Annotated in this window: 57 protein-coding genes (1 of these 57 only partly in view); 18 read left to right on the forward strand and 39 right to left on the reverse strand. The window is 70.5% G+C overall.

From position 1 onward, the window contains the following. From folK to KBY90_RS10510, 4 genes are all read left to right on the forward strand, one after another. The coding region (folK, locus tag KBY90_RS10495; RefSeq protein ID WP_254968561.1) for a 2-amino-4-hydroxy-6-hydroxymethyldihydropteridine diphosphokinase at window positions 1–359 on the forward strand (359 nt) is incomplete at its 5' end. A 37-nt stretch (window positions 360–396) separates the two neighbouring features. Continuing rightward, the gene (locus KBY90_RS10500; RefSeq protein WP_254968562.1) at window positions 397–876 is read left to right on the forward strand and encodes a nucleoside deaminase; all 480 of its coding nucleotides are present in this window, start codon (window positions 397–399) and stop codon (window positions 874–876) included. A gap of 102 nt (window positions 877–978) precedes the next feature. Next, window positions 979–1,539 carry an NUDIX hydrolase gene (locus KBY90_RS10505; protein WP_254968563.1) on the forward strand — a complete coding sequence of 187 codons (561 nt, stop codon included), beginning with the start codon at window positions 979–981 and terminating at the stop codon, window positions 1,537–1,539. 19 nt (window positions 1,540–1,558) lie between these two features. Then, the gene (locus tag KBY90_RS10510) at window positions 1,559–3,103 is read left to right on the forward strand and encodes an FAD-binding domain-containing protein (RefSeq protein WP_254968564.1); all 1,545 of its coding nucleotides are present in this window, start codon (window positions 1,559–1,561) and stop codon (window positions 3,101–3,103) included. 3 nt (window positions 3,104–3,106) lie between these two features. Here the strand turns inward: KBY90_RS10510 and KBY90_RS10515 are convergent, their stop codons facing one another. Continuing rightward, window positions 3,107–4,255 (reverse strand): DegT/DnrJ/EryC1/StrS aminotransferase family protein, encoded by a 1,149-nt coding sequence (locus tag KBY90_RS10515; protein WP_254968565.1) that lies wholly within the window; start codon window positions 4,253–4,255, stop codon window positions 3,107–3,109. Between the two features lie 33 nt (window positions 4,256–4,288). Further along, entirely contained in the window at window positions 4,289–4,933 is a 645-nt protein-coding gene (locus KBY90_RS10520) for a thioredoxin family protein (protein WP_254968567.1), read from the reverse strand. 18 nt (window positions 4,934–4,951) lie between these two features. Here KBY90_RS10520 and KBY90_RS10525 point away from each other — a divergent pair, with 18 nt between their 5' ends. Continuing rightward, window positions 4,952–5,542, forward strand: a complete 591-nt coding sequence (locus KBY90_RS10525; RefSeq protein WP_254968568.1) for a hypothetical protein — start codon at window positions 4,952–4,954, stop codon at window positions 5,540–5,542. Here the strand turns inward: KBY90_RS10525 and KBY90_RS15175 are convergent. Continuing rightward, complete coding sequence (locus KBY90_RS15175) at window positions 5,520–6,893, reverse strand: FAD-binding domain-containing protein (RefSeq protein ID WP_396122568.1); 1,374 nt, start codon at window positions 6,891–6,893, stop codon at window positions 5,520–5,522. The genes KBY90_RS10525 and KBY90_RS15175 overlap by 23 nt on opposite strands. A gap of 94 nt (window positions 6,894–6,987) precedes the next feature. On the opposite strand from KBY90_RS15175, the gene fabI reads away from it, so the two are divergent. Next, window positions 6,988–7,770 carry an enoyl-ACP reductase FabI gene (gene fabI, locus KBY90_RS10540; RefSeq protein WP_254968570.1) on the forward strand — a complete coding sequence of 261 codons (783 nt, stop codon included), beginning with the start codon at window positions 6,988–6,990 and terminating at the stop codon, window positions 7,768–7,770. Here fabI and KBY90_RS10545 read toward each other — a convergent pair. Both KBY90_RS10545 and KBY90_RS10550 read right to left on the reverse strand, forming a co-directional pair. Further along, window positions 7,757–8,191, reverse strand: coding sequence for a TA system VapC family ribonuclease toxin (locus tag KBY90_RS10545; RefSeq protein WP_254968571.1), 435 nt, complete (start codon window positions 8,189–8,191; stop codon window positions 7,757–7,759). The two genes, fabI and KBY90_RS10545, sit on opposite strands and share 14 nt — an antisense overlap. Then, entirely contained in the window at window positions 8,188–8,454 is a 267-nt protein-coding gene (locus KBY90_RS10550) for a hypothetical protein (RefSeq protein ID WP_254968572.1), read from the reverse strand. Before KBY90_RS10550 ends, KBY90_RS10545 begins: the two co-directional genes overlap by 4 nt. A gap of 122 nt (window positions 8,455–8,576) precedes the next feature. Here KBY90_RS10550 and hisB point away from each other — a divergent pair, with 122 nt between their 5' ends. Next, a complete protein-coding gene (hisB, locus tag KBY90_RS10555; RefSeq protein ID WP_254968573.1) occupies window positions 8,577–9,209 on the forward strand; it encodes an imidazoleglycerol-phosphate dehydratase HisB in 633 nt (210 codons plus the stop codon). Between the two features lie 22 nt (window positions 9,210–9,231). Here hisB and KBY90_RS10560 read toward each other — a convergent pair whose 3' ends face one another. The 6 genes from KBY90_RS10560 to KBY90_RS10585 all read right to left on the reverse strand — a co-directional run bounded on the left by KBY90_RS10560 (window position 9,232) and on the right by KBY90_RS10585 (window position 15,803). Continuing rightward, window positions 9,232–10,062, reverse strand: a complete 831-nt coding sequence (locus KBY90_RS10560; RefSeq protein ID WP_254968575.1) for an LpxI family protein — start codon at window positions 10,060–10,062, stop codon at window positions 9,232–9,234. An 88-nt stretch (window positions 10,063–10,150) separates the two neighbouring features. Next, on the reverse strand, window positions 10,151–11,434 hold the full coding sequence (hisS, locus tag KBY90_RS10565; protein WP_254968577.1) for a histidine--tRNA ligase: 1,284 nt from the start codon (window positions 11,432–11,434) through the stop codon (window positions 10,151–10,153). A gap of 57 nt (window positions 11,435–11,491) precedes the next feature. Continuing rightward, complete coding sequence (locus KBY90_RS10570; protein ID WP_315858727.1) at window positions 11,492–12,523, reverse strand: NAD-dependent epimerase/dehydratase family protein; 1,032 nt, start codon at window positions 12,521–12,523, stop codon at window positions 11,492–11,494. Beyond that, a complete protein-coding gene (locus tag KBY90_RS10575) occupies window positions 12,523–13,482 on the reverse strand; it encodes a UDP-glucuronic acid decarboxylase family protein (RefSeq protein ID WP_254968579.1) in 960 nt (319 codons plus the stop codon). The genes KBY90_RS10570 and KBY90_RS10575 overlap by 1 nt, the downstream gene beginning before the upstream one ends. Before the next feature lie 3 nt (window positions 13,483–13,485). Then, window positions 13,486–14,838 (reverse strand): nucleotide sugar dehydrogenase, encoded by a 1,353-nt coding sequence (locus KBY90_RS10580; protein ID WP_396122571.1) that lies wholly within the window; start codon window positions 14,836–14,838, stop codon window positions 13,486–13,488. A gap of 113 nt (window positions 14,839–14,951) precedes the next feature. Further along, a complete protein-coding gene (locus KBY90_RS10585; RefSeq protein WP_254968582.1) occupies window positions 14,952–15,803 on the reverse strand; it encodes a DUF4115 domain-containing protein in 852 nt (283 codons plus the stop codon). Window positions 15,804–15,978: 175 nt separating this feature from the next. Here KBY90_RS10585 and KBY90_RS10590 point away from each other — a divergent pair, with 175 nt between their 5' ends. After that, window positions 15,979–16,860 (forward strand): hypothetical protein, encoded by an 882-nt coding sequence (locus KBY90_RS10590; protein WP_254968583.1) that lies wholly within the window; start codon window positions 15,979–15,981, stop codon window positions 16,858–16,860. Between the two features lie 118 nt (window positions 16,861–16,978). On the opposite strand, the gene KBY90_RS10595 is transcribed toward KBY90_RS10590, so the two are convergent. From KBY90_RS10595 to KBY90_RS10620, 6 genes are all read right to left on the reverse strand, one after another. After that, a complete protein-coding gene (locus KBY90_RS10595; RefSeq protein ID WP_254968584.1) occupies window positions 16,979–19,177 on the reverse strand; it encodes a type II secretion system protein GspD in 2,199 nt (732 codons plus the stop codon). A 113-nt stretch (window positions 19,178–19,290) separates the two neighbouring features. Further along, window positions 19,291–20,085, reverse strand: coding sequence for a hypothetical protein (locus KBY90_RS10600; RefSeq protein ID WP_254968586.1), 795 nt, complete (start codon window positions 20,083–20,085; stop codon window positions 19,291–19,293). Beyond that, window positions 20,082–20,801: a PilN domain-containing protein gene (locus KBY90_RS10605; RefSeq protein ID WP_254968587.1), complete on the reverse strand. Its 720-nt coding sequence runs from the start codon at window positions 20,799–20,801 to the stop codon at window positions 20,082–20,084. The genes KBY90_RS10600 and KBY90_RS10605 overlap by 4 nt, the downstream gene beginning before the upstream one ends. Further along, a complete protein-coding gene (locus KBY90_RS10610; RefSeq protein ID WP_254968588.1) occupies window positions 20,798–21,679 on the reverse strand; it encodes a hypothetical protein in 882 nt (293 codons plus the stop codon). The genes KBY90_RS10605 and KBY90_RS10610 overlap by 4 nt, the downstream gene beginning before the upstream one ends. Before the next feature lie 37 nt (window positions 21,680–21,716). Beyond that, window positions 21,717–22,898 carry a quinone-dependent dihydroorotate dehydrogenase gene (locus tag KBY90_RS10615; protein ID WP_254968589.1) on the reverse strand — a complete coding sequence of 394 codons (1,182 nt, stop codon included), beginning with the start codon at window positions 22,896–22,898 and terminating at the stop codon, window positions 21,717–21,719. Between the two features lie 8 nt (window positions 22,899–22,906). Continuing rightward, window positions 22,907–23,680, reverse strand: a complete 774-nt coding sequence (locus KBY90_RS10620; protein ID WP_254968590.1) for a ribonuclease H — start codon at window positions 23,678–23,680, stop codon at window positions 22,907–22,909. 69 nt (window positions 23,681–23,749) lie between these two features. On the opposite strand from KBY90_RS10620, the gene KBY90_RS10625 reads away from it, so the two are divergent. Next, a complete protein-coding gene (locus tag KBY90_RS10625; RefSeq protein ID WP_254968591.1) occupies window positions 23,750–24,571 on the forward strand; it encodes a DUF3747 domain-containing protein in 822 nt (273 codons plus the stop codon). Window positions 24,572–24,952: 381 nt separating this feature from the next. Here KBY90_RS10625 and rplL read toward each other — a convergent pair whose 3' ends face one another. Together rplL and rplJ are read right to left on the reverse strand one after the other, a co-directional pair. Beyond that, entirely contained in the window at window positions 24,953–25,342 is a 390-nt protein-coding gene (gene rplL, locus KBY90_RS10630) for a 50S ribosomal protein L7/L12 (RefSeq protein ID WP_254968592.1), read from the reverse strand. A 77-nt stretch (window positions 25,343–25,419) separates the two neighbouring features. Further along, window positions 25,420–25,953, reverse strand: a complete 534-nt coding sequence (gene rplJ / locus KBY90_RS10635) for a 50S ribosomal protein L10 (RefSeq protein WP_254968593.1) — start codon at window positions 25,951–25,953, stop codon at window positions 25,420–25,422. Window positions 25,954–26,212: 259 nt separating this feature from the next. On the opposite strand from rplJ, the gene KBY90_RS10640 reads away from it, so the two are divergent. Then, entirely contained in the window at window positions 26,213–27,331 is a 1,119-nt protein-coding gene (locus tag KBY90_RS10640; RefSeq protein WP_254968594.1) for an aKG-HExxH-type peptide beta-hydroxylase, read from the forward strand. Here KBY90_RS10640 and KBY90_RS15105 read toward each other — a convergent pair. Then, window positions 27,309–27,593, reverse strand: a complete 285-nt coding sequence (locus tag KBY90_RS15105) for an acyl carrier protein (RefSeq protein ID WP_254968596.1) — start codon at window positions 27,591–27,593, stop codon at window positions 27,309–27,311. The two genes, KBY90_RS10640 and KBY90_RS15105, sit on opposite strands and share 23 nt — an antisense overlap. Window positions 27,594–27,672: 79 nt before the next feature. Here KBY90_RS15105 and KBY90_RS10650 point away from each other — a divergent pair, with 79 nt between their 5' ends. The 3 genes from KBY90_RS10650 (at window position 27,673) to KBY90_RS10660 (ending at window position 30,586) form a co-directional block, all read left to right on the forward strand. Continuing rightward, window positions 27,673–27,921 (forward strand): hypothetical protein, encoded by a 249-nt coding sequence (locus KBY90_RS10650; protein ID WP_254968599.1) that lies wholly within the window; start codon window positions 27,673–27,675, stop codon window positions 27,919–27,921. A 125-nt stretch (window positions 27,922–28,046) separates the two neighbouring features. Next, entirely contained in the window at window positions 28,047–29,546 is a 1,500-nt protein-coding gene (locus KBY90_RS10655; RefSeq protein WP_254968600.1) for a class I adenylate-forming enzyme family protein, read from the forward strand. A gap of 23 nt (window positions 29,547–29,569) precedes the next feature. Beyond that, entirely contained in the window at window positions 29,570–30,586 is a 1,017-nt protein-coding gene (locus KBY90_RS10660; protein ID WP_254968601.1) for a hypothetical protein, read from the forward strand. On the opposite strand, the gene rplA is transcribed toward KBY90_RS10660, so the two are convergent. The 6 genes from rplA to gloA all read right to left on the reverse strand — a co-directional run bounded on the left by rplA (window position 30,570) and on the right by gloA (window position 36,115). Continuing rightward, window positions 30,570–31,277, reverse strand: coding sequence for a 50S ribosomal protein L1 (gene rplA, locus KBY90_RS10665; protein ID WP_254968602.1), 708 nt, complete (start codon window positions 31,275–31,277; stop codon window positions 30,570–30,572). The genes KBY90_RS10660 and rplA overlap by 17 nt on opposite strands. Before the next feature lie 98 nt (window positions 31,278–31,375). Next, the gene (rplK, locus tag KBY90_RS10670; protein WP_254968603.1) at window positions 31,376–31,801 is read right to left on the reverse strand and encodes a 50S ribosomal protein L11; all 426 of its coding nucleotides are present in this window, start codon (window positions 31,799–31,801) and stop codon (window positions 31,376–31,378) included. A gap of 105 nt (window positions 31,802–31,906) precedes the next feature. Continuing rightward, the gene (nusG, locus tag KBY90_RS10675) at window positions 31,907–32,560 is read right to left on the reverse strand and encodes a transcription termination/antitermination protein NusG (RefSeq protein WP_254968604.1); all 654 of its coding nucleotides are present in this window, start codon (window positions 32,558–32,560) and stop codon (window positions 31,907–31,909) included. A 46-nt stretch (window positions 32,561–32,606) separates the two neighbouring features. Further along, on the reverse strand, window positions 32,607–32,882 hold the full coding sequence (secE, locus tag KBY90_RS15110; RefSeq protein WP_396122572.1) for a preprotein translocase subunit SecE: 276 nt from the start codon (window positions 32,880–32,882) through the stop codon (window positions 32,607–32,609). Between the two features lie 49 nt (window positions 32,883–32,931). After that, complete coding sequence (locus KBY90_RS10685) at window positions 32,932–35,715, reverse strand: ATP-dependent Clp protease ATP-binding subunit (RefSeq protein WP_254968606.1); 2,784 nt, start codon at window positions 35,713–35,715, stop codon at window positions 32,932–32,934. 1 nt (window position 35,716) lies between these two features. Further along, complete coding sequence (gene gloA, locus KBY90_RS10690; RefSeq protein WP_254968608.1) at window positions 35,717–36,115, reverse strand: lactoylglutathione lyase; 399 nt, start codon at window positions 36,113–36,115, stop codon at window positions 35,717–35,719. A 195-nt stretch (window positions 36,116–36,310) separates the two neighbouring features. Between gloA and eno the strand changes: the two genes are divergently transcribed. Beyond that, entirely contained in the window at window positions 36,311–37,603 is a 1,293-nt protein-coding gene (gene eno / locus KBY90_RS10695) for a phosphopyruvate hydratase (RefSeq protein WP_254968609.1), read from the forward strand. A gap of 8 nt (window positions 37,604–37,611) precedes the next feature. On the opposite strand, the gene KBY90_RS10700 is transcribed toward eno, so the two are convergent. From KBY90_RS10700 to argJ, 4 genes are read right to left on the reverse strand one after another with little or no spacing between them, the layout of a single operon-like run. Continuing rightward, the gene (locus KBY90_RS10700) at window positions 37,612–39,300 is read right to left on the reverse strand and encodes an AarF/ABC1/UbiB kinase family protein (RefSeq protein ID WP_254968611.1); all 1,689 of its coding nucleotides are present in this window, start codon (window positions 39,298–39,300) and stop codon (window positions 37,612–37,614) included. Then, window positions 39,297–39,656, reverse strand: coding sequence for a hypothetical protein (locus KBY90_RS10705; protein ID WP_254968613.1), 360 nt, complete (start codon window positions 39,654–39,656; stop codon window positions 39,297–39,299). Before KBY90_RS10705 ends, KBY90_RS10700 begins: the two co-directional genes overlap by 4 nt. A gap of 43 nt (window positions 39,657–39,699) precedes the next feature. After that, window positions 39,700–40,173 carry a hypothetical protein gene (locus tag KBY90_RS10710; RefSeq protein WP_254968615.1) on the reverse strand — a complete coding sequence of 158 codons (474 nt, stop codon included), beginning with the start codon at window positions 40,171–40,173 and terminating at the stop codon, window positions 39,700–39,702. A gap of 10 nt (window positions 40,174–40,183) precedes the next feature. Further along, window positions 40,184–41,437 carry a bifunctional glutamate N-acetyltransferase/amino-acid acetyltransferase ArgJ gene (gene argJ / locus KBY90_RS10715; RefSeq protein WP_254968616.1) on the reverse strand — a complete coding sequence of 418 codons (1,254 nt, stop codon included), beginning with the start codon at window positions 41,435–41,437 and terminating at the stop codon, window positions 40,184–40,186. Between the two features lie 931 nt (window positions 41,438–42,368). Here argJ and coaE point away from each other — a divergent pair. Then, the gene (gene coaE / locus KBY90_RS10725) at window positions 42,369–42,995 is read left to right on the forward strand and encodes a dephospho-CoA kinase (RefSeq protein ID WP_254968683.1); all 627 of its coding nucleotides are present in this window, start codon (window positions 42,369–42,371) and stop codon (window positions 42,993–42,995) included. Window positions 42,996–43,140: 145 nt separating this feature from the next. After that, complete coding sequence (locus KBY90_RS10730) at window positions 43,141–43,749, forward strand: putative 2OG-Fe(II) oxygenase (protein ID WP_254968617.1); 609 nt, start codon at window positions 43,141–43,143, stop codon at window positions 43,747–43,749. A gap of 31 nt (window positions 43,750–43,780) precedes the next feature. On the opposite strand, the gene KBY90_RS10735 is transcribed toward KBY90_RS10730, so the two are convergent. Genes KBY90_RS10735 through KBY90_RS10750 form a run of 4 tightly spaced genes read right to left on the reverse strand, consistent with a single transcriptional unit; the run spans window position 43,781 to window position 46,898 of the window. Beyond that, complete coding sequence (locus KBY90_RS10735; RefSeq protein WP_254968618.1) at window positions 43,781–44,449, reverse strand: 2OG-Fe(II) oxygenase; 669 nt, start codon at window positions 44,447–44,449, stop codon at window positions 43,781–43,783. Further along, entirely contained in the window at window positions 44,449–45,933 is a 1,485-nt protein-coding gene (gene gatB, locus KBY90_RS10740; protein WP_254968619.1) for an Asp-tRNA(Asn)/Glu-tRNA(Gln) amidotransferase subunit GatB, read from the reverse strand. Before gatB ends, KBY90_RS10735 begins: the two co-directional genes overlap by 1 nt. 46 nt (window positions 45,934–45,979) lie before the next feature. Then, window positions 45,980–46,387 carry an STAS domain-containing protein gene (locus tag KBY90_RS10745; protein WP_254968620.1) on the reverse strand — a complete coding sequence of 136 codons (408 nt, stop codon included), beginning with the start codon at window positions 46,385–46,387 and terminating at the stop codon, window positions 45,980–45,982. 43 nt (window positions 46,388–46,430) lie between these two features. Next, entirely contained in the window at window positions 46,431–46,898 is a 468-nt protein-coding gene (locus KBY90_RS10750; RefSeq protein ID WP_254968621.1) for an ATP-binding protein, read from the reverse strand. 244 nt (window positions 46,899–47,142) lie between these two features. Here KBY90_RS10750 and KBY90_RS10755 point away from each other — a divergent pair, with 244 nt between their 5' ends. Next, the gene (locus KBY90_RS10755; RefSeq protein ID WP_254968684.1) at window positions 47,143–48,267 is read left to right on the forward strand and encodes an FAD-dependent oxidoreductase; all 1,125 of its coding nucleotides are present in this window, start codon (window positions 47,143–47,145) and stop codon (window positions 48,265–48,267) included. Here the strand turns inward: KBY90_RS10755 and KBY90_RS10760 are convergent. The 5 genes from KBY90_RS10760 to ndk all read right to left on the reverse strand — a co-directional run bounded on the left by KBY90_RS10760 (window position 48,248) and on the right by ndk (window position 54,000). Beyond that, window positions 48,248–49,138 (reverse strand): FecR domain-containing protein, encoded by an 891-nt coding sequence (locus KBY90_RS10760; protein WP_254968623.1) that lies wholly within the window; start codon window positions 49,136–49,138, stop codon window positions 48,248–48,250. The two genes, KBY90_RS10755 and KBY90_RS10760, sit on opposite strands and share 20 nt — an antisense overlap. Further along, the gene (locus KBY90_RS10765; RefSeq protein WP_254968624.1) at window positions 49,047–50,969 is read right to left on the reverse strand and encodes an adenylate/guanylate cyclase domain-containing protein; all 1,923 of its coding nucleotides are present in this window, start codon (window positions 50,967–50,969) and stop codon (window positions 49,047–49,049) included. Before KBY90_RS10765 ends, KBY90_RS10760 begins: the two co-directional genes overlap by 92 nt. Window positions 50,970–51,010: 41 nt before the next feature. Next, window positions 51,011–52,801: an adenylate/guanylate cyclase domain-containing protein gene (locus tag KBY90_RS10770; protein ID WP_254968625.1), complete on the reverse strand. Its 1,791-nt coding sequence runs from the start codon at window positions 52,799–52,801 to the stop codon at window positions 51,011–51,013. Next, complete coding sequence (locus KBY90_RS10775; protein WP_254968626.1) at window positions 52,801–53,406, reverse strand: FecR family protein; 606 nt, start codon at window positions 53,404–53,406, stop codon at window positions 52,801–52,803. The genes KBY90_RS10770 and KBY90_RS10775 overlap by 1 nt, the downstream gene beginning before the upstream one ends. 135 nt (window positions 53,407–53,541) lie before the next feature. Next, a complete protein-coding gene (gene ndk, locus KBY90_RS10780) occupies window positions 53,542–54,000 on the reverse strand; it encodes a nucleoside-diphosphate kinase (protein ID WP_254968627.1) in 459 nt (152 codons plus the stop codon). 195 nt (window positions 54,001–54,195) lie between these two features. Here ndk and speA point away from each other — a divergent pair, with 195 nt between their 5' ends. Next, a protein-coding gene (speA, locus tag KBY90_RS10785) for a biosynthetic arginine decarboxylase (protein WP_254968628.1) crosses the window boundary here: on the forward strand, window positions 54,196–55,212 show its 5' portion. 993 nt of this gene lie beyond the right edge of the window; only the first 1,017 of its 2,010 coding nucleotides appear in the window; the start codon lies at window positions 54,196–54,198; its stop codon lies beyond the right edge, outside the window.

Below are 55,212 nucleotides of genomic sequence, written 5' to 3' on the forward strand. Positions count from 1 at the left end.
GCGTGGCCTGGCGGGCACCGCCTGTCGCGGCCCTGAAGCTGCTGGCGGAGCTGCAGGAGCTGGAGCGGCGCTTCGCCCGCCGCCGGCGCGAGCGCTGGGGCCCGCGCAGCCTCGATCTCGACCTGCTCTGGTGGGGCGACCTGCGCTGCCGCGGCGGCGCCCTGGAGCTGCCCCACCCGCGGCTCATCGAGCGCAGCTTCGTGCTGGCACCGCTGGCGGCGATCGATGCCGGCCTGGTGCCGCCCGGGGCAGACCCCGGCAGTGGTGCGTCTGCGGCCGCCTTGCTGGCCAGCCTGCAGCCGGGCAGGGCCGAGGACGCCCCCCAGCGGCTGGCGGGCCGCCCCGGCTGGCCTGACTAGCCTGCAGGCCGGCAGCCGGACTCGGGAGGTGGAAGGGATGGCCAGCGCCGCCGACCGGGCCCACATGCGCCAGGCGATCGCCCTGATGCGTCAGGCGGGGGTCGTGGAGCGCACGGGCGGGCCCTTCGGCGCGGTGGTGGTGCGCGACGGGGTGGTGCTGGGGGCCGCCGGCAACAGCGTGCTGCGCGACCACGACCCCACCGCCCACGCCGAGGTGAACGCCATCCGCCAGGCCTGCCGGGCCCTCGGCAGCCACGACCTCAGGGGCGCCGTGCTCTACGCCAGCGGCGAATGCTGCCCGATGTGTTACGCGGCGGCCTACTGGGCCCGGATCAGCAAGGTGTATTTCGCCTCCTTCTGGAGCGACTACGCCGACCTGTTCGACGACGTCCGCATCCACGCTGACATGGCCCGGCCGGCCGGCGAGCGTCAGCTGGCCCCCGAGCCGCTGCTGCGTGCGGAGGCCCTGCCGGTATGGGAGGAGTTCCGCCGGCTGCAGGACGGCGCCTGCTACTGAAGGGCAGCCGCTGCGCAAGACAGGGGGGAGCACGGCTTCCTGACGGGGGCGCGGACGCCACCGGGCCTGAGCGATGCTGAGCCCAGCAACACCCTGCCCCCGATGGCGCCCCTGCCGCCCCCCGAGCCCGCGCGCCACCTGGAGACCACCGCTGCCCTCGATGCCCGCAAGCTGCGCTTCGAGATCAACCGGGTGGAGCTGCCGATGGGGGTGGAGGGCCACTTCGGCGTGATCAGACACCCCGGCGCCTCGCTGGCGGTGCCGGTGCTCGACGACGGCCGGGTGGTGATCCTGCGCCAGTACCGCTTCGCCGTGGCCACCCGGCTGCTGGAGTTTCCGGCCGGCACCCTCGACCCGGGCGAGACGCCCCTGAGCACCATGCAGCGCGAGCTGCAGGAGGAGGCGGGCTACAGCGCCGCGCGCTGGGATCCCCTGGGAGCGATGCTCCCCTGTCCGGGGTACTCCGACGAGGTGATCCACCTGTTCCTGGCCCGGGAGCTGCGGGAGCTGAGCGAGCGGCCCGCCGGTGACGACGACGAGGACCTGGAGGTGCTGCTGATGGAGCCGGGAGAGCTGGATGGGGCCCTGGCCAGCGGCGATGAATACCTCGACGGCAAGAGCGTGACCGCCTGGCTGCGGGCCAAGCAGCTGCTGGGGCTCTGATGGACAGCCGAAGCGATCCATGACCCCACCCCGCTGGCTGTTCTGGCACCGCCGCGACCTGCGCCTGAGCGACAACCTGGGCCTGGCCGCCGCAGCCCGCGCCACCCCGGCGGTGACCGGGGTGTTCGTGCTCGATCCGGCCATCCTCGACGCGAGGGCGCCGGCGGAGATCCCGGGCGACCTGCCCGCCGTGGCGCCGGCGCGGCTGTGGTTTCTGCAGGAGAGCCTGCGGGAACTGGCCGGGAGCTGGCGGGCGGCGGGCAGCCGGCTGCTGATCCTGCGGGGCGATCCCGAGCAACTCCTGCCGCGCCTGGCCGAAGCCCTCGGCGCCGCGGTGGTGGCCTGGAACCGCGACGTGGAGCCCTTCGCCCGCGTGCGTGACCGGCGGGTGGCGCGGGCCCTGCAGGCCAAGGGGCGCAGGGTGCTGGCGGGCTGGGACCAGCTGCTGGTGGAGCCGGAGGCGCTGACCACCGGCGCCGGCGAGCCCTACCGGGTCTACGGCCCCTACTGGCGCAGCTGGCGCCGGCGGGTGGAGCAGCTGGAGGGCCTCGGTTCAGCCGCCTCGGGTGGCCTGGATCCCCTGCCGGCACCGTGCTCCCTGATCGACTGCGATCCCACCCACCTGGGCGGATTGCCCCAGGTGAGCCTGGAGCCGGGAGCGCCGAACTGGCTGAATCACGGCTTCTCAGGCGTCGACCTCTGCCCCTGCCGCCCGGGTGAAACAGCAGCCCAGCAGCGACTGGCGGCCTTCTGCACGGGGCGGGGCCAGGCAGGCCTCGGCGGCAGCGGCCGCTCCGCTCCCCTGCTGGCCTACGACGAGGGCCGCAACATCCCGGGCGAAACGGGCACCTCGGCGCTGAGTGCGGCCCTGAAGTTCGGCACGCTCAGCCCCCGCCAGGCCTGGGCGGCGGCCCAGCAGGCCCGGCAAACCGTGGCGGCGCTGGGGGGCGCCCAGGAGGCCCTGGCCTCAATCCAGGTGTGGGAGCAGGAGCTGGCCTGGCGCGAGTTCTACCAGCAGGCCCTGTTCCACTTCCCCGAGCTGGCCGACGGGCCCTACCGGCCCCAGTGGCGCGCCTTCCCCTGGGAGAACGACTCCGAGCGCTTCGCCGCCTGGCGCCAGGGGCTCAGCGGCATGCCGATCATCGATGCCGCCATGCGCCAGCTCAATGAGAGCGGCTGGATGCACAACCGCTGCCGCATGATCGTGGCCTCCTTCCTGGTGAAGGACCTGATCTGCGACTGGCGCTGGGGCGAGGGCGCCTTCATGGCCCGGCTGGTGGATGGCGATCTGGCCGCCAACAACGGCGGCTGGCAGTGGAGCGCCAGCAGCGGCATGGATCCCAAGCCCCTGCGGATCTTCAACCCGGCCACCCAGGCCTCGAAGTTCGACGCCGAAGCGCGCTACATCCGCCGCTGGCTGCCGGAGCTGAAGCACGTGGGCACCCGCGATCTGCTCAGCGGCGAGATCGCCCCGCTGGAGCGGCGCGGCTACCCGGCGCCGCTGGTGAACCACAAGCAGCAGCAGGCCCGCTTCAAGGCGCTGTACGCCACCATTCGCGGCTGAGGATCAGGCCGCCAGGGGCTGCTGGGCCGCCACCAGGCTGTGCAGCACCTCGATCACCCGTTGCTGGCGGGCCTCGCCCAGCTCGGGGAAGATCGGCAGGCTGAGCACCTCCCCGCAGAGGCGCTCGGTGAGCGGCAGCGACCCGGGTCCATAGCCGAGCCCGGCGTAGGCGGGCTGGCGGTGGATCGGGATCGGGTAATAGATGATCGTGTTCACACCGGCCTCCTGGAGCTGCTCCTTGAGGCGATCACGGGCGCTGGGGACAGGAGCCGCAGCGGCGGAGCTCACCCGCAGCACGTACTGGTTCCAGCTGTGACCCTCCGGGCCGGGATCGGGCAGCTGCAGGCCCGGCAGTCCGGCGAGCTGTCGGCTGTAGCGGGCAGCCAGAGCACGGCGGGATTCGAGCCAGCGGCTCAGGTGCGGCAGCTTCACCGCCAGCACGGCGGCCTGGATGGCATCAAGGCGGCTGTTGTAGCCGAGGGCGGTGTGCAGGTAGCGGCGCGGCATGCCATGCACCGCCAGCTCGCGCACGCGCCGGGCGAGCTCGGGATCCCGGCAGGTGACGGCCCCGCCGTCGCCGGCGCCGCCGAGGTTCTTGGTGGGGAAGAAGCTGAAGCAGCCGGCGTCCCCCCAGCTGCCCACCGGCCGCCCAGCCCAGCGGGCGCCGGTGGCCTGGGCGCAGTCCTCGATCACGTGCAGGCCGTGGCGCCCGGCGATGGCGCACACCCGCTCCATGTCCACCGGCCGGCCGAACAGGTGCACCGGCAGCAGGGCACGGGTGGCGGGGGTGATGGCGGCCTCGAGCTGGTCGAGGTCGATCAGGTAGCTGCCCTCCTCCACCTCCACGAACACCGGCGTGGCACCGACGGCGCTGATCGCCTCGGCCGTGGCGAAGAAACTGAAGGAGGTGGTGATCACCTCGTCGCCGGGGCCGATGCCCAGGCCGCGCAGCGCCAGCACCAGGGCGTCGGTGCCGCTGTTGCAGCCCACGGCGTGGGGCACCCCGCAGGCGGCGGCGAAGGCGGCCTCGAAATCGGCTGTGGTGGCCCCACCGATGTACTGGCCACTGCGCAGCACCTCAAGCACCGCCTGGTCGAGCTCAGCGCCGAGTTCCTGGAGCTGCTCTCCGAGGCTGAAGGGGGGCACGTTCATGGCGGAAACCTTAAGCGGGCCAGGCGATGGCCATCACCGGGCCCATTCCGGTTCCTCACCTGGATGCCACTTGATGTTGCAGCCGATCGCCGGCCGCTGCTCCGCCGCCACCGGCTCGCCGGCCAGCACCGCGGCGATGGCGGCGCGGATGTCACGGCCGTCGAGGGGACTGTCGTTGCCGGGACGGCTGGCGTCGAACTGGCCCCGGTACACCAGCCGCGACACACCATCGGCCGCCGGGGCGAACAGGAAGGGATCGGGGGTGCAGGCGGCCCGGAAGGCGCGGGCCAGGGCCTGGCGCCCGTCGTAGAGGTAGGGGAAGCGCCAGCCCTGGCGTTCGGCCTGGGCCCGCAGGCCCTCGGGGCCGTCCTGGGGGTGGGTGGCGGTGCTGTTGCTGGAGATCGCCAGCAGCGCCAGCGTTGGCTGCGGTTCAGCGGGGCCGTGGGCGGCCCGACTGGCGAAATCGGCCTGCAGCCGTGTGATCTCCGGCTCCACGTGCTTCACGAACGGACAGTGGGCACAGATGAAGAGCACCAGCAGGGGGCCCTGCGCCAGGGTTTGCGGCTGCAGCGGCTCGCCGCTCACCTGGCGGGCGTGGCCGGCCTCCAGCTCCGCCGTGATCGCCGCGAACGGCAGCGCCGTGCCAAGGGGAAGCATGGTGGAGGGCGTCAGAGCCATGGGGCCGTTCCGCAAGCAATGCCAGCCGCCAAGTTAGGGAGGTCGCAGCCCAGAATCCGCCGGGGATCGCCGCCGCTGGCGCCGGCCGGCCTGCTGGCGAAGGCGGTGGTGCCGGCCGTGGCCGCCCTGCTGGCCGGCGGCTGCGTGCCGGCCCACCGCCACCCCACCTGGGCGGTCTATCCGCTGCAGCGGCGCACCCCCCACGACGGCCTGGCGGTGGTGAACCAGCCCGACGGCTACGGCCTGCACATCTGGATCGACACCGACACCAGCCAGAGCGGGGTCTGCCAGCCGCGCTGGCGGCCCGACGCTGCCCGGCTGTTCAACGGCAACGGCAGCGCGCCGTTCAGTTCGGGGCTCGCCACCCGGGAGGAGTTCTTCGCCGCCGTGGCCCGCGGCGAGGTGCGCAGCGCCCTGCGGCGCGAGAGCGAGGCCCTCTGCCGCAGCCGCGATCCCCGCCGCAGCTTCCGCTGGCTGGAACCACCGCGCCGCGCCGAGGAGGTGACCGCCGAGAGCTTCCCGCTGCTGCAGGAAGAGGATCTGCTCAGCGATCCCAAGGCGGTGGAGGAGCAGGAGAATCGCCTGGTCAACCCGGGCCGGCCGGACTGAACCCCGCCCACACCAGCGGCTCGGCCCGGCGCCAGTAGCGCGAGAAGCGGCCCAGGTCCGGGGCTCCGGCGCCCTCCAGCGGCAGGGCCACGAACGGCTCAGGCTCCAGCACCTGCAGCGGCAGGGCGGCCGCCAGCCGCCGGGCGATGGCCGTGAAGCGGGGATCCACGGCCCGGCTGGTGACGATGCCGTCAGCGCCGGCCGCGGCCGCGGCGGCCAGCAGCTCGGCGGCCACGTCGCCCTCACGCACGGTCACCGGCAGCTCCGCCACGCAGTCGCGCAGGAAGCGCTGCCGCCCCGGCGCCAGCGGCTGACCGCCTGTGGTGGCGGTGCGGCCGGCGATCAGTTCGGCGTCGAACACGAACAGCGCCGGCGCGCCGGGGTGGGCTTCGAGGGCCGGATTGGCAGGGCCCAGGGCCTCGCCATGCACCCACACCAGCGGCCGGCGCGGCGGCCCCGAGGCGGGGGCAAGCGGGGCGGCAGGCGCGACAGGCGGGACGATCCGCGTCGCCTTCACGGCGGCTGCGGCTGCGGGTTGGGTGGCGGGTTCGGGGGCGGGTTCGGGGGCGGGTTCACCGGCAGAGCGGGGGGAGTCCTGCGTTTCGCCAGTCCGGAACAGGCGGGCCTGCAGCACCTCGTAGGAGGCCTCGAACGGGCATCCATCGCCGGCCAGGTGGCAGCCGGCGCAGAAGCGCCCGCCGCTGAAGCGCTCCAGGTTGGCGCGGTTGAAGATGTAGGGCTTGCTGCTGAAGCTGCTGGCCAGCCACTGCCAGCTGAGGTTGTTGCTGGCCGGGTCGCCGTCCAGCAGGTGCTGCAGAAACCAGGCGGCACCGGCCTGCCAGCGCACCCGGCGCCAGTGCACCACGTAGCTGGCCAGCCACATCCGGGCGTGATTGTGCAGCCAGCCGGTGGCCATCAGCTCGGCGGCGAAGGCATCGATGCACACCAAGCCGGTGCGACCTTCGCCGATGTCGGGGGGCAGCTCCGGGGCATAGGTCTCGGCGGGGTGCCCGGTGCGGAGCGGTTCGAGGTCGTGCCAGATGCCGTCGCCCAGCTGGCGCCAGAGCCGTTGCCAGTAGTCGCGCCAGCCCAGCTCGTTGATCAGCTTGCCGGCCAGCCGCTGCGCCTCCGACCGCCGCTCGGGCTCCGCGTAGCCCCGCTCCCGCAGCCACTGGAACACGGCCTCGCGCACCTCGGCCAGGGTGAGCACCCCATGGCGGATGTAGGGCGAGAGCCGGGTCACGGCCCCATCGAGGTGGTTGCGGGTGGCGCCGTAGGCCTGCGGATCGAGGGCCGCCAGGCGCCGCTCGGCTTCCCGGCGGCCGCCGGGCCAGGAGCCGGGACGGCCCACGCCGGCGGCTGGGGGAGAATCGCCGCCAGACAGCGGTGGCCGCTGGGATGCACCTGACGCCACCGGCTCTGAGCCCGTTCCTCCACCTCCTCCCATGCTCCTCGATCTGCGCGGCAAGAAGGCCCTCGTCACCGGCATCGCCAACAACAAGTCGATCGCCTGGGGCATCGCCCAGCAGCTGCATGCGGCCGGCGCCGAGCTGGGGGTCACCTACCTGCCGGATGAGAAGGGCCGCTTCGAGGGCAAGGTGCGCGAGCTCACCGCACCCCTGGCGCCCAGCCTGTTCGAGCCCCTGAACGTGCAGGAGCCGGCCCAGATCGAGGCGGTGTTCCAAAAAGTTCAGCAGCAGTGGGGCTCGATCGACGTGCTGGTGCACTGCCTGGCCTTCGCCGGCAAGGAGGAGCTGATCGGCGACTACTCCGCCATCTCCCCGGAGGGCTTCGCCCGGGCCCTGGAGGTGAGCGCCTATTCCCTGGCCCCCCTCTGCCGCTTCGCCAAGCCCCTGTTCAATCCCGGCGGCAGCGTGATCACCCTCAGCTACCTGGGCGCTGAGCGCGCCATCCCCAACTACAACGTGATGGGCGTGGCCAAGGCGGCCCTGGAGGCCTCGGTGCGCTACCTGGCCGCCGAGCTGGGCCCCGACAAGCAGGTGCGCGTGAACGCCATCAGCGCCGGCCCGATCCGCACATTGGCGAGCTCGGCCATCGGCGGCATCCTCGACATGATCCACAACGTGGAGGAGAAGGCCCCCCTGCGCCGCACCGTCACCCAGGACGAAGTCGGCGGCACCGCCGCCTTCCTGGCCAGCCCCCTGGCCTCCGGCATCACCGGCCAGGTGATCTATGTGGATGCGGGGTATTGCATCACGGGGATGTGAGCGGGTTGCGGAAGCGGAGCCCCGGGAAACGGCGGAAATCACTGTCGGCCGAGCAGAGTGTGCAGTCGTGCTCGATCGCCAGCGCCGCCAGATGCGCATCTCTGGTGGGATGGCCGGCGGTGCCGGCCTCCTGGATCAACAGACGCAGCACGCTCCAGTGACTCGGGCCCGGCTGCACCACCTCCACCATTGGATGCCGCAGCCAGCCCTCCACCAGCGCCAGGGCCTGGGAAGGGCTGAGGGGCCGCAGCATCAGCCGGCTGTGGGTGCTGATCCGCAGCACGGCCAGCACCACACTCCAGGGAAGGGCGATCGCCTCATCGCCGTTGAAGGTGGCCTCCAGCCAGTCCTTGGCCTGGGCGTGCTGAGGAACGTCCTGGAGCGAGCTGTAAAGCCAGAGATTGGTGTCGATCAGGATCACCGGCCCTGCCGCAGCTTCTCGATGAGAAGGTCATCCTCCAGGGCTGCGGCCAGCTGATTGGCTTTGGTGAGATCCACCCCCGGGGCCAGGGCGCCGATCGAGAACGTGGGGCAGCGGTAGGGCTCCCGCTGCGGGGACGCTGGCTGATGGAGACCTGCCCGCAGGGTGTCGTTCACCACCTGCTTGAAGGGCTTGCCGGTGTCGAGGGCCTTCTGGCGCAGCTGCCGCAGCAGGGCGTCGTCGATCGTGAGGGTGGTGCGCATGGCATCAAGATGCGTCCACAATGGGCATCATGGCATCATTGGTGGCCTGGGGCCGTTGTGCGCGCAGCAGCCGGCTTCGGCATGATCAAAGGGCCTTGATCGCCGCCCCCACCAGGGTCCCCATGCAGAACGGCACCGCCAGCCCGCCAGCCCGCAGCGGCGAGATCCACCGCGTCACCGGCGAAACCGACGTGCGCGTGCAGCTCAACCTGGATGGCACGGGCCGGTGCCAGGCGAGCACCGGTGTGCCGTTTCTGGATCACATGCTCCACCAGATCAGCAGCCACGGCCTGATCGACCTGGAGATCCGGGCCACGGGCGACACCCACATCGACGATCACCACACCAACGAGGACGTGGGCATCGCCCTGGGCCAGGCCCTCGCCCAGGCCCTGGCTGACCGGCGGGGCATCCAGCGCTTCGGGCACTTCGTGGCGCCCCTGGATGAGGCCCTGGTGCAGGTGGCCCTCGACTGCTCCGGCCGACCCCACCTGAGCTTCGACCTCGCCATCCCGGCCCAGAAGATCGGCAGCTACGACACCGAGCTGGTGAAGGAGTTCTTCGTGGCGGTGGTGAACAACAGCGGCCTCACCCTGCACATCCGCCAGCTGGCGGGGGCCAACTCGCACCACATCGTGGAGGCCTGCTTCAAGGCCTTCGCCCGTGCCCTGCGCATGGCCACCGAGATCGACCCGCGGCGGGCCGGAGCCGTGCCCAGCAGCAAGGGGGTGCTGGAGCGGGCCGGCGCCGCCTGAGCCTCGGCGCCCTCGGCGGGCCTCAGTGGAGGGCCGGCCGGGCCCAGAGGAAGAGGCCGTGGTGCTCGGCGGCGGCCATGGTCTGCTCGGCGTCAAGCAGCAGGGCACCGCGGGCCTCCCAGGCGATGCCGGCCAGCCCGGCGGCGGCCGCCTTGGCCACGGTCACGGGACCGATGGCCGGCAGGTCCATGCGCCGGTCCTGGTGGGTCTTGGGCGCCTTGTAGAGTACGCCCGTACGGATCCCCTCCGGCGGGCGGTCGCGGGTGCTGGCCACCCACTCGAGCATGGCATCGGTGCCCGGCAGCGACTCGGTGGCCAGGCACAGCCCACCGGCCACCACCGCCCCCTGGCCCACGTCCACCGCCGAGATCGCCTCGACGATGTCGGCCGCCCGCTGCACATCGGCGCGGTCGGCCTCACTGGGCACGCGGCTGGCGTAGAGGCCCGGCTCCGGCAGCAGGTGGGGGGCCACCTCCTCCACGCCCACCACCTCCAGGCCCAGCTCCTCGATGATCTCGGCCAGGGCCCGCAGCGAGGCGTCATCACCCTTGCGCAGGGAGGCCAGGATCCGTGGGGCGGCCATCAGCGTGGAGCCCTCGAAGCGCAGGGGATTGAGGGCGCGCGGCCGCTGGAACTTGCCCACCATCACCACCTGGCGGATGCCGCGCTGCTCCAGGGAGCGGAAGAAGGAGATCGCCCGCTCGAAGTAGAAGTCCTCGACCTCCTCCAGCTCCACCTCCACCCCGTGGGGGCGGCAGCAGATGTGCTCGCGCCCGGAGGCCTCCAGGGCGCGGGAGAGCATGCGGGGCAGCACTCCGGCACCGGCGATGATGGCGAGGGTCGGATCTCCCATCCGGGCCGGCAGCTGCGGCAGACGGTCTGGGGCAGTCAACTGCCGCACCCGAGCGCAGTGCCGCTGGTAGTGGACAGGTGCTGGGGCGTCATGCCGCCGGCCCCTCTCCCGCCCGCCGTGCCCCCACCACCGCGATCAGGCCGTCGACGCCCAGCCGCTGCTCGGCTGCATCGCCGCGCAGATCCTTGAGCAGCGCCACCCCTTCGCCGGCCTCCATGTCGCCGATCACGGCGGCGAAACGGGCGCCGGAGCGGTCGGCGCGGCGCAGCTGCTTGCCGAAGGCGGCGCCGCTGGCATCCAGCTCCACCGCCAGTCCGGCGGCGCGGCAGCGGCGGGCCAGGGGCAGGGCTGCCGCTTCACCAGCCTCACCCCGGCTCGCCACATAGAGATCCAGGGCCGGCGGGGCGACGGGCTGCTGCTCCGCCTGGCTGAGCAGCAGCACCAGCCGCTCCAGGCCCAGGGCCCAGCCGATCGCCGGCGTGGGGGACCCGCCCAGCTGCTGCACCAGGCCGTCGTAGCGGCCGCCGCCGCAGACGGTGGCCTGGGCGCCCAGCTGGCTGCTGGTGATCTCGAAGGCGGTGTGGCTGTAGTAGTCGAGGCCGCGCACCAGGCGGGGATTGAGCTCGAAGGGAATGCCCAGGGCCTCCAGACCCAGGCGCACCCGGGCGAAGCGCTCGTGGCTCTCGCCGCTGAGGGCATCGGCCAGGGTGGGGGCGCCGGCCAGCAGGGCCTGGGTGGCGGGCACCTTGGAGTCGAGCACCCGCAAGGGGTTGGCGTGGATGCGGGCCTGGGAGTCGGGATCGAGCTGCTCGCGGTGGGCCTCCAGCCAGGCCACCAGCTCGCCGCGGTAGCGGAGACGGTCGTCGGGGCTGCCGAGGGTGTTGATCTCCAGGGCCAGGCCGCCCACGCCCAGGTCGGCGAGCAGGTCCCAGGCGATGGCGATCGCCTCCACGTCGCTGCGGGGATCGGCGAAACCCAGCAGCTCCAGGCCGATCTGGTGGAACTGGCGCTGGCGGCCGGCCTGGGGCCGCTCGTAGCGGAACATCGGCCCGCCGTACCAGAGCCGCTGGGGGCCCTGGCTGAGCAGGCCGTGCTGAATGGCGGCGCGCACCACCGAGGCGGTGCCTTCGGGCCGCAGGGTGCAGCTGCGCTCGCCGCGGTCGAGGAAGGTGTACATCTCCTTGCCCACCACGTCGGTGGCCTCGCCGATGCCACGGGCGAACAGCTCGGTGACCTCCAGCAGCGGCGTGCGGATCTCCTGCACGGCCGCCCGCTGGAAATGGAGGCGGGCGGTGGCCTCCACGTGCTGCCACAGGCCCGTGACCTCGGGCAGCAGGTCGACCATGCCGCGCAGGCTCTGGAGCGAAGACAAACCGGAGGCGCTCAGGTGGGCACGAGTCTGCCTGGCGGCACTCAGCCCCGGCAGCGCTCACCCATGGTGCTCGCGGTACCAGGAAGCGAAGCGCTCCACGCCCTCCTCCAGCGGCGTGAACGGCCGGAACCCCACCCAGGCCTCCAGCAGCGCCGTGTCGGCGGCGGTGGCCTCCACGTCGCCCGGCTGCAGGGGACGGAACTTCTTCACCGCCTCGCGGCCCAGGGCCCGTTCCAGCACGGCGATGAAGTGCAGCAGCTCCACCGGCTGGCTGTTGCCGATGTTGAAGATCCGGTGCGGCGCCCAGCTGGTGGCCGGATCGGGGGCGGCGGGATCAAACGTGGGATCGGCCGTGGCCGGCTTGTCGAGGCAGCGGATCACTCCTTCCACCACATCCTCGATGTAGGTGAAATCGCGCCGCATGCGGCCCTGGTTGAACACCTGGATCGGCTCACCGGCCAGGATCGCGCGGGCGAACAGCATCGGCGCCATGTCCGGCCGGCCCCAGGGCCCGTACACCGTGAAGAAGCGCAGACCCGTGGCCGGCAGCCCGTAGAGGTGGCTGTAGCTGTGGGCCATCAGTTCGTTGGCCTTCTTGGTGGCTGCATAGAGGCTCACCGGGTGGTTCACCGGCTGACGTTCGCTGAAGGGCAGGTTGGTGTTGCCCCCATACACCGAACTGCTGGAGCTGTACACCAGATGGGCCACCCCGTGGTGGCGGCAGGCCTCGAGGATGGAACCGAAGCCCACCAGATTGCTCTGGATGTAGGCCGTCGGGTTGTCGATCGAGTGGCGCACGCCGGCCTGGGCCGCCAGGTGGATCACCCGGTCTGGCCGCTCGCGGGCGACCAGGTCGGCCACGGCGGCGCCGTCGCTGATGTCGAGCTGGTGGAAGCGCCAGGCCTCGGCGCCGCTGCCAGCCTCGGCGGCGGCCGCGACGCGCTCGAGCCGGGCCCGCTTGAGGGCGGGGTCGTAGTAGGCGTTGAGGTTGTCGAGGCCCACCACCGTCTCACCCCGCTGCAGCAGGCGCTGGGCCACGGCGGCGCCGATGAAGCCCGCGGCACCGGTGACGAGCACGGGGCGGGCCATCAGGGCCTGACGCAGTCCGCGTCCAGCAGCGAGCGGAACCAGGCGATGGTGGGCTCCAGGCCCTCGTCCAGCTTCACCTGGGGCTCCCAGCCCAGCTCGGCGCGGGCCAGATCGATCAGCGGCTGGCGCTGGGTGGGATCATCGGCCGGCAGTGGCTTACAGATCAGGTCCAGCTGGGGGTTGATCCGCTCGCGCACCCGTTCGGCCAGCTGGCGGATCGTGAATTCGCCGGGATTGCCGATGTTCATCGGGCCGGTGTGCTCACCGTTCATCAGCCGGATCAGACCCTCCACCAGATCATCCACGTAGCAGAAGGAGCGGGTCTGGCTGCCGTCGCCGTAGAGGGTGAGCGGCTCGCCGCGCAGGGCCTGCACGATGAAGTTGCTCACCACCCGGCCGTCGTCGGGCAGCATGCGCGGGCCGTAGGTGTTGAAGATCCGCGCCACCCGGATCTCGGTTCCGTGCATGCGCCGGTAGTCGAAGCAGAGGGTTTCGGCGATGCGCTTGCCCTCGTCGTAGCAGCTGCGGATGCCGATGGTGTTGACGCAGCCGCGGTAGCTCTCGGGCTGGGGGTGCACCTCGGGATCGCCGTACACCTCCGATGTGCTGGCCAGCAGCAACCGTGCGCCCACCCGCCGCGCCAGACCGAGCATGTTGTAGGTGCCGAGAAAACTCGTCTTGGCCGTCTTGATCGGGTTGAACTGGTAGTGCACCGGCGAGGCCGGGCAGGCCAGGTGCCAGATCCGGTCCACCTCCAGGCGGATCGGCTCGGTGACGTCATGGCGGATCAGCTCGAAGCGCGGGTGACCGATCCACTGGGCGATGTTGCTCTTGCGGCCGGTGAAGTAGTTGTCGAGGCAGATCACCTCCTCGCCGGCCTCCATCAACCGGTCCACCAGGTGCGAGCCCACGAAGCCGGCACCGCCGGTCACCAGGTTGCGGGTTGGAGAGGCGGGCATGGCTCAGCCCTCCCCCACGCGCCACACGTGCAGGCCCGCCGCCCGTGCCGCCGCTGCATCGGCCTTGGCCCGCGCGTCGAACAGCCAGGCCGGCTGGCGCATCACCGCCGCCAGCGCCGCCCAGTCCAGCGCCGCGAACTGCTGCCATTCGGTGAGCAGCAGCAGCGCATCGGCGCCGCTGGCGGCCTGGGTGGCATCCGGCACCAGCCGCCAGCTGCCCTCACCCCCGTCCTGGCCCTCGCCGGCCGGGGGCTGGCCCAGGTCGAGGGCGATCTGCCGCTCGCTCACCTTGGGATCGAGGATCTGCAGCACCGCCCCCTCCTCCAGCAGATCGCGGCAGATGCGGATCGCCGGTGATTCGCGCGTGTCGTTGGTGTCGGCCTTGAAGGCGAAGCCGAGCACGCCGATGCGTTTGCCCGTCACCGTGCCGAACAATTTGGTCACCACCAGCCGGGCGATGCGCCGCTGCTGCCAGGTGTTGAGCGTCACCACCTGCTCCCAGTAGGCCGCCACCTCCTCCAGCCCGTAGTGGCGGCACAGGTACACCAGGTTGAGGATGTCCTTCTGGAAGCAGCTTCCCCCGAAGCCCGGGCCGGCATTGAGGAACTTCGGCCCGATGCGGCTGTCGGCCCCGATCGCCCGCGCCACCTCGCGCACATTCGCGCCGGTGGCCTCACAGAAGGCGGCGATGCCGTTGATCGAGCTGATCCGCTGGGCCAGGAAGGCGTTGGCGGTGAGCTTGCTCAGCTCGCTGCTCCACAGGTTCGTGTTGAGGATGCGCTCGGCCGGCACCCACTGGCCGTAGATGGCCGCCAGGGCCGCGATCGCTTCCGGGTCCTCACCGCCGATCAGCACCCGGTCGGGATCCTCCAGATCCTCGATCGCCGTGCCCTCGGCCAGGAACTCGGGGTTGGAGAGCACCGCGAACGTGCGCTCGCCGTTGCCGCCGGGGGCACCGGCGGGGGCCGCCGCCAGGATCGCCTTCACCGCCTCGGCGGTGCGCACTGGCAGGGTGCTCTTCTCCACCACGATCGTGTGGCCCCGGGCCGCCCTGGCCACGGTGCGGGCGCTGGCCTCCACCCACTTGAGGTCACTGGCCTGCCCAGCACCCAGGCCCTTCTGCTTGGTGGGGGTGTTCACCGACAGGAACACCATGTCGGCGGCGGCGATCGCCGGCTCGACCTCGGTGCTGAAGTGCAGGTTGCGGCCCCGGCAGCGGCCCACCACCGCATCCAGACCGGGCTCGTACACCGGCAGCTGGCGGAGGTCGGGATCGTTCCAGGCGGCGATCCGCTCGGCGTTGAGATCCACCACCGTCACCTGCACGTCCGGGCAGCGGTCGGCGATCACCGCCATCGTCGGCCCGCCCACGTAGCCCGCACCGATGCAGCAGATATGGCGGATGCGACGTCCAGCCACATCCCAGTTCCCGTTTCCGCTCACGCCATCCGACCGTTGTCCCGGCGACGCTACGACGAACCCTCCGGCCTGTCCGGGGCACGGATGACGACCCAGTCGATGCGGTCGATGGGCCCAACGGAGCGGAACTCGCCCTCTCCCACACTCACCTCCAGCAGATCGGGCCGTCCCGCCAGGAGGCGCAGGCCCTCGCCGATCGGCAGGCTGCGCGTCTCACCGTCCTGGAAGGTGTTCACGAGCACCGTCTCACCGGTGAGGGTCTGCACCTCGATCCAGCACTCACCGTTGAAGCGCAGACGCAGCTGCGGCTCCTGATCGGGATCAGGCTGTGACGCCGGCTTGGGAGCGCTGGCTGGGCCGGGAGTGGGAGCAGCCGCCTGAGGAGCGGCGGGGGTGGCCAGCTGAGGCCCTCGGGAGCGCCGCCACAGCCCCAGGCCCGCCACGAGGGCAGCCACGGCGAGGGTGGTGATGGCGGCCGTCAGCAGCAGGCGCGTCCGGGAGGACGCGGACGGCTCAACTGCGGCAGCGCTGCCGCGACCGCGAAGACCGGCGAGGAGCTGGAGCCACCAGCCGTGGGACGGCGCCAGGGCGCTGGGCGGCTCCGGGGGCTTGGCCACCGCGACTGCTGCGGGAAGGGCCGCAGGCTGCGAAGCGGCAGCCAGGGCATGGCGGATCTGGTCCTGGAGGGCCTGCTGCTCATCCAGCAGACGGCGGATGTCCTGGGCGACATCATGCAGCTGATGGCGGAACTTACCTTCGTAGATCGAGGGCAGCTCCTCGATGAGTCCCTGGTACTCCTCCAATTCGGCCTTGACGCGGGTGAGCTCCTGCTCGAGCTCAGCGACGGAAGGCTCCTCGATCGGAGGACCGGGCGAAGACTCGGGGACGGGAGGCTGGGCCACTGAAACGGCGTGTTGGGACAGGGACAGGACGGAAGCGCGAAGCGGCGCAGCCGGCGCCATGGGCAGGTCACCCCGAAGCTAACCGCTAAGACGCAGCGCGCACAGCGAAGAAAGCACCGCTGTGATTGACGTTGATTTGAAGGGCCATCTATGTTGACAGAAACCCGGTGTGAGCATGGCCACCATCACCCGTCTGCTTGGCAAACCTCCGGAGAGCGGCAACATTCGCTTTCGCCAGACCTATATCCGGCGGGACGGCGATGATCGCTTCGTGATGCGCCGGCCAAGCGATTTCTACACAAGCATCTTCGCCTATGGAGGCCGGGGCAAGAACACAGTGGAACTGCCGTTTTCAAGCAGTGACATCAACTATTCTTCTCTCACCCGCGCCGGCACCGCAACGATCCAGCTCTCCACGCCATCAGGCGAATTCCAGAGCATTCAGGTGAGCGGAATCCGCAAAATCGAGCTGCTCGATCAGGATCTGCTTGTGAATCAGCTGTACCGCAGCACGTTTGGCACCAGCATCCCGAGGGCACCTGCAGCGAGCAGAACCCGTTGGATCACCAACGGACGCTGGGATGGAACCACAAAAACAGGAGAGCTTGACACCCTCACCGGCAAGGGCTCCGGGGCCAATAACTTCTACCTCAGCCGGGCGAACAACGACGCCATCATTCAGGGCTCCAGGTCTGAACGCGTCGTTGACACCTTGTTCTTCGATGAATATGCTGGCGAGGTGGATGTGTTTCTGCGCGATCGCGGCCGCGCCAACATCCGCGTGAACTTTACGGCAACCACCACCGGAGACGACGACACCTCGACCGAGGCGAGCCGCTCAGCCCTGTTCAAGACAAAAAATCTTGAGCGGATCGTGCTGCGCGACGCTTATTTCGAGCGACGCAACAACCGCTGGCGCAGCTTTGACAACACACCGCTGAATCCGTTCGGAGGGACCGCGAGCCTTCCGGGGGCAGAGCCTCCACTGATCCCGCGTCAACCAAAGACCATCTTCCAGCCGATACCGGACGACATCTTCACACCGATACCTACTTAGTCAACAGGTCGGCATGTAAAGAACGGCTGATGCCCCTGTCAGACAGAAGCATCAGCCATAGCCCTTTACCAGAGCTCTTCAACTACATCCCGATCCCTTCTTGATAAGAACGTTCCAGTCAGGACCCAGGCGCACCAGGGGCACCGAGTAGATCACGCACGGTGTTGCTTGAGGGCTGGAATCCATACCCGAACATGCCGCCATCATCATCATTGATGATGCGGGGCGTCACCATGATCACCAGCTCGCGCTTCTCGCGTTGGTTGGTGGTGGCCCGGAAGAACTGACCGATCAGGGGGATATCGCCAAGGATCGGCCACTTGGACACTTCGGAGCGTGTGAAATCCGAAATTACACCGGTGAGGATCAGGGTCTGACCATCGCGGACCCGCAGGGCTCCGGTGTCCAGACTGCGGATGGTGAGGATGTTCAGTGGCGCACCACAACCTTCTGGGGCAGGCTGCTGATCAACAACCGCAGAGACACTTGGCGACAACGTGAAGGTGACGAAACCGTTGTCGTCAATCTTTTCAACCCTGGCACCCAGCACCAGTCCAGCGGTGGCGAGCTCAGGCGTGCACCCGACTGTTCCTTCAGTGGCCACATTTTCATAGTTGACTACCACATTAGTGCCAACACGCACCACGCCTTCATTCGCCCTCCGCCGGCCAATCGGGGAATCAATGCTGATATCGCGGATACCCTGCGCGACATCATCCTCAACCTCAGTAACACCAGTTTCAGAGCCTCCTCGCAAGAGAGAGGCATTTTCCTGAAGGATCAGGGTGGGGCTCGCCAGAAGCTTGGTGTTTCTCGAGATGATCTGAGCTCTCAGGAAATTGAAGAACTCATTTTCCGGGTAGGCGAGACCTGGGTTGGGAGCAGGATCACTAAAACCAGCGCTTGGGTTTACCTGAGCAAGATTTGGCCGGAACGCAGGCGGGAGTGCACGACCAAAAGCTCCCAGCAGAGAGCCCCGATCATTGACGATGAACGTGTCGCCCCAGCGAATGGCGAAGCTGTTGTCGAACTCCGAATTGTTGCCGAGATCCACATCCAGGATCTTCAGGGAAAGCGCCACCTGACGCTGCCGCAGATCCAACTGCTTCAGATACTGTTCGCCGATGGCCACGATGCTGGGCGAGCCGATCATCGTGATCGTGCCCAGACGGGTGTCGGTGGTGGCCCTCAGGCCCACCAGGGGTCCCCGGGAGGCGCCGAACTCCCGCACCTGGGTGACGGCCTGGGTCTGGGTGGTCTGGGACGCGTTACTGCGGGCCACAAGCTCGGATTCGGTCACACCGGAGGTCACGGAGGTGAGAATCGTGTCCGTCTTGGTGATGGTGGCGCCCAGGTTGGCCAGGTAATCGGCCGCTGCGTTGGGGCCCACCTGATTGAGGCGATACACCCGGGAAACCTGGGGGCCGATCCCACTGCCGAGGGCATTCGGCCCCGCAAAGATCACATTGCCTTCGCGCTTGCCCTGCAGACCGGCCGAGAGGAGGGTGGTGTTGATGGCCGTGGCGTAGCTCTCGTTGCGGAAGGCCACCGAAATGGGCCGCGACCCGGGCGAGGGGGTGGTACCTGGAGCGCCCTGACTGGAAACCGGATCCTCCACGTAGGCGAAGCCATAGCCCCCCAGCTGGGCCAGGGCCATCAGGGCATCCTTGGCGGGGGCATTCCTGAGGGTCATCGTCACCGGTGGGCCGGAGACGTTGAGGTAGCCGGGCGCACGCATCGTCATCGTGCCCACTGCCATGTCGCCCAGTGGCGGGGCCACGGCCCGGGGCTGCAGCGGCGGCGCGTAGGTGGGCAGCGGCACGGCGCCGGGCTGGGTGAGGTTCGGCCGGTTCACCTGCAGCCGGGCCTGGGGCACCGGCGAGGCGAAGGTGAGGATCAGATCGCGCCCGTCGGAGCTCACCACCGGCCGGCCCAGGGTCATGCCAGGGGCCGCATCCACCTGCAGCAGGTAGGAGGTGCCCGAGCCCGCAAGACTCACCGACTGAAGACCAAGCTCGGGAAACGACAGCTGCTGCGGACCGCTGCGCAAACCGGAAGGCGCCGCCAGCACCAGACGCCCCTGCCAGCCCGACGGCGTGGTGGACTGCTGCAGCTGGGGGCTGGCGCCGGCACCCTCGATCACCAGCTCCACCGCGTCGGGAAAGCGGCGCACGTTCAGCTGGAGAGGGCCGGCGTCGGCCCGGGGCGACTGTTGCGAGGCAGATGGCCGGGGTGCGCTCTCCCCGCGCCGGAACGCCTGGGCATGGGCCTGGCCCTCGGCCAGCACCAGGCTGGTGGTGGTGCCGGCAGCCAGCACCGCAGCCAGGAATCGAGAGCGACGGAAGCTGGACACTGCGAGAACCGGTGAAGTGAAAAAAATGTACCGAGAGCGAACGGTTGAAACAGCCGAGAAAGCCGGATTGTTCAACCTCAGGAAGGGGCCTCAGCGGCAGGGGCAGCAGGGGCCTGGCCCGGCTGCACAGGGTTGGCAGGCGCCGCTCCCTCTGGTGCGGGGGTGTAGTAGGTGAGCTGCAGCTTCAGCTGCGGCACCGTGGGCTTGGGTGCGTTGGCCGCCGGGGCGGGCGCCCCGGGCGGGGGCGGCACTTCCACCAGGGAGATTGCGAAATTGCTGGGCACCACCAGCAGGCTCAGCCGCTCCACCGCTCGCATGAAGGCCAGCAGACTGGGATAGCGCCCCTGGGCTGAAAGCACCACCGATTCCGACTTCAGACCGGCGGCTTCGAGGGGAGATCTGGGCTTGGCCGCCTCGGCTCCCTCTCCAGCCTTCTCAGCCCCTGCCTGATTCGGGGGAGCGGCACCACCCTGAGCGGCAGGCTCGGCAGGCGGCGGCGCAGCCACCATCGGTTCGAACAGATCGAGCTGAACGCCGTTGCGGCGCGCCTCCCGGTCCAGCTGGGCCAGGAAGGTCTGGAACTCGCCGCTGCCCTGGATCAGAGTGAGAATCTTCTGCCGCCGCTGCTCGGCCTGCTCCTGATCCTGGGAGGTCTTGGCCAGCTGGTCCCGCAGCAGGGGCAGCCGCTGCTCCAGATCGCGGGCCTGCTCGATGCGGCCGGATTTCTCCCGCAGGCTCAACCACTGGGGAACAACGAGGGCTCCGAACACCAGGGCCGACAGCACCGCCCCAACGCCGATGGGCACGCCGAGCAGCAGCCGGCGCTGGAGCAGTTCCTGATCCCTGTCGACGGTCTGCTGAAGGTTGGTCATTGCAGGAGGCCCTCCTGCTGGAGCAGGGCCAGGCGCCGGGCCAGGCCATCGGATCCCAGTTCCTCGAGGATCACCTTCTCGGCGGCCGGGGGAATGGCCGGCCGGAAGCCCACCTGCAGCTCGAAGTCCACCGCGTCGGCTGCAGATACCTGGGTGCCGGAACCGGATGCCGGCGCCTGACGGGAACCCTTCACCAGCCGCACCGCGTTGGGATCCACCAGCGGCGATCGCCGCAGATCGAGCTGCAGGGCATTGATGCGCTCGAAGGCCTGCGGGTCGCGGGCCACGCCCTTCATGGTGATCCCGCCGCCCGCCTCGCTGGCATCGGTGAGCTGCACGCCCTGGGGCACCCGCAGCTGGATGTCACGCATCAGTGCGGAGCCGGAGCGGGAACTCACCAGACCCTTCACCAGTTCCTGGTTGGCCATGTTGAGCTGGTTGAGACGGGCGCGCTCGGTCTGCAGGCGGGATTCGAACTGCTCCACCTCCGCCTCCAGGGTGGAGATCCGGTCCAGCTGGGCGGAAACCATGGCGGAACGCAGGCCGAGCAGCGCCGCCACGCCCAGGGTCAGACCCAGCAGGGCAGCGCCGATGATCGTTCCCTTGAGCAGGGTCTCCCGGGTCTGGGCTGCGGCCTCCCGGGGCTCGGGCAGCCCCAGTTCCTGACGCTTCTCCCAGAGCAGATCGAAGGGTGTGGTGCCCGTGGTCGTGCTCATCTTGCCTGCTCCAGCATTCCCAGACCCCGCAGATGCAGCGAACCGTAGTCGCCGCGGTCGGCGATTTCCAGCGGGAGCCCCAGCTGCTCCTCGATGGCGCCACCGCCCTCGAGCGGTTCAGCCAGGATCAGCCGCACACCGGAGGCGCCCAGCGCGCTGCGGCAGAAGCCGAGCGCCTGGCGCAGCACGGGAATGAGCTGATCGATCGCCAGGGGCAGGATGCGCTCGTATTCCGGAATGCCGTCGCGCCACACCACCAGCTGGCAGTCGCTGGTGGTGGGCTGGAGCAGCGCCACCAGCTCTCCGGGGGTGGCCTGCTCGAGCGTCGGTTGCAGGGCGGCCATCAGCGCGGCCTGGGCGGGGATCAGGTGGCGCAGGTTGCCGCCGGCGATGGCGAACACGTCGATCCAGGCCTCCACCGCCGCGCGCGCGGCACCGGCGAGCAGCGAACAGGAGCCCGTGCCCGGCAGGGGGCGCACATCCAGAAAGGCCTCAGTGAGGGCAAAGGGCAGGCCCAGGTTCGAGCCGCGGGCGCGCAGCGCCGCCACCGGGTCTGCGGGTTCGCGGCGGTCAGGCCACTGGATCACCCGCCACTCGCTCAGCACCCGCGGCAGCGCCACCACCAGGCCGGCGTAGGGACGGCTGTGCTCCAGCAGCAGGTCGCCGATGAAGTCACCCAGGGCGTCACGCACCACCGGCACCCCATCGCGCAGGGTGCGTGCCGGCACCGGCGCCGTCCAGAGCGGCTCCAAGGGGTTGCCGGCCTTGAGCGCCTGGCCGATCAGCAGCTGGGGCTGGCTGAAGTCGAGCAGCAGCGTCTGGGGGAAGAGTTCCGCCCGCAGCGGCAGCCACCGCTCCCTGATCCCGGACAGCACCAAGGGTCGGCTGTGCGAATGGGCAGAACCTACCCGAGTTTCAGCGCCATGCCAGCCCCGAGCCGACAGCTTCACCAATGTGCGCAAGGCCGTGCCGATCGAGCTGCCGGCCCAGACCCTCCAGAATCCCCGGCACCAGCGCCGGGCCCCGGTAGATCCAGCCCGTGTACAGCTGCACCAGGGAGGCGCCGGCGGCGATCCGCTCCCAGGCCGCCTCGGCGGAATCGATCCCGCCCACGCCGATCAGCGGCAGGGCCGGCCCGGCGGTGGCCCGCAGGCGGCGCAGCACCTCCAGGGCCCGCTGGCGCAGGGGGGCGCCGCTCAGTCCACCGGCCTCCTCGGCCAGGGTGCGGCCGGTCTGGGGCAACCGCCTCTCCTCCAGCCCGAGCCGGTCCAGGCTGGTGTTCACGGCGATCACACCGGCCAGCCCCTCCTGAAAGGCCAGCCGGGCGATGGCGTCGATGGCGTCATCCTCCAGGTCGGGGGCGATCTTCACCAGCAGCGGCGGACATCCCGGCAGGCGCCGCAGCCGCTCCACCAGCCGCCGCAGCAGCACCTCGTCCTGCAGGTCCCGCAGCCCCGGGGTGTTGGGCGAGCTCACGTTGATCACCGCGTAGTCAGCCAGGGGCGCCAGCACCTCCAGCGAGGCGGCGTAGTCGTCGGGCGCCTGCTCCAGCGGGGTGGTCTTCGACTTGCCCAGGTTGATGCCCAGCACCGCCGGGCGCTGGCCGGGCGGCGCCAGGCGCTGGCGCTCCAGCAGACGCCGGCAGGCCTGGGCACCGCGGTTGTTGAAGCCCATGCGGTTGAGGGCCGCCCGCTCGGCCGCCAGGCGGAACAGGCGCGGGCGCGGATTGCCGCCCTGGGCATGCCAGGTGATCGTGCCCAGCTCGGCGAAGCCGAAGCCGAACAGGTGCCAGATGGCGGCGGCGACGCCGTTCTTGTCGAAACCGGCCGCCAGGCCCACGGGATTGGCGAAGCGGCAGCCGAACAGGGTCTGCTCCAGCCGCGGATCCTGGTGGCGCAGTTCGGCGCCGAGCCCGGCCAGCACCCCGCTCACCAGCGGCCAGTCGCGCCGCAGCGACGCCTGGGCCAGGGCCGCCAGGCTGAGCTGGCTGAGCTGCTCGGCGTCGGCGCCCTCGTCCCGGCTGAGCAACGGACCGACGAGGCGTTCGTAGAGCGGACCGGTGCGCCGCCCGTCGGCTCCATCGCCTGGCCTCGCCATCGCCTGCTTCACTCCGCCAGCCCCTGCCGCTGCGGCAATCCTGGCGTCCCGCGCCGCAGGCGCCAGCGGCCGTCAGCCAGGGGCTCCACCTGCCAGTCGCGCCAGGTCCAGGCCGCGCTGCGGCGCTCGAGGCTGCTCAGGGGCTGCTGCACCAGCTGGGCCAGCTCCACCAGGGTGAGGCCATGGCCGCCGCTGGCGAGCCGGTCAGCCAGCTCCAGGCGGCTGAGCAGCCGCTGCAGCTCCGCCGGGGCGGGATCGTCGGCGCCGCCGGCAGGGCCGGCGGGCGTGGCGGGCGTGGCGGGAGTGGAGAGGGTGGCCAGCCGGGGCCGCTGACCACGGGAGAAGGCGACGGCGATGGCATCGCAGCGGTCGTTGTCCGGATCGCCGCTGTGGCCGCGCACATGCCGCAGGGGCACATCCGGCAGGCGGGCACGGTCGAGCTGCTCCCACAGATCGCGGTTGAGCACGGGCGCTCCGGCGGCCGTGCGCCAGCCCTTGCGCTTCCAGCCCGCCAGCCACTGGCCCAGGCCGTCCACCAGATAGCGGCTGTCGGTGCGGATCACCAGATCGGGGTGGCGGGGCAGGGACCGCAGGGCCTCCATCAGGGCCAGGGCGGCCGTCAGCTCCATGCGGTTGTTGGTGGTGGCGGGCTCGGCCCCGCCGAACTCCTGCTGCGAACCATCCTCGAAGCGGATCAGGGCGCCCCAGCCGCCCGGCCCCGGATTGCCGCTGCAGGCGCCGTCGCAGGCCGCAGCCACCACCCGCAGAGGCTCATTCGCCACTGGACAAATCCCCGTTCTCGGCTAGACAGACTGCCTGATCTTCACCAGGCCCCCGGGGCAGAAGCACACATGTCCCTCAGGTTTCCGGCTCCCAGCATCCCGTCCATCCGGTTCGGGCGCCGCCACCTGGCCGCCGCGGCCGCCACGGCGCTGCTGGCGCCGGCCCTGCCCCAGCAGCTGGCGAGGGCGGCCGCACCCTTCGGCAGCACCCCGGTCGAGGCCGACCGCGTCATCGCCCTGGCCCAGCCGCTCAGCGGCGGCCGCTGGAACCTGGTGGTGCTGGAGCAGCTGCAGCCGGCGCCCCCCTGCTGGCGCCGCAACGCCGATGGCACGGTGGACAGCTTCGAGACCCACCAGCCCGCCAGCGTCTGCGGCCGCTTCGCCTCCAGCAACGACTTCTCACTGCGAATCGCCGGCGACGATCTGCGTCACCCCTGGCGCCTCCGGCTGGAGAGCCGCAACGACCAGCTGGAGCTGCTGGCCACCAGCCCGGAGAGCCCCACACCGCTGGTGGTGGGCAGCGGACCGGTCGCCGGCGACAGGCCGGTGGCTCTGGATCTTGCCGATGGCTGGACCCTGGAGCGGCGTCAGTTCGAGGGCCGCAGCCTGAACCATCTCTATCTGTCGAACGCCGAGCCCCTGCCGGTGCTGCTGGCCCGGGCCAATGCCGGCAACGGCCTGCTGCTCGGCCGGGCCACGCCGCCGCCGCCGCCCCCCAGCCCCCTGCAGGCCGCCACCAGCCTCGCGGCCGCGCCCCGCACCGGTTCCCGGCTGTCGCGCCTGGAGAGTCTGCGGCTGGGCCGTTCCGCTGACCGCTCCCCCGCAGAGGAGTCCGGCCAGCTCTCCGGCAGCGGCGTGATCGCCCTGCAGGTGGTTCCCTACCGCCCCTGAGCCCAGTTGAGCGAGTGTCCTCCGCCCCTTGCCCGGCCCAGGTCCACCCCCTAGCTTGCCCTTGTGTGAGGAGTGCGGAACGACCACTCCGGGGTCGAAACGAGGACAGACTCCCGGAGCTCGTTCCAATCTTCAGCCCTGCCTTCGGCGGGGTTTTTTTTTGCCTGGGCGTTGTGTTGACCAGGCGGTCGCCCTGGCTTGGTGGTGGCCCCGTTCTGGTGGTCGCCCCGATCTGCCCTGGCGCTGCTCCAGGCCCTGGGCAACGGCTGAGGGCAAAAGCTGAGGGCATGAAAAAGCCGGCCCCTGATGGGACCGGCACGGCCGCTGCCGGTGGCAGCGATGCCGATCAGAGCGCCGATCAGAGCACTGGGGCGATCACTATCACTTGATGGTGACCTTGCCGCCGGCCTCCTCGATGGCCTTCTTGAGGGCTTCGGCGTCGGCCTTGGAGATGCCCTCCTTGACGGCCTTGGGAGCAGCCTCCACGAGGGCCTTGGCGTCGCCCAGGCCCAGGCCGGTGGCTTCGCGCACGGCCTTGAGCACCTTGATCTTGGCGGCGGCGTCGAAGCCGTCGAGGATCACGTCGAATTCGGTCTTCTCCTCAACGGCTTCAGCGGCAGCCCCACCGGCGGCGGGAGCGGCCATCACGACGCCGGCGGAAGCGGCGGCGGAAACACCGAAGGCCTCCTCGATCTGCTTGACGAGCTCGGAGGCTTCCAGCAGCGAGAGGGTCTTGAGTTGGTCGAGAATCTGGTCAGTGGTAGCGGACATGGTTGGGAATCAGCAACAGATCTGTGGAAAACAGTCGGATCGAAGGAGCGCGGCGGGACCGGTGACGGCGGCTGGCCTCAGGAGGCCGAACCCTCGCCCTCGGCGTGCTGGCGGAGCGCCCGGGCGAGACCGGAGGGAACCTCGTTGATGCCCACGGCAACCTTGGTGGCCACGGCGTTGATCGCACCGGCGATCTGGGCCATGAGCACCTCCTTGGAGGGCAGATCCCCGATGGCCTTGATGTCGTTCTGGGAGAGGAGCTTGCCTTCGAACAGGCCTCCCTTCACCTCCGACTTCTTGGTGTCCTTCTGGAAGGACTGCAGGGCCTTCACCGCACCGCCGACGTCGCCCTTGACGAGCACGAAGGCGTTGGTGCCGGTGAGCAGGGATTCGAGGTCCGACCAGGCGCTGTCACCATCAATGGCCCGGCGCATCAAGGTGTTCTTGGTCACCTTGCAGATGCCGTTGCTGGCCTGCAGACGGGTGCGCAGGTCAGACATCTCCTTGATGGTCAGGCCCTTGTAATCGAGGACCAGCGCCATTTCGGCTTCACCGAGGAGCCCCTTGAGCTCTTCGACGATCTGTTGCTTGTTCTCCAGAGTGCGGCCCATGGGATGAGGAACGGATCGGGGGAACAAGCTGGGCATGCGGCCCTGGACGGTGGCCGGGGAGATTCAGGGAATCACCGCCCGGACCTCGAGGCCGCTGCACGTTCCGCTGCCGATCCGCTCGCCGGCGGCATGGCGCCGCTGCTGCACGGGAGGCTGAAACCTGTCGCGTTCACCTCGGCGGGACTTACGCCTGGGCGATGCGCTGGCCGAGGACCGGTCGACGGATCGCCCAGACAACCTGCTGTCTGGGGTCGGGCGCGTGCCCGTGCCGGATGAATCGGCTCTGTCAAACTACCCCATCGGCCGCACCGCCTTGCCCCGCCCGGAGCAGCCCAGCGTGACGCCTGCTGCAACAGCCACCACAGCCGGCCAGGAGCCCCCTTCGGTGATCGGGCTGTGGCGAGAGGGCGAACGGAGCCTGCTCGAATCCCTGCTCGATCTGGAACGCCGCTCAGGGGCGGTTCGCGCAGCAGGCCACGGCAAACGGTTGCAGGAGCGACTGGAGCAGGTGCCTGCCGCAGCGCTGAGCCCCTGGATCTATCTCCTCTACTACCGCATCGGCCAGTGCGTCCTCAGCGGGCGCCAGCCATCGGCGCGGCTGGAGTTGCTGCTCGACTGGCTGGGCTGCGAGCTGCCTCAGGGCCCTCCGGCCTCCGGGGTGGTGAGCTTCGCAGACGCCGGCAGGCCGGAGTGGCAGTGGCGGGACCTGCTGGAGCTCTTCCAGGAGGGGGGGGATTTCGTCGCCGACCTGGAAGGGCCGGACACCGCTGAGACCGACCGCTGGCGTGAGGCGATCACCGCGGCACGCTCCCTGATCGCCGGGGTGGATCCTGCCCTCCACGGTCTGATGGAACAGCTTCAGAGCCAGGTGGTGCTGACCATGCCGGGCGAGCGGGCCAGGCGGGCCGGGACGAGCTTCGGCGGGGCCACCACCTTCTTCTTCCGCGGCGGCTCGCTGATCAACTGCGCCGCCCGGCTCGAACCGGCCCAGCTGCTGGAGCGGCTCGTGCACGAATTCGCCCACACCGAACTGTTCGTGATCGGGCAGGATTCACGCCTCTGCCGCAACGACGACGATGAGCGCCACCAGGTGCTGATCCGTCCGGACCCCCGGCCGATGCACGGCATCATCCACGCGCTGTATGTGAGTGCGCGCTGCGCCGAGCTGTTCCGCCGCCTGCTCGCTGCGGAGCTGCCCGGGGACACGCCAGGGCAAGGCCCCCGCGATGGGATCAGGGCCATGCTCGAGCGGGTGACGGCCCTGGGGCGATCCGCCCTGGAGGCCGTGCAGAAACACGGCCAGCTCACCGAAACGGGCGCCGGGGTGGTGGCTGTGAGCCGGGCGCGGCTCGACCTCAGCGGCGCTGATGGGCGCTGATCGCATCCAGAAGCTCGCGCACCGACTTCATCAGCAACACGTCGTCGGGGGTGAGTGGCACGCCGTGATCGAGCTCGAGATGCAGGCACACCTCCATCAGCCCCAGGCTTTCAAGGCCCAGCTCCTCCAGTGCCATCGTTTCGGCCTGGGATCGCAGCTGCGCGATCACGGCATCGATGTCGGCGCCAGGCACCGACTGGGCCAGCAGGCTGTCGACCAGAGCATCGAGGGCCTGGGCGCGCTCAGGTGCGGGATCGGGCACGGTGCGCCATGGGCGGAGCCGGGGATGGAGGCTTGACTGGCAAGGTTAATCTGAACGTCCATCCCTATCTCACAGGGTCATGCCCGAACTGTTCGGATTCCGGCTTCTTCAGGAGCAGCCAGGGCTGGTGGCAGCCCTGCAGATCGCCGAGGACTTCCCCCTGCTCGCCATCCCCGAGGCCGCCACCACGGCCACCCATTCCGCCCTCTCAGCCAAGGTGGGGGCAGATGAACCCCCCGGCGGCAAGAACAAATCCGGTGGCGGTGACGGCACCAACCCTGGGGGCGGCGGCAACCCCGATGGCAAGGATAACCCTGGCACACCCTGAGCTTGGGTCACAGGCTCCTGAGGCTTCCGACCCAGGGACCTGTGGCGGTGAACCAGAGGCCTGGCGGTATCAACCCCTCCCATCCAGCCCACGGGCTGGATTTTTTGTTTCCAGACACTGGCTGCATGGCCCGATCCCACGGACCCCCACACCTGGCCACCGTCCTACCTGACCTCCTGATCACGGCCATCGCTCAAGCCTCGCTGGACTGGGCCGGCCATGTCTGGGAGCCCGGCCGCTTCGCCACACGCGCCCTCGAGTTCCGGCGGACACTGCAGGAGTGGCTTCCCGAGGCAGGCAGTGGAGGCCAGCCGGTGCGCCTGGGAATCCTGGCCGGAGAGCACATCCACCACCTCGCCGCCTTGGTGGGCGTGCTGCTGGGGGGATGGACCCAGGCCCTGGTGCCCCTGGGAATCACCTCCAGTGAACGCTGCACCCTGCGGCGACGCTACGGACTCACCCATCTGCTCAGCGATCATCCGGGAGGGGGCGGCTGGGCGGACGCCATCCCGCTCGGCGAGCCTCTCGCCGGCTGGCAACTGCACGCCCTGCCTCCTCTGCAGGCAAGCCCTTCAGCGATCCATGCGGACGCGCTGTTTCTGAGCCTGAGTTCCGGCACAAGCTCCGGACAGGGCAGCCTGAACTGCAGAACGGCGGCGGATCTGCTCTGGAGCCTGCAGGGGGTGGACTGGTCGCCCTACCGCCTGCTGCAGCGCCCCCTGCTCGGCACAAGCATGCAGTACGCCAATGCCCGCATGTTCAAGCTGTTCCACCTGCTGCAGGGTCACCACCTGATCCTGCGGGATTTCGACGATCCCTTCCGGCCCGAGCACTTCGAAGCCGGGGCACAGTCCTGCACCTTCGACCCTGGGGCATTGCGCTCCTGTCTGCGGCTCGGGCAGCTGCAGCGCTGCCCGGCCGACTTCCTCTGCGTGGTGGGGGCCGACCACGTGCCCATGGATCTGCGCCGTGCCGTCGCCGACCTGGGGCGTCCCCGCGTCGGGGTGGTCTACGCCACCAGCCAGACCGGACCGCTCACCTGGCTGCCACCGGAGGAACTGCTGGATGAACCGGAATCCCTCGGCCGGCCCCTGGCGAATGTGGTGCTGGAACCGATCGACGACACTGCCCCCCTGCTCAGGGACGGGCTGGAATTCCGGGAAATGAGGGTGCGCAAGACCTGGCACATCCGCCCGCCCGGTCAACCCGGAGCCGCCCCCGTGCCGGTGAAGGTGGTGGAGGGATTCAACCCGAACGACCTGCTGGCCCGCTCCCCCTCCGGCCAGATCATCTTCGGCGGACGCGCCAACGACGTCTTCCTGTTCCGCAGCCTGCTGGTGTCACCCCTGGAGATCGAGGAGGTGCTCCGCGCCCAGCCGGAGGTGCTGGACTGCGCCGGCTTCGGGGCCCCGTCGCCCCACTACGGGGCCGTGCCGATGGCGGCCGTGGTGCTGCGGCCAGGCGTGGATCCCCAGGAGACCTCAGACCGTCTGCGCCGGCTGGCCCGGGAGCAGCTGGGTGTGCGCTCTCCCAAGAAGATCGTGGTGCTGCCGGATGATCTGCCCCGGGGGCCCACGGGCAAGCCCCTGCGGCGGGTGCTGGCGGACGCCCACCGCCTCGGCTGATTGCCCCTCCCCCCCGACCCCCCGTGTTGAACCCCGTCAGCGACACCCAGCACCTGCCCTGGGCAGACCTGGAGGAGGAACTCCTGCAGGAATCCCCTCAGCAGTGGTATGAACGGATCCGGGCGGTTGATTCCAACAACCTGGTGAACCTGCACCGGATGGTGATCAACCGCTTCGCCACTCCGGCCGAACTGCAGGCCTGCCTGGAGGCCCACCGCCGCGACGGCTCCCCCTGGCCCAGCATGCGCAACTGGGAGTTTCAGGCGAGCACCTTCGTTCCGGGGCTGATCGACGAACCGCAACCCATCCGCCGCCATCGCTGGGAAGCCGCGGGCTTCCACTTCTATGCCTACGGGCACGAGACCGCCGGCACAGAGCGTCCCTGTCTGATCGGCCTGCCGGGGGACTACGGCCTGCTGATGGCGCCGGGACCGTTCGTGATCGAGGCGTTGGCCAGGCTGGGATGGGACCTGATCCTGGTGCGCCGGCAGCGCCGGGAATCATTTCTGGCCGGAGACGGCGCCCGGCTTCTGGAACTGTCGGACGCTCTGCAGGCAACGCTGCCCGGCATCTCCGGTTCCCTGGGTGCTGGCGACGGCAGACGCTGCGCGGTGCTGGGCAGCAGCACAGGCGCTCTGGCGGCTCTGGTGCTGGCGGAACAGCTGGGCGCTCGCCGTGGCATCGCCCTCTGCGCCCTGGCCAGTGAGGCGATGCTGCGGCCCGGTGATGGTGTGCTCGACCGCTGTCGTCATCCTGAGGCGGAAGCCAGCGCAGGCCCGAGCAATCTTCTGCTGGTCTACCCGGCGGAGCACGACCAGGACCGTGATCACGCCCTGCGGATTGCGTCGTACTACCGCACCCGCTCACCGCGGCCCGGCAGCCTCACCCTGAGGGGGTACGAGGGCTGCCACGGCCACACGCTGCACCGGGATCTGGTGGAGCAAGGGTGGACCCTCACCGAGATCCACCGCCACCTTCTGGAGCAGGCCCCGCTTCCCCCGATCCGCTGCCGGGAGGAGCGGCTCATCCCTCCTGCTTGAGGTCCTGCAGGGCGGCGAAGTCCACCTGCACCGAGGGGCCCATGGTGGAGGTCACGTAGAGGGAGCGCCAGTAGCGGCCCTTGGCACCGCTGGGCTTGTTGCGGTCGATGGTTTCCTGCAGGGCCTTGAGGTTGTCGAGCAGCTTGGCCACGTCGAAGCTGGCCTTGCCGAAGCGCACGTGCACGATGCCGGTGCGGTCGGCGCGGAACTCCAGCTTGCCGGCCTTGAACTCGGCGATGGCGCCGGCCAGGTCGGTGGTGACGGTGCCGGCCTTGGGGTTGGGCATCAGGCCGCGGGGACCGAGCACCCGGCCCAGCTTGGCCACCTTGGGCATCATGTCCGGGGTGGCGATCAGCAGGTCGAAGTCCATCGCACCGCCGGCGATGCTCTCCACCAGGTCGTCGTCGCCGGCCAGGTCGGCCCCAGCGGCCTTGGCGGCGGCGACCGCTTCACCGCGGGCGATCACGGCGATGCGGATGGTCTGACCCGTGCCGTGGGGCAGGGCCACTGTGGTGCGCAGTTGCTGGTCGGTGTACTTGGGGTCGATGCCCAGGCGCACGTGGGCTTCGATCGTCTCGTCGAACTTGGCGGTGGCGTTGGCCTTCACCAGCTCGAGAGCCTCGAGCGGGGCATAGGCCTGATCGGCCACCTTGGCGGCCAGGTCGGAGTAGCGCTTGGAAACTTTGGGCATGGCAGGAATGGGGTGCGGGCGAACCGGTGCTGGGCCTCAGGCCCGGCCGGATCTCCCCCGGTGAATGGATGGAAGGGATGGTGTCTGAACCAGCAGGCTCAGTCGTTCACGGCGACGCCCATGTTGCGGGCGGTGCCTTCGATGATGCGCATGGCCGACTCCACGCTGGTGCAGTTGAGGTCGGGCAGCTTGGTCTTGGCGATCTCCTCGAGCTGGGCGCGGGAAATGGCACCCACCGCTCCCTTGGAAGAGGTGGCGGCACCCTTCTCGATGCCGGCGGCCTTGGAGATCAGCACCGAGGCGGGCGGGGTCTTGGTGATGAAGGTGAAGCTGCGGTCCTCGAAGACCGAGATCTCCACCGGAATCACATAACCGGCCTTGTCCTGGGTGCGGGCGTTGTACTCCTTGCAGAACGCCATGATGTTGACGCCATGCTGACCGAGGGCAGGGCCCACGGGCGGCGCCGGGTTGGCTTTGCCGGCCTGGAGGGCCAGCTTGATCACGGCTACGACTTTCTTGGCCATCGTCTGGGGCTACGGGGCAACTCTGCGGATCACCCCCATCGCCGGGGGTGTGGCGGAAACGGCCGCCCTCCGCAGGGAGACGGCCGCTGAGCGAAGGCCGGGGCCTCAGCTCTGCTTGCTGATCTGGGAGAACTCGAGCTCCACGGGGGTTTCCCGGCCGAAGATCGAGAGCAGGGCCTTGAGCTTGTTGCGCTCGCCGCTCACCTCGATCACCTCGCCCTGGAAGTCCTTGAACGGACCGGCGGTGACCAGGATCTGATCGCCCTCGGCCAGGTCGACCTTCACCACAGGCTTCTTCTCGGCCGCCCGCTTGAAGATGCGGTCCACCTCCTGGCGGGACAGGGGCCGGGGCTTGATGTGGCCCCGGGCCCGGGCGGTGGCGCGGCGCTCCTCGGCCCCCACGAAATTGATCACGTTGGGGGTGCTGCGCACCGCCATCATCGTGTCCTCATCGAGCACCATGCGCACCAGCACATAGCCGGGGAACACCTTCTCCTCGGTGCTGGTGCGGTTGCCGTCCTTCTTGATCTTCACCCCCGGGGTCTGGGGGATCTCGATCTCGAGGATGCGGTTGTCCACGCCCAGGGTGACGGCCCGCTGCTCCAGGGTGGCCTTCACCTTCTTCTCGCAGCTGGAGGCCACCTGCACGGCATACCAGCGGGCCACCTGACGCTTCTCCGCAGGCTCGGCCGTCGCGCTGAGGGCGGCATCAGGGGCGGCATCAAGGGCGGTGGATGTCTCGGGCAGGATCTCGGACACGGTGTTCACAGGAGAAGTCGGGGTCGGCGGCTGGCGGACGGCGGAATCAGCGGAACAGCTGGGAGGCGGCCCAGCCGAAGAAGCGGTCGATGGCGGCGATGGCGGCGGCCGACAGGCCCACCATCAGGATCACGGCCACCGACTCGCTGAACAGCTGCTGGCGACTCGGCCAGACCACCCGGCGCAGTTCATCGAGGGTGGCGGCGGCGAACCCCCCACCCGAGGCGGCGGCATCGGCCGCGGCCCCCTGAACCGCAAGGGGCTCCGTGGCCGTGGCCGGGTCCTGACTTGGCTGGGCGGGCTGGGTCGCGTCGGGCTCCACGGCGGGCTCGGCTGGGGATGACGTCTGGGCGTCTGGACAATCGACCACCCTACCGGAGGGCCTGGAAGCGAAGCTCCTCGCCAGCGGCGTCGGCGAGCTCGACCCTCACGCCACCGGCGCCGCTGAAGCGCTCGGCCAGCAGCTCGGTGGCCAGGGGGTTCTCGATGCGGCGGCGCAGCACCCGCCGCAGCGGCCGGGCCCCGTACTCCGGCTCGTAGCCCTGCTTCGCCAGCGCCTGCACCACCGGCTCCTCCACCACCAGCTCCAGGTTCTGCTCGGCCAGCAGGGCCCCCAGCTCGGCCAGCTGCAGGCGCACGATGCGCTGCAGGTCGGCGGGGGAGAGCGGGCGGAAGCGGATCACCTCGTCGATGCGGTTGAGGAATTCCGGCCGGAACTGGCTGGCCAGGGCGGCCTCGACGGCCTGCTCCAGCTGCCGCTCGCGCTGGTCGGGATCCCCTCCCGCCCGCGCGTTGTCGAGAATCGCCCGGCTGGCCAGGTTGCTGGTCATGATCACCACGGTGTGGCGGAAGTCCACCGTGCGGCCCTGGGAGTCGGTGAGGCGGCCGTCATCGAGCACCTGCAGCAGCAGGTTGAACACCTCCGGGTGGGCCTTCTCCACCTCGTCGAGCAGCAGCACGGCGTAGGGGCGGCGGCGCACGGCCTCGGTGAGCTGGCCGCCCTCCTCGTAGCCCACATAGCCCGGAGGGGCGCCCACCAGCCTGGCCACGGCGTTGCGCTCCATGAACTCGCTCATGTCGAGCCGCACCAGCGCCTCCTCCTCGTCGAACAGGGCCGCCGCCAGGGCCTTGGCCAGTTCGGTCTTGCCCACACCGGTGGGGCCGAGGAACAGGAACGAACCCACCGGCCGGGTGGGGGCCTGCATGCCGGCCCGGGCCCGGCGGATCGCCGCCGCCACCGCCGCCACCGCCTCCCCCTGGCCGATCACCCTCTCCTCCAGCCGGGCCTCCAGCTCCAGCAGCTTCTGGCGTTCGCCCGCCAGCAGGCGCTGCACCGGGATGCCGGTCCAGCGGCCCACCACATCGGCGATGTCACCCGCCTCCACCTGCTCGCGCAGGATCGACTCACCGCTGCGCTGGTCCGCCAGCTGCTCGGCCTCGAGGGCCTCGCGGCGCTGCTGCACCGCCTGCAGCCGGTCCACCTGCAGCCGGGCCGCCTCCTCCCAGGCCCCGTCGCGCTCGGCCTCGGCGATGGCCTGGCGCAGATCCTCCTCCCGCTGGAACAGCTCGCGCAGCTCCGCCAGCTGCTCCCGCTCCCGGCGCCAGCGTTCCTGCACCCGCTGCAGGGCCTCGGTGGCCCGCTGCCGCTGCTGCTGCAGCGCCACCCGCTCGGCCTGGGGCGCCGCCTCCGCGGACAGCAGGGCCAGCTCCACCCGGCGCAGTTCGGATTCGGCCTCCTCCACCGGCTGGGGCTTGGAGGTCACCTCCATGCGCAGCTGGGCGGCGGCCTCGTCGATCAGGTCGATGGCCGAATCGGGCAGGCAGCGGTCGCTGATGTAGCGGTCGGCGAGGCGGGCGGCCGCCACCAGCGCGGCATCGCTGATGGTGACGCCGTGGTGCAGCTCGTAGCGCTCCTTGAGGCCGCGCAGGATCGCCACACTGGTCTCCAGGTCGGGTTCGCGCACGATCAGCTGCTGGAAGCGCCGCTCCAGGGCCGCATCCTTGGCGATGCTGCGGCGGTAGTCGTCGGGGGTGGTGGCGCCGATGCAGCGCAGCTCCCCCCGGGCCAGGGCCGGCTTGAGGATGCTGCCGGCATCGGCGCTGGAGCGGTCGCTGCTCACCACGGTGTGCAGCTCGTCGATGAACAGGATCACGCCCGGCTCGGCGTCGCGCACCTCCGCCAGCACGGCGCGCAGGCGCTCCTCGAACTGGCCGCGGAACTTGGCGCCGGCGATCAGGGCGCCCAGATCGAGCGCCACCAGGCGCTGCCCCAGCAGGGCCTCAGGCACCTCCCCGGCGACGATGCGCTGGGCCAGCAGCTCCACCACGGCGGTCTTGCCCACGCCGGGCTCCCCCAGCAGCACGGGGTTGTTCTTGCTGCGCCGCGAGAGCACCTGGATCAGGCGCCGGATCTCGGCGTCGCGGCCGATCACCGGATCCAGCTCGCCGCCGCGGGCCGCGGCGGTGAGGTCGCGGCCGTAGCGCTCGAGAGCGGTGGGCTCGGCCTCCTCGGGCTGGAGCTGCGGCCCCGGCTCCGGCGCCGCCTCCGTGGCCCCGCGGACGGCGGCGGGAGGCGGGGCACTGGAGGGAGCATCGATCCAGGCATCCGCCGCACGCTGCGCAGGCGCGGCAGGGCGGACGGGCAGGCGGGGCGGGGCGGGCCCGGCGGGTTCCGAGGCCGGCCCGGCGGTGCGCAGGCAGCGCAGCAGTTGCTCCTCCGCCAGCCCCTCGGCGGCCAGGAGCGACGCGCCGATGCGCGGTTCGTCCAGCAGCGCCAGCAGCAGGTGAGGAACGTCGATCAGCCGCGAGCCCCAGGCGGCCCGGCGCCGGTCGGACGCCTCGAGCAGATCCTCCAGGGCGTCGCCGATGTAGAGGTCGCCGCCCGCCCCCCCCGGCTGCTCCAGGCAGAAGCCCTCCACGGCATCCAGCAGCCGGTCGGCGTCGATCGGCAGCCGCTCCACCCAGCCGGCGAAGCGCCGATCCAGCAGCAGGGCCTGGAGCAGGTGCTCCACGTCCATGGCGCCATGGCGCCAGCGCCGGGCCGTGTCCTGGCTGGCGAGCAGCAGCTCCCAGGCGTCGTCGCTGAAGCGCTCGGGATCGCTGGTGAGGGTGGCGGGCAGGCGCTCGTCGGCGGCGGCGGGGGAGTCGGTGCGCATCTCAGGCGGCGGCGCGGGAGCTGAGCTCGATCAGCTCCACCTTGTAACCGTCCGGATCCTCCACGAAGGCAATCACGGTGCTGCCGTGCTGCTTGGGGCCCGGTTCGCGCACCACCCGGCCGCCCTTGGCGCGGATCCGTTCGCACACGCCGTGGATGTCATCCACCCCCAGGGCGATGTGGCCGTAGGCATTGCCCAGCTCGTAGCTGGCGGTGTCCCAGTTGTGGGTGAGCTCGAGCACGGCGTGGTCGCTCTCGTCGCCGTAGCCCACGAAGGCCAGGGTGAAGCGGCCGGCGGGATAGTCCTTGCGGCGCAGCAGGCGCATGCCCAGCACCTCGGTGTAGAAGGCCAGGGAGCGCTCCAGATCCCCCACCCGGAGCATGGTGTGCAGCAGGCGCATGGGTCGGTGGCGGGGTGGTGGAACGGTGAACAGGTGGCGGAACCGCAGCAGGCCGGCGGTGGCGGGGGTGCAGCGCGGCGGGGCTGAGCCCTGCGGCCATTGTGGAGGCGAATGCCTGGAGCAGTGCCCGAACGCACTCCGGAGGCCCCAGGGGTGACCCATAAGATCCCCCGCAGACATCCCGACAGCGGCTCCGTGATCGATTCTCTCGACCTTGTGATCGACACAGTGGTGGCCCGCGAGGTGCTGGATTCCCGCGGCACCCCCACCGTGGAGGCGGAGGTGCTGCTCGAGGGCGGTGCCAGCGGGCGGGCGATCGTGCCCAGCGGCGCCAGCACCGGTGCCCACGAGGCCCACGAGCTGCGCGACGGCGGCAGCCGCTACATGGGCAAGGGGGTGCTGCAGGCGGTGAGCAACATCGAGGAGAAGATCGCCCCCAGCCTCTGCGGCCTCAGCGCCCTCGACCAGGCCGCCGTGGACGCGGCGATGATCGAGCTGGACGGCTCCGACAACAAGAGCGCCCTGGGCGCCAACGCCATCCTGGCCGTGAGCATGGCCACCGCCCGGGCCGCCGCCAATGGCGTGGGGCTGCCGCTCTACCGCTACCTGGGCGGACCGATGGCCAGCCTGCTGCCGGTGCCGCTGATGAACGTGATCAACGGCGGCGCCCACGCCGCCAACAGCCTCGATTTCCAGGAGTTCATGCTGGTGCCCCACGGCGCCCCCAGCTTCCGCGAGGCGCTGCGCATGGGCACCGAGGTGTTCCACGTGCTCAAGGGTCTGCTCAAGGACAGGGGCCTGAGCACCGCCGTGGGCGACGAGGGCGGCTTCGCGCCGGATCTGGGCAACGTGGAGGCCGGCGAGCTGCTGGTGCAGGCGATCGAGAAGGCCAGCTACCGCCCCGGCGATCAGATCTCCCTGGCCCTCGATGTGGCCAGCACCGAGTTCTTCAACGACGGCCACTACGCCTTCGACGGCGGCAGCTACACCAGTGCCGAGATGGTGGACCAGCTGGCGGCGCTGGTGAGCCGCTTCCCGATCGTCTCGATCGAGGACGGCGTGGCCGAGGACGACTGGGAGGGCTGGGGCCTGCTCACCGAAAAGCTGGGCGCCACCGTGCAGCTGGTGGGTGACGACCTGTTCGTGACCAACACCAGCCGTCTGCAGCGGGGCATCGATCTGGGGGTGGCCAACTCGATCCTGATCAAGGTGAACCAGATCGGCTCCCTCACCGAGACCCTGCAGGCGATCGACCTGGCGGGCCGCGCCGGCTACACCAGCGTGATCAGCCACCGCAGCGGCGAGACCGAGGACACCACCATCGCCGACCTGTCGGTGGCCACCCGCGCCGGCCAGATCAAGACCGGTTCGCTGAGCCGCTCCGAGCGCGTGGCCAAGTACAACCAGCTGCTGCGCATCGAAGACGAACTCGGCAGCCAGGCCGTCTACGCCGGCGCCGAGGACCGCGGCCCCCGCGGCAAGGGCTGAGTGCGCCCCTAAGGGGCGCCGCCGATCCCCGGCAGCTGATCGAGCCGGCCGTCACGCCGCAGGCGGGCCTGGAGCTTGAGCCAGCTGAGGCTCACCGGCGCGGCCAGCACCAGGGGCACCGCCACCAGGGCCGGCCGGGTGCTCACGGCCAGCAGGGCGGCCGCCACGGCCAGGCCGGCCAGCAGCATCGACTGGCCGGCGCTCTGCTGAGCCAGGGCCAGCCGGCGCAGCAGACGGTCGGTCTCGCCGGCGCGGATCTGCACCTGCAGATCCCCCTGCTCGATGCGCGAGAGGCTCTCGTCGAGGCGGCGGGGGATGCCCAGGGCGCGGCTGCCCACCTCGGCGGCCTGGCGGGAGATCTCACCGATCAGGGCAGAACCGCCGAGGCTGCCGCGCGAACCCGCTCCACCACTTGAGGTCATCAGGGGCAGGAGGTAGGGACGGGCTATCGACACCAGGCTAAAGCCGGGATCGAGGCTGCGCCCCACGCCCTCGAAGGTGGAGAGGGCCCGCATCACGAAGATCAGCTCCGGCGGCAGCCGGAAGGGCTGCCCGTAGACAAGCGAATAGAGGTCCCCCGAGAGCTTGTTGATCACGTTGGCGGAGAAGGGCGGCGTCAGCGCCTCGGTGAGCATCACGCGCACCAGCCGCCGCACCGGCCCCGGATCCACCCCCGCCGCGATCACGCCGGCGGCCTGCAGTTCCTCCACCAGGGCGCCGGCGTCGCGGGCAGCCGCAGCCCGCACCATCCGGCCCAGGCGTGAGCGCAGGCGGCCCGACAGCTGCCCCATCATCCCGAAGTCGTAGTAGATGAGGGCCCCGTCGGGGGCCACCGCCAGGTTGCCCGGGTGGGGGTCGGCGTGGAAGAAGCCGAAGCGCACCAGCTGCTGCAGGTAGCTGGCGGCCCCCTTCTCGGCCACCCTGCCCGGATCGATGCCCGCCTCCAGCAGGGCTTCACGGTCAGTGACCTTGATGCCCGGCACGTAATCCAGGCAGAGCACGCGCCGGGAGCTGAGTTCCCAGATCACCGCCGGGATGCGGATGCCGGGGTCATCGAGGAACTGCTGGCGGAAGCGGGCGGCGTGCTCGGCCTCCAGGCGGAAGTCCAGTTCCCGCAGCAGCACGCGCCGGCATTCCTTGGCGATGCCCACCCAGTCGCGGCCCCGGCCCCAGTGGGGATGGCGCTGGACCAGGGCGGCCACCTGCTGCAGCACCTCCAGATCCAGCCGGAACAGGTGCTCCAGGCCGGGACGCTGCACCTTCAGCACCACCTGGCGGCCGCTGCGCAGGCTGGCGCGGTGCACCTGGGCCAGGCTGGCGGATCCCAGCGGCGTGGGATCGAGGTCGATGATCTCGGCGCAGCGCTCGGCCAGTTCCGCCTCCAGCAGCTCCTGCACCACGGCGAAGGGGAAGGCGGGCACCCGGTCCTGCAGCAGGGCCAGCTCCTCCACCAGCTCGGCGGGCAGCACATCGGGCCGGGCCGAGAGCAGCTGGCCGAGCTTGATGAAGGCCGAACCCAGCGCCAGAAATTCGGCGGTGAGCCAGCGGGCCCGCCGGCGGGCCCGCTGGGAGCGGCGCTCGGGGGTGGAACCACCGGGATAGGTCCAGCTCTGGCCGTCCCACCAGAGCCCCAGGCTCAGCCGCAGGGCCAGCCACCAGATGCGCAGTGGTCGCCAGAGCAGGGGTCTGCCGATCACGGCGTCTGATCGAGGCGTCGGCTGAATCCCGCCACCTGGGCCCGCAGGGCATCGATGCGGTCCTGCAGTTCCGCCGCTGAAACGTGGGGATCGCTGCCGACCGCCGCAGCGCCGGACGTGGCCGTCTCCGGCTGGGAGCCGCTGGCCTGGGATGGGTCGTGGGCGGAGGGGCCTCGCTCCAGCCGCTCGGCCTCCTGTTCCACCTCCTCCCAGAACAGACGCAGCTCCCGCCGCCAGAGCTCGGGAGCGTCCTGCAGGGCCACGGCGGCGTTCGCAGCCGCATCCAGCAGACCGCTGCCGAGTCGGGCCCCCAGTCGGGCGAAGGCCGCCTGCATCAGGCTCTGAGGCGCTGGCATCGGGACCGGCTGCAGCTGCAGGAACTGTGGCAGATGGAACCGCTCAGGGTGTGATGGGCCCAGGCGGCGGGGCCGGCAGCTCAGGCGGGGGCGGCGGGTCGGCGGCCGGGGGAGGAGCGGGGTCAGGCAGCAGCGGGGGAGCCGGCGCGGGTTCGAGATCCCGGTCGAGATCGTCCGCCAGGCTCTCGCGCCGGCGCTCGGCCTCCATCTCCCTGTCGCGGCGTGCCCGCTCCTCCTCGGCCTTGCGCTGCTGCTCCTGCTGCTCCAGCACACCGAGATCACCGCGCAGCGGCCGCGGCTCCTCACCCAGCTTGAGGCGCAGGCTGTCGAGACTGGTGCCCGGGAACTGCCGCATCCGGAACGGTTCCGAGAGCCGCCCGCCGCGCGGCAGCTCCAGTTGCATCAGGCGCTGCACCACGCCGTAGCCCAGGCCGAAACAGACCCCGGCCACCAGCGCCAGGCGCCAGGGGGACGGCATCCGGGCGGGAGTGGAGCGAACGGGAGCGGAACTCGCCATGGGGGAGAGGCTACGTCGTGTAATCGGCGTTGATGCGCACGTACTGATCCGAGAGGTCGCAGCCCCAGGCCACGCCCGCTCCGGGGCCGGCACCCACCACCAGGCGGATCAGCACCGTGTCGCCGCCGGGACCGCTGCCGCCCAGGTAGGTGCCGGCGGCCCGCTCGCGCAGGTAGGCCGCGGCGGCGGGACGGTCGAAGACCAGCGGCTGGCCGGCGGCGATCAGCTGGTGCTCCCCCAGCCACAGGGCCACCGCAGTGGGATCGAAGGGCACCCCGGCTCGGCCGGCGGCGGCCACGATCCGGCCCCAGTTGGGGTCGCGGCCATGCACGGCGCACTTCACCAGCGACGAACCGCAGACGGTGCGGGCGATGGCGCGGGCACCAGCGTCATCTGCCGCCCCCTCGACCTGCACCTCGATCAGGCAGGTGGCGCCCTCGCCGTCGCGGGCGATCGCCCGGGCCAGGTGCTGCGACACCGCCGTCAGGCCGGCCTCCAGCGCCTCGAAGTGCTCGGGGCTCAGGGGCTCACCGGCTGCAAACGCCAGGAACGTGTCGTTGGTGCTGGTGTCGCCGTCCACCGTGATCGCGTTGAAGGAGCGATCCACCGCCCGCTGCACCATGCCCTGCCACACCTCGGCCGGCACGCTGGCATCGCAGGTGAGATAGCCCAGCATCGTGGCCATGTTGGGGTGGATCATTCCCGAGCCCTTGGCCATGCCGCCGATGCGCACGCGGCGGCCGCCCAGACTGGCTTCCAGGGAGATCTGTTTCTCCACCAGATCCGTGGTGAGGATCGCCTGGGCCGCCGCCGCGCCCCCCTCCGGGCTGAGGGCCGCCACCAGCGGGTCGAGGCCGGCCAGCAGGGTGTCCATGGGGATCGGCACGCCGATCACGCCCGTGGAGCAGATCAGCACCTCCTCGGGCGCCAGGCCCAGGCGCTCGGCCGCCGCGGCCGTGGCGGTGAGGCTGTCGGCCAGGCCCCGCTCGCCGGTGCAGGCGTTGGCCTGGCCGGAATTGGTGAGCACGGCGCGGGCGTGGCCACCGCTGGCCGCCAGCCGCTCAGCGCAGAGGTCGACGCAGGCGGCCCGCACCAGGGAGGTGGTGAAGGTGCCGGCGCAGACGGCTCCGGGTGGGGCCAGCAGCAGGGAGAGATCCGGGTTGCCCGAGGCCTTGAGGCCGGCGGTCACCGCGGCGGCCTGAAAACCTTCGGGGGCGGTGATGCCGCCGGGGATCAGGGTCCAGGGGTGGGGGCTGGGAGTCAAGGCGGGGAGGCCGGGGCCGGTGAAGCCATCCTGAAACGCGGGCGGGCCGCCGTGCCCCCGCCCAGACTGGGCCGGCAGCGACGGGGCAGTGGAACGGCCGATGGAAGCCGAACCCGATGCAGGGCTCGATGGGGAGGCGGTGGCGATCTGCCGCCAGCTGGCGGGTGTGCTGTTCCCCTGGGACATCACCCGCTCCCTGGAGCTGGCCCTGCTCAAGACCTTCTGCCTGCCCTCCATCTCCGGGCTGCTCAGCCGCACGGGCGAATTCAGCGAGCGGCCGCGCAAGCGCTACGACGACACCGGCCTGATGGTGGCCGAGCTGCTGCGCCACGGCCCCGACAGCCCGGCCGGTGCGGCGGTGATCAGCCGCATGAACCGCATCCACGGCGCCTACGCCATCAGCAACGACGACTTCCTCTACGTGCTCAGCACCTTCGTGGCCGAGCCGATCCGCTGGCTGGAGCGCCACGGCTGGCGGCCCCTGGGTCCCGCCGAGCAGCAGGCCTTGTTCCGCTTCTGGCGCCATGTGGGCGCTCGCATGGGGATCGGCGCCATTCCCGCCAGCCTGGAGGGCCTGCTGGCGCTGAACACCCAGGTGGAGCGGGAGCTCTTCCGGCCGGCCGAGAGCAACCGGATCGTGAGCGAGGCCACCCTGGCGATGCTGCTGGACGACTGGCCGGCGCCGCTGCGGCCGGCCGTGCGGGGTGTGCTGCAGGCGGTGGTGGAACCGGAGCTGGCAGCGCCGCTGGGCTGGCCTGCCGCCCCTGGGGCGCTGCGCAGCCTGGTGCGGACGGGCCTGCGGCTGCGCAGCCGGCTGCTGAACCGCTGGCAACGGCTGCGGCCACCCCGGGGCAGCCGCTTCTACTCGGAGCGTCCCACCCCCAGCTACGGCGAGCGCTTCCGGCTCGAACAGCTGGGGCCGCCCGCCCTGCTGGAGCGCCTCAACCGCCCCCGCTGGACGGGCCGGCAGCGCCGCATCGGCCTCACCGGCGGCATCGCCAGCGGCAAGAGCACTGTGGGACGGCTGCTGGCGGCGCGGGGGCTGCCGCTGCTGGATGCCGATGCCTATGCCCGCGAGGCCCTGGCGCCGGGCAGTGCGGGCGCACGGGCGGTGCTGGCGCGCTACGGGGAGCGGGTGCGGGCGGCGGGCGGCGCGGAAGCCATCGATCGGGCCGCCCTGGGGGCGATCGTGTTCGCCGATGCGGCGGAGCGCCGCTGGCTGGAGCAGCTGGTGCACCCGATCGTGCGCGCCCGGTTCGAGGCGGAGCTGCAGCGGCTGGCCGCGGCGCCTGCGGTGGTGCTGATGATCCCGCTGCTGTTCGAGGCGGGGCTGGAGGACCTCTGCAGCGAGGTATGGCTTGTGGACTGCGACGCGGGCCAGCAGCTGCAGCGCCTGATGGCCCGCGACGGCCTCAGCGAAGGCGACGCCCGCGCCCGCATCGCCGCCCAGTGGCCGCTGGCACGCAAGCGCCCCCTGGCCGACCGGCTGATCGACAACCGGGGTGGCGCAGAGCAGCTGGTGGCAGAAAGCGAGCGGGTGTTCGCCCGGAGCCGGTAGGCCACGTTCAGCCGCTGGACAGCGCCATCAGGCCGAACAGCGTGCGTCCACAGAGCTCGATGCAACCATGCTGTGACGGCTGGCGCTGCCCGCCCCTGGGTACACCAGGCGAGGCAGAGCCGACACCATCCCCCGGGGGAACGCCATGCAGATCGCCAGCCTGTTCCCGATTCCGGTGGGCAGCTTTCAGCTCGGTCGACCACTGACCACAGCCGAGCTGGCGTGCGTCAACGGCCTGCCGACCAGGGCCAATGAGGGCAATAAGACCAGTCGGAATTCCAGGGTTCTTGACGAACCTGACCTGAACGCCGTCAAGAACTTCATTGAAGCGTCTTTACAGAGTTTCCTGGGCCACGTATATAACCCCAGCAGCCCATGCGGGATACGCATTACTCAGAGCTGGTGCAATTATGCCGAACGTGGAGGCTTCCATCTGCGACACTCACATGCCAACAGCTTTCTGTCGGGCGTCTTCTATTTCATGGCCGATCCTGAGCGAGACTCGATTCGATTTTTCCGCCACGACCACCAGGCCTACAAGTTTCCACCCAAACAGTGGAATCACTGGATTGCCGAGTCCTGCTGGTTTGCCGTAAGCCCCGGGGACCTGCTGATCTTTCCCTCATCCCTTGCCCACAGGGTGGATCCGATTCCGGATGAACGGATGCGCCTCAGCCTGGCATTCAACACCTTTCCCACTGGAGAACTGGGCGACGAGGGTGATCTCACGCTGCTGCGCCTGGGAGAGCCCTGAACCGGACATCCAGCAGTACAAAGCCGGCTGCTCAGTCAGCACTGCGGGGATGCTGACGAAACCACTTGGTGATGATGTACTTGACGCCGCGCACGACTTTCAGCGAGCCGTGCAGAGTATAGGGATTGCCACGACCATCGGCGTGGAGATTATTCCAGGCAAGGGCCACGCCAGGCAGCGGCTCAAAGCGTCGGCCCAGCCGATGAAAGATCGTCTGCCCACCCTCCTCAACAGCATTGAGATAGATCATCACGGTCCATGTACGCTGGCCCAGAGGTATCAGCTGGTCACGGGCCACGGGATCGTCGGGCGAAAACCAGTCGGTATGGCCTCCATAGGACTGGCCAGGTTCGTAACGCTGACCCTGAAGAGGGTCAGAGTAAATCGGATCGATGCCGATCAGTTCAGCACAACGTCTGTCGATCCTGGCAGCCAGATCCGGTTCCCAGTAGGCCAGATAGCAGGTCTGACTGGTGCGGTGATCGGAAATCCCCTTGGCAGTCTTGGAACGTTCGAGATTGCGATCAATTGCCTCGATCAGCTCCCGGCATTCGCGGCGACTCAACATCCCTGGAATCTCGTAGATCTGAGCCAGGGGTGTATCGAGACGCCAGGCCCTCGGCCGGTGCTCCGGCCGGGTCAGAGGCGGCGCCATCATGGCCTGGAAGAGGAAATCCGAGTCCAGGGGTGCTGCGGTCATCACCCTTTCAGCTTCTGGCTGAGGATCTGGTTGGCCAGCTTGGGATCGGCCTTGCCACCGGTCTTCTTCATCAACTGGCCCACGAAGAAGCCCTGGAGCTTGGTCTTGCCGCCCCGGAAGGCCTCCACCTCCTCGGGATGGGCCGCCAGCAGCTCCTCCACGATCGCCGTGATCGCGGCGGGATCGCTGATCATGCCCAGGCCGCGCTCCTCCACGATCGCCTTGGGCGAGCCCCCCTGCTCCAGCAGCCCGGGCAGGATCTCCTTGGCGATCTTGCCGCTGATCACCCCGCCCTCGATCATCCCCACCATCTCCGCCAGCTGCTCGGGCCGGAAGGGCAGCTGGGCGTAGGAGAGCCGGTTGGCGTTCACGTGGGCGGCGATGTCGCCGGTGATCCAGTTGGCCGCCGCCTTCGGATCGGCGCCGGCAGCCACCACGGCCTCGAAGTAGTCGGCCATTGGCCGCTCGTCGGTGAGCACGCGGGCGTCGTACTGGGAGAGGCCCAGCTGCTCGGCGTAGCGGTGACGCTTGGCAGCCGGCAGCTCCGGCAGCTCGGCGCGCCAGCTCTCCCGGCGCTCGGCACTCACCTCGATCGGGCCGAGATCGGGCTCGGGGAAATAGCGGTAATCGCTGCTGCCCTCCTTGGAGCGCATGCTCTTGGTGAGCTGCTTGCCCTCATCCCAGAGGCGCGTCTCCTGCACCACCGGCTCACCGGACTCGTAGGCCTTGATCTGGCGCTGGATCTCGTAGTCGCAGGCCTTCTGGATGGCGGAGAAGGAGTTCATGTTCTTGATCTCCACCTTCGTGCCGAAGGGGGCATCGGGGCCACGCCGCACCGAGATGTTGACGTCACAGCGCAGCGATCCCTCCTGCATGTTGCCGTCGCTCACCCCCAGATAGCGCATGATCCGGCGGATCTCCGAGGCATACTCGGCGGCCTCGCGGCCGGTGCGCAGATCGGGCTTGCTGACGATCTCCGCCAGGGCCACGCCAGCGCGGTTGTAGTCCACCAGCGAGTGGGTGGAGCCGGCCAGGCGGTCGCTGCCGGCGTGCACGAGCTTGCCGGCATCTTCCTCCATGTGCAGGCGCTCGATGCCGATCTTCTTGACATAGGTGTCCTTACCCTTTTCCGCCACCTCCACTTCGATCCAGCCGTCTTCGGCGATCGGCTCGTCGTACTGGGAGATCTGGTAGTTCTTGGGCAGGTCAGGATAGAAATACTGCTTGCGGTCGAACTTGCTGTGTTCGGCGATTCTGAGGTTGAGGGCCAGCGCGGCCTTCACCGCATACTCCAGCACCGTCTGATTGAGCACCGGCAGGGTGCCCGGCAACCCGCACACCACCGGATCGATGTGGGTGTTGGGGTCGTCGCCGAAGGCGGTGGAGGCGCAGGTGAAGATCTTGCTGGCGGTGCCCAGCTGCACGTGGGTCTCCAGGCCGATCACGGCCTCCCAGTCCCCTTGCTGCGCCACCTGCCCTGCCATGCCCGTTCCCGGTCGCTCCGCCCGATCCTATGGACAGGGGGGCCGGTCAGGCCCGATCCGGATCGCCGCTGCTGGACTGCGATGCTCTGCGCTGCATGGAATCGAGATAGGCGTCGAGTTCGGCCGCGCTGGCGAACACCGAGCCCACATCCACGGCAGCCACGATGTCGAACACCTTCTGCACGGCCGGCTGGGTGTCCACGAACAGGGTGCGGCCCTGCCGCTCCCGCATCGTCTTCTGCGCGGCAAAGAGCGAGCGCAGTCCCATGCTGCTGATGTAGGCCAGCCGGGCGAGATTGAACACCAGCAGGTCGAACGGCTCCAGCCAGAGCGGCAGCAGCTGCTGATCCAGCTGCGCTGCCGACTCGTTGTCAAGACGGCCTTCGAGGCTCACCGTGCGAACGGCCTGGTTCTGGCCGTTCCCAGGCTTGCCGATGGCGACGGAGAGAGCCATGACAGCAGCGCCGGTGTGATCCGGAGGCACGTGCCCGCCAAGCCTAGAGTGGATGCTCGGCGCCGGCCTCCGGCTGCGCCGGCCGCTGAGGCCCGGGGGCTGCCGGCGAGCGCTTGCGGAGGGTGAGGACGTTGCGGCCGTCGCGATAGGCATAGGCCATTTCATCGGTCAGGCTGCGCAACAGATGCACCCCCAGGCCTCCCGCTCTGCGCACCTCCAGAGGAGCGCTCAGGTCCGGCGGGGGAGCCGCGCAGGGATCGAAGGGCCGGCCGCGGTCCTCCACCCGCAGTTCCACACCGTCGCCATGGAACCGGCCATCGATGCGGATGGACTCCGCCGCCTGAGGGGGCGATCCGTGCTGGACGATGTTCATGAGCACCTCCTCGGCCAGCAGCCGCCATTCGCCCCGATCCTCATCGCTCACCCCCTCGGAGCCGAGCCAGGCCTCGAGCGCATGGAGGGCACCGGGGATCTCGTCCGGGTGCCCGGTCAGTCGCAGCGTGAAGCCCATGGCCGCCCTTGCATTGGGACCTTGACGTGCCGGCCGGTCGCACGGGTCACTTGGGGTGGATGCTATGAGCCCTGGGTCGCCAGCCTGCCGTTGACCCCGGGCTGAGAACGGTGCGCCTTGCCGGCGCATGGCCCTTGCTGCCGCATGGCCCATCCCGCCATCGAGGCTCGCAGACGGCACAGTGACAGGGGGCTTGGCAGTGGACGTGGCAGGGGATGTGGCAGGGGACGTGAAAGTGGACGCGATGGCCGGGGACACGATCCTCATCCTCGGCGGTGGACTGATGGGCCTGGCCATCGCTCACCGCCTGGCCCGCCGCCGACGGGCCGTGACGGTGCTGAGCCGGGACCGCCGGGAAGCGGCGGGCTTCGTGGCCGCCGGCATGCTGGCGCCCCACGCCGAAGGCCTCAGCGGCGCGTTGCTGGCCCTGGGGGAAGCCAGCCTGGCGCGGATCCCGGCCTGGGTGGAGCAGGTGGAAGCCGACAGCGGTCTCCGCTGCGGACTGCGCCCCTGCGGCATCGTCGTTCCCTTCACCGACGTCGCCGAAGCCCAGGCCTATCCCACCGCCAGCCATGGCGCGCTGCTGGACCGCAGCGCCCTGGAGCGCGAGGTGCCCGGCATCGGACCGGCCTGGCGGGCGGGGCTGCTGTTCGAGCAGGACGGCCAGATCGACAACCGCCGCCGGCTGATGCGGGCCCTGGAACGCGCCTGCGTGGGCCTCGGGGTGGGCTTCGGGGAAGGGAGCGAGGTGGAGGCGCTGCAGCGGGACGGCTCCGGTGCCCTGGCGGGTGTCGCCCTGCGCCGGGCCGACGGCGCCCGGATCACCCTGCCCTGCCGGCAGGCGGTGCTGGCCTGCGGGGCCTGGAGCGCCCGGCTTCTGCCCGCGCTGCCGGTGTTCCCGGTGAAGGGCCAGATGCTGTCGCTGCAGGGGCCACGCCAGGCCCTGCGGCGGGTGGTGTTCGGCCCGGGCACCTATCTGGTGGGCCGCGAGGATGGACTGCTGGTGGTGGGGGCCACCAGCGAACCGGAGGCCGGCTTCGCGGCCGGCCTCACGCCCGGCGGCCAGCGGCAGCTGGAGGAGGGCATCGCCGCCCTGCTGCCGGAGGCGTCCCGCTGGCCGCCGATGGAACGCTGGTGGGGCTTCCGCCCCTGCACGCCGGATGAGGGGCCCCTGCTGGGTCCGGGACCGATTCCCGGGCTGCTGCTGGCCACCGGCCATCACCGCAACGGCGTGCTGCTGGCAGCCCTCACCGCCGAGCTGGTGGCGGCCCAGGCGCTCGATGAGGCGCTGCCGGCTGCAGACGACGAGCTGCTGCGTGCGTTCCGCTGGGATCGCTTCGCCGCTCCGCTCAGAACAGGCGGGGGATGAAACCGGGCAACGGATAGCCCCCGGGGAGGCGGCTGCCGCCGGGGACGCTGGGAATGCGCACGCCCGGAACATTCGCGCGGATGTAGGTATCGAGGGCGCCCATCGCCGGCAGAGGCAGCCGGAATCCCTCGAACAGGGGGCCGTTGAGGATGCTGGTGTAGTCGCCGGCAGCCAGCTGCAGCAGGGTGATCACGACCCCCTCAGGCGACAGCTGCAGGCGCTGGCCCGCCGCCACCGTCACCGGGCTCGCCTGCGGGTCCGGCTCCCCATCCTGCAGCGGCGTGACCTCCACCGTCCCCTCCAGCACCGAGAGCTCCGCTGCCCCCTGCTCGTCCACCTCCAGCACGTAGTTCGTGCCGCGCACGCTCATCCGCGCCGAGCGGGTACAGCCCGCCTGGGGGCCTGAAACGAGGATCTGGCCCCGGTCGAGCTGGAAGCAAGCGGCGCCCAGCTGCAGGCGGGACAGGCGATTGATGCGGCCCACCGCACCGTTCTGAAACTGCAGCTGGCCGCGGCTGTTGCGGGTGCTGATCGCCTGGGGAGCCGCCGCGCGCTGCTTGACGCGCGCCTGCTGCTGATCGATGTAGAGCTCCTTGCCGTCGAGGATCTCCTGGACCACGGCGCTCGTGGCCGGGGCGGGGGCTGGCGCGGCCTGCGCCGGCTGGGCGCCGATCCAGGCGGCTGAACCCAGCGCGAGCGTGAGGGGAATGGCGCCATACCGGCAGGCGGAACGGCGAGCCGACTGGACGGCTGGTCCATGGCTGCGCGCCGCGGAGGGCCTAGGACGACGCCTCAGGAGCGCCAGGGCCAGGTTGCGGAAGGCCAGGTCGGGGATGGGAAGGTCGTGGCAGGCCATAGACCGTGACGTCACCCACGCCCTTCAGCGGCCAGCATCCCATGGATTCGAGGGGCAGGGTGCCCGCCACGAGCTCGGCGGTGGTCTGATCGCAGAGCAGGGCCGCATCCGGGAACTGGCGGGTGAGGCTCTCCAGGCGGGCCGCCAGATTCACGGTTTCGCCGATCACGGTGAATTCCATGCGCCGGGGGCTGCCGATCTGGCCGGCCACCACCGTGCCGCTGGCCAGGCCCACACCATTGGCGATGGGCTCCTCGCCGCTCGCCTGCCAGCGGTCATTGAGACGCTGCAGGGCCTCCCCCATCGCCAGGGCACAGCGCACGGCAGCAACCGCCTCGTCGTGCAGGCCGCGGCTCAGCGGCGAGCCGAAGACGGCCACCACACAATCGCCGATGAATTTGTCGATCGTGCCGCCGTGGGCCGTGATCACCTCCACCATCTCGGCGAGGTAGGTGTTCAGCTGGGCCACCAGGGCACCGGTCTGCCCCGCCGCCGAGCGACGCATGGTCATGGTGGTGAAACCCTTGATGTCGCAGAACAGCACGGTGACCGTCAGCGGCTTGCCCCGCAGGATCGTCTCCGCCTCCTCCGGTGTGGCCAGGATCTCCGCGACCACGCTCGGGGCCACATAGCGCTCGAAGGTGCGGCGCAGCCGGCGGCGCTCCCGGCCCTCCAGGCGATAGGCATCCACCCCGTGCACCGCCGCCAGGGCCACCAGGGCGGTGACGGGCGGCAGCAGCGGCAACCAGCGATGCGTCCAGCGCAGTGCCCCCCAGGCCACCAGCACCTGCAACGCCAGCAATGCCGTCAGCAGCCCGGCCCGCCTGCCGGCCTGGCTGCTCTGCCGCTGCAGCACCAGGGCCGCGAGCGCCACCGGTGCCATCGCCAGCGCGGCGCGACCCCAGGGGTTGGCCGGCCACGGCGCCAGACCATCGCCGGCCAGCGAATTGGCCGTGGCCGTGGCCAGGGTCTCCAGGCCTGAAAGGGGCCCGAAGGGTGTGGGCAGCCCCACGCCCCCCTGGGCCACCACCGGCCCCACCAGCACCACCGCACCAGCGACGCGCGGGCGCAGCGGGTGACGCCCCCACCGGGATGGGTCCAGCACTTCCCAGGCGGAGATCCGCGCAAAACGGGGCTCGGCCCCGTAGACATTGAGTTCGCGCCGGCGATCGGGCTGGCGGCTGGCCAGCCCGGCCTGGGCGAGCACGGTGGTGCTGAGGGCCGGGAACGGCTCCAGCTGCTGGGCGGGCAACAGCACGGACCCGAAGAACTCCGGATGGCGCAGGGGTTCCCCGCCGCCCGGCGGGAGGATGTTGGCCAGGCCGAGTCCCGGATGGTCCACCACAGACCCGGGCTGGGCCAGGGCGGCGGAGAAGGACTCGGGGAGCACGAGGGCCAGGCCGGTGCCGGCCTGGGAGTCCTGGGTCTCGGTGACTTCGGCGGCCAGGGCCACATGGCCGCGATGGCGGTGCAGAGCCGCCCTCAGGGCCGCGTCATCGGCGGCGCCACGGCCACTGGCTCCCTCGAAGACCACGTTGATCGCCACGGCCCGGGCGCCGGCGGCCCGCAGCCGCTCGATCAGCTCGGCGTAGCGGGCCCGGGGCCAGGGGAGGGTGCTGGTTCCGGCGGCCCAGGGAGGCGGTTCGGGTTCTGCGGCGAACCAGGCTCCCTGTTGCAGGCTGGCATCGTCGATGGCCACCAGCACCACGTTGGCTGGAACGGGCCGGCCCCCCCGCAGGCGCAGAAGCTCGGCCTCCACGATCCGCTCCCAGCCCCGCCAGAGGCGCGGCGGCCAGCCCGCCAGCAACCCGGCGACGGCCACGAACCCCACCGAGATCAGGGGCAAGCGCGCCTGTCGCGACAGCGTTCGCGCCGTCGGGAGAGGCATCAGCGCATCCCCCGCAGGCCGTACACCGCCACCGGTTCCGGCCAGCCCTTGAGGCGGTGTTCTCCCAGCGGTTCCACATCGAGCTGGCCGGGCAGTGCCGCGAGGACGGCCCCGCTGATCAGCACGGGAAACTGCGGAAACTGACGGGTGAGTCCCTCCAGCCGGCTGGCCAGGTTCACACTGGCGCCGATCACGGTGTACTCCAGACGCTGGCTGGAGCCCAGATTGCCAGCGATCACCTCACCCAGATGGATGCCGATGCCCTGGTGCAGGCTGGGCAGCCCCTGGGCCGCCAGGTCGGCATTGAGGCGCGCCAGGCTGGCCTGCATCGCCAGGGCGGCCCGCACGGCCGCTCTCGCCTCCTCCGCGTCTCCACGGCTGCGGGGAACGCCGAACTCAGCCATCAGGGCATCGCCGATGAACTTGTCGAGCAGCCCGTTCTCGGCGATCACGGCCGAGGCGATCGTCTCGAAGTAGCGGTTCAGCAGCGCGAACAGCTCCGCCGGCTCCAGCTGGGCACTGAGGGGCGTGAAATCAACGAGATCGGTGAACAGCACGGCACAACGGGCCCGGGAGCCACCCAGCTGGGTGCCCAGCGGGCCAGGCTCCCGCAGGATGTCGGCCAGCAGTGCCGGCGACACACGGCAGGCCAGCACCTGGTGAAGGTAGGTGCGCTCCCGGTTCTCCAGCCGCCACTGGCCGAGGGCGCGGCCGCCCCCGCCGAGCAGGGGTGCCGCCACCAGGGCAGACACCGGCAGCCACCAGCCTGCCAACCAGGCCAGGGCAGCGGCCGCGAGAGCGGCGACAGCCAGGAGCACTGCCGTTGTGGCCGTGCCGGCCGCCAGCGCCGGCCGCCCCAGCAGGGCCAGCCCCAGGCCGCCCCAGCCCAGCAGCACCACCACCGTCGCCAGGCCAGGCAGGGACCGGAAACCCCGGTCCTGCAGCACCGTGGCCAGGGCCGCCGCCTGCAGCTCGACGCTGCTGAGCGGGCCGTAAGGGGAGGGACGCCGATCGGAGAGCCGCGATGGGGTGCGGCCGAGCAGCACGATCCGATCCCGCCAGAAGCCTGGGGGCTGCTGTTGCACCTGCCAGGCCGGCACCACCGCCACCGAGCCGGCCGGACCGATGAAGTCGAGCCCCAGGGGAGACAGGGGGGGTTGGCGCGCCGCCGCTGCGAAGGCCAGGGCGGGGGGATGGGGCGGGGGAAACTCGGCCAGGGCCTGGCGCTGCCAGCGGCGGCCGGGGAGCGCCTCGATCGCCCCTGTGGCCCCCTCCAGCAGAGCGTCATGGCCCAACCCGCCCAGGGAATACACCGGCCTGCGCAGCCGCACCAGGTCCACTCCCGTGGCGGGATCCGTCTCCGCTCCATAGCCAGCCACCAGCACCACCCGATCCCGCCACGGGGTCAGTCGCTGCAGGAACGCCCGGTCGTCCGCGGCACCGAAATGGCTGGGATGGGGGTAGAGCAGGGTGAAGACCACCTGCCGTGCCCCCTGGTCCAGCACCGCGGCGGCCAGGTCGGCCTGGAGCTGCCGCGGCCAGGGCCAAGGCCCCATCCTTCGCCAGAGCGGCGAGGCAGCGATCTCCTCGGGCGTGAGGCGGTCCGCCAGGGCCACCGAATCCTGATCCACATCGAGGATGACCAGTTCGGGGGGAGGACGTCGCGGCCCCCGCAGACGAAACATCACGGACGAAAACATCCCGTCGCCCGCTTCCAGCCAGGGTGCACCCACCAGGGCGGCCAGCAGCAGCACCCTCCAGCCCTGCCGCAGCGGTGTGGCGCTGACCATCAGCGGCTGAAACCCAGCTCCTTCTCGATCACCGGCAGGGTCTCCATCGGTGCCGCAAAGCCATTCAGGAGGATGCTGCGAGCCCTGCGGCTGTCGAGTTCCGCGCGGCTGAGGCGGCGGGGGGGCTGCCAGCCGGGCTGTTCGCCGTCGGCGGTGGGGGAGGAGAGATAGCTGAGCTGTTCGCCGCTGTTCAGGGTCACCTGCTGGCCGGCATCCGTGCTCACCTGCACAGCCCCCTCCCAGCTGAACACCCGCACCTCCGTGTCGGTGGCTTCGATGAACACGGTCGTGCCCACGATCGACGCTGTGGCCACCCGGGTCCTCACCCGCAGGGGCGTGCCGCCCTTCCGGCCCGGATTCACCCAGGCGATGATCTGGCCGCGCTGGAGGTCCAGGGTGCTGCCGGCCAGTCGCAGGACGGCATCGCCACCGAGGCGGAAGCTGCGCCCATCCGGGAGCTGTACCTGCAGACGGCCCGGTGTTGCGGTGCGCAGCACGGTCTCACCCAGCAGCCCCTGTCCGGTCCGGGCTGGGGTCTCAACCCGGCCGGGAAGCTTCACGAACGCCGGGCGGGTGGGCACATCCACCACCTTGGGTGGCCGCACCTGCGCCGATGCTCCCGCGCCCACGGCAAGCGCAAGGGTGACGCAGACCACACTTCCGCTCAACAACGGCAGGGCCGCGACCCGGGGAAGAGACAACAAGGCTGAAGACGCCGAAGACGGCACCAGCCTGGCGAGTCAGCCCTCGCTGCGCCAGACCTGATCGGCAGGGGTCCAGTCGCTCAGCTCGGCGGGCTGGAACCACAGGCCGATCTCGAATTCGGCGGTCTCGGGGGCGTCGGAACCGTGGATCACGTTGCGGCCGATGTTCACGGCCAGGTCGCCACGGATCGTGCCGGGCTCTGCCTCCAGGGGCTTGGTGGCGCCGATCAGCTTGCGGGCGCTGGCGATCACGCCGTCGCCCTCCCACACCATCGCCACCACCGGGCCGGAGGTGATGAACTCCACCAGGCCGGCGAAGAAGGGGCGCTCACGGTGCACGCCGTAGTGGCTCTCGGCCAGCTCGCGGCTGGGGGTGAGCTGCTTGAGGCCCACCAGCTTGAAGCCCTTGCGCTCGAAGCGCCCCAGGATCTCGCCCACCAGGCCGCGCTGAACGCCATCGGGCTTGATGGCGATGAAGGTGCGTTCGGCGGCCATGGATGCGCGGTCGGGAGTCCAGCCCATGGTCCGCGTCAGCAGGCCCCCTTGGCAAGCAAGCCCGACCCGGCCGGTGCTGGCCGGATGGTCACGGTCTCTCCGGCAGCGGCTGCTCGGGATGCGGCCCCTCTCCATGCCCCAGGCTGCCGTGCTGCCTAGATTCCAGCGGCCGGTTCCTCCTTTCGTCCGCGGCCGATGGTGCTTGCCGATCCGCGCCGCTCCGAGACCGGCGTCCACCCCAGTGCCTCGAGCTGGACCGCCAGCGACGGCGCCGCCCTCTACGGACTGGATCGCTGGGGTGACCCTTACTTCTCCGTGAATGCGCGGGGCCACGTGATGGTGCAGCCCCGCGGCGACCGCGGCGGCTCCCTGGATCTGGTGGAGCTGGTGGAGCAGCTGCAGGGGCGCGACCTCAGCCTGCCGCTGCTGATCCGCTTCGACGACATCCTCGAGGACCGGCTGGAGCGCCTTCATGGCGCCTTCGAACGGGCCATCGCCCAGTACGGCTACCCCGGCCGTTACCAGGGCGTGTTCCCGGTGAAGTGCAACCAGCAGCGCCACGTGGTGGAGCAGCTGGTGGAGAGCGGCCGCCGCTGGCACTTCGGTCTGGAGGCGGGCAGCAAGGCCGAGCTGCTGATCGCCCTCTCGCTGCTGGATGACCCCGACGCCCTGCTGATCTGCAACGGCTACAAGGACCGGCGCTTCATCGAGACGGCCATCCTGGCCCGCCAGCTGGGCCGCCAGCCGGTGGTGGTGATCGAGCAGGCCGACGAGGTGCCGCGGATCATCGCCGCCAGCCATGAGCTCGGCGCCGCTCCCCTGATCGGCATCCGCGCCAAGCTCGCCACCCGCAGCACGGGCCGCTGGGGCAGCTCGGTGGGGGAGCGGGCCAAGTTCGGCCTGTCGGTGCCGCAGCTGCTGAGCTGTGTGGAGGCCCTGCGCCAGGCCGGCCTGCTGGGCGACCTGCGCCTGCTGCACTTCCACATCGGCAGCCAGATCAACGACATCGCCGTGCTCAAGGACGCCCTGCAGGAGGCCGGGCGGATCTACGTGGAGCTCACCCGGCTGGGGGCGCCGATGGGGTACCTCGACGTGGGCGGCGGCCTGGGCATCGACTACGACGGCAGCCGCACCGCCAGCGCCGCCTCCAAGAACTACTCACTGCAGAACTACGCCAACGACGTGGTGGCCACGGTGCGCGAGTGCTGCGAG

This window comes from Cyanobium sp. CH-040 (assembly GCF_024346135.1).
Lineage (GTDB): Bacteria > Cyanobacteriota > Cyanobacteriia > PCC-6307 > Cyanobiaceae > NIES-981.

Bases quoted from the DNA above. Each gene is read 5' to 3' on its own strand.
- KBY90_RS10500 (WP_254968562.1), top strand. From the start codon at position 397: ATGGCCAGCGCCGCCGACCGGGCCCACATGCGCCAGGCGATCGCCCTG.
- KBY90_RS10505 (WP_254968563.1), top strand. From the start codon at position 979: ATGGCGCCCCTGCCGCCCCCCGAGCCCGCGCGCCACCTGGAGACCACC.
- KBY90_RS10510 (WP_254968564.1), top strand. From the start codon at position 1,559: ATGACCCCACCCCGCTGGCTGTTCTGGCACCGCCGCGACCTGCGCCTG.
- KBY90_RS10515 (WP_254968565.1), bottom strand. From the start codon at position 4,255: ATGAACGTGCCCCCCTTCAGCCTCGGAGAGCAGCTCCAGGAACTCGGC.
- KBY90_RS10520 (WP_254968567.1), bottom strand. From the start codon at position 4,933: ATGGCTCTGACGCCCTCCACCATGCTTCCCCTTGGCACGGCGCTGCCG.
- KBY90_RS10525 (WP_254968568.1), top strand. From the start codon at position 4,952: ATGCCAGCCGCCAAGTTAGGGAGGTCGCAGCCCAGAATCCGCCGGGGA.
- fabI (WP_254968570.1), top strand. From the start codon at position 6,988: ATGCTCCTCGATCTGCGCGGCAAGAAGGCCCTCGTCACCGGCATCGCC.
- KBY90_RS10550 (WP_254968572.1), bottom strand. From the start codon at position 8,454: ATGCGCACCACCCTCACGATCGACGACGCCCTGCTGCGGCAGCTGCGC.
- hisB (WP_254968573.1), top strand. From the start codon at position 8,577: ATGCAGAACGGCACCGCCAGCCCGCCAGCCCGCAGCGGCGAGATCCAC.
- KBY90_RS10560 (WP_254968575.1), bottom strand. From the start codon at position 10,062: ATGGGAGATCCGACCCTCGCCATCATCGCCGGTGCCGGAGTGCTGCCC.
- KBY90_RS10570 (WP_315858727.1), bottom strand. From the start codon at position 12,523: ATGGCCCGCCCCGTGCTCGTCACCGGTGCCGCGGGCTTCATCGGCGCC.
- KBY90_RS10575 (WP_254968579.1), bottom strand. From the start codon at position 13,482: ATGCCCGCCTCTCCAACCCGCAACCTGGTGACCGGCGGTGCCGGCTTC.
- KBY90_RS10580 (WP_396122571.1), bottom strand. From the start codon at position 14,838: ATGGCGGTGATCGCCGACCGCTGCCCGGACGTGCAGGTGACGGTGGTG.
- KBY90_RS10590 (WP_254968583.1), top strand. From the start codon at position 15,979: ATGGCCACCATCACCCGTCTGCTTGGCAAACCTCCGGAGAGCGGCAAC.
- KBY90_RS10600 (WP_254968586.1), bottom strand. From the start codon at position 20,085: ATGACCAACCTTCAGCAGACCGTCGACAGGGATCAGGAACTGCTCCAG.
- KBY90_RS10605 (WP_254968587.1), bottom strand. From the start codon at position 20,801: ATGAGCACGACCACGGGCACCACACCCTTCGATCTGCTCTGGGAGAAG.
- KBY90_RS10615 (WP_254968589.1), bottom strand. From the start codon at position 22,898: ATGGCGAGGCCAGGCGATGGAGCCGACGGGCGGCGCACCGGTCCGCTC.
- KBY90_RS10625 (WP_254968591.1), top strand. From the start codon at position 23,750: ATGTCCCTCAGGTTTCCGGCTCCCAGCATCCCGTCCATCCGGTTCGGG.
- rplL (WP_254968592.1), bottom strand. From the start codon at position 25,342: ATGTCCGCTACCACTGACCAGATTCTCGACCAACTCAAGACCCTCTCG.
- rplJ (WP_254968593.1), bottom strand. From the start codon at position 25,953: ATGGGCCGCACTCTGGAGAACAAGCAACAGATCGTCGAAGAGCTCAAG.
- KBY90_RS10650 (WP_254968599.1), top strand. From the start codon at position 27,673: ATGCCCGAACTGTTCGGATTCCGGCTTCTTCAGGAGCAGCCAGGGCTG.
- KBY90_RS10655 (WP_254968600.1), top strand. From the start codon at position 28,047: ATGGCCCGATCCCACGGACCCCCACACCTGGCCACCGTCCTACCTGAC.
- rplA (WP_254968602.1), bottom strand. From the start codon at position 31,277: ATGCCCAAAGTTTCCAAGCGCTACTCCGACCTGGCCGCCAAGGTGGCC.
- rplK (WP_254968603.1), bottom strand. From the start codon at position 31,801: ATGGCCAAGAAAGTCGTAGCCGTGATCAAGCTGGCCCTCCAGGCCGGC.
- KBY90_RS10685 (WP_254968606.1), bottom strand. From the start codon at position 35,715: ATGCGCACCGACTCCCCCGCCGCCGCCGACGAGCGCCTGCCCGCCACC.
- gloA (WP_254968608.1), bottom strand. From the start codon at position 36,115: ATGCGCCTGCTGCACACCATGCTCCGGGTGGGGGATCTGGAGCGCTCC.
- KBY90_RS10705 (WP_254968613.1), bottom strand. From the start codon at position 39,656: ATGCCAGCGCCTCAGAGCCTGATGCAGGCGGCCTTCGCCCGACTGGGG.
- KBY90_RS10710 (WP_254968615.1), bottom strand. From the start codon at position 40,173: ATGGCGAGTTCCGCTCCCGTTCGCTCCACTCCCGCCCGGATGCCGTCC.
- KBY90_RS10730 (WP_254968617.1), top strand. From the start codon at position 43,141: ATGCAGATCGCCAGCCTGTTCCCGATTCCGGTGGGCAGCTTTCAGCTC.
- KBY90_RS10735 (WP_254968618.1), bottom strand. From the start codon at position 44,449: ATGACCGCAGCACCCCTGGACTCGGATTTCCTCTTCCAGGCCATGATG.
- gatB (WP_254968619.1), bottom strand. From the start codon at position 45,933: ATGGCAGGGCAGGTGGCGCAGCAAGGGGACTGGGAGGCCGTGATCGGC.
- KBY90_RS10745 (WP_254968620.1), bottom strand. From the start codon at position 46,387: ATGGCTCTCTCCGTCGCCATCGGCAAGCCTGGGAACGGCCAGAACCAG.
- KBY90_RS10750 (WP_254968621.1), bottom strand. From the start codon at position 46,898: ATGGGCTTCACGCTGCGACTGACCGGGCACCCGGACGAGATCCCCGGT.
- KBY90_RS10755 (WP_254968684.1), top strand. From the start codon at position 47,143: ATGGCCGGGGACACGATCCTCATCCTCGGCGGTGGACTGATGGGCCTG.
- KBY90_RS10770 (WP_254968625.1), bottom strand. From the start codon at position 52,801: ATGGTCAGCGCCACACCGCTGCGGCAGGGCTGGAGGGTGCTGCTGCTG.
- ndk (WP_254968627.1), bottom strand. From the start codon at position 54,000: ATGGCCGCCGAACGCACCTTCATCGCCATCAAGCCCGATGGCGTTCAG.